At 69.8% G+C, this 56,298-nt stretch carries 49 protein-coding genes and 1 pseudogene (1 of these 50 running past the window's edge); 29 read left to right on the forward strand and 21 right to left on the reverse strand.

Translation table 11 applies throughout. The features are described from left to right. Positions 1-71: 71 nt before the first annotated feature. On the reverse strand, positions 72-2,213 hold the full coding sequence (locus tag ACW5EG_RS14705) for a TonB-dependent receptor (RefSeq protein ID WP_457019175.1): 2,142 nt from the start codon (positions 2,211-2,213) through the stop codon (positions 72-74). 243 nt (positions 2,214-2,456) lie between these two features. On the opposite strand from ACW5EG_RS14705, the gene ACW5EG_RS14710 reads away from it, so the two are divergent. Continuing rightward, positions 2,457-4,136 (forward strand): alkaline phosphatase, encoded by a 1,680-nt coding sequence (locus ACW5EG_RS14710; RefSeq protein ID WP_457019176.1) that lies wholly within the window; start codon positions 2,457-2,459, stop codon positions 4,134-4,136. 30 nt (positions 4,137-4,166) lie between these two features. Here ACW5EG_RS14710 and ACW5EG_RS14715 read toward each other — a convergent pair whose 3' ends face one another. The 3 genes from ACW5EG_RS14715 to ACW5EG_RS14725 all read right to left on the reverse strand — a co-directional run bounded on the left by ACW5EG_RS14715 (position 4,167) and on the right by ACW5EG_RS14725 (position 8,393). After that, positions 4,167-5,042 carry a LysR substrate-binding domain-containing protein gene (locus ACW5EG_RS14715; protein ID WP_457019177.1) on the reverse strand — a complete coding sequence of 292 codons (876 nt, stop codon included), beginning with the start codon at positions 5,040-5,042 and terminating at the stop codon, positions 4,167-4,169. A gap of 97 nt (positions 5,043-5,139) precedes the next feature. Continuing rightward, positions 5,140-7,503 carry a sodium:solute symporter family transporter gene (locus ACW5EG_RS14720; RefSeq protein WP_457019178.1) on the reverse strand — a complete coding sequence of 788 codons (2,364 nt, stop codon included), beginning with the start codon at positions 7,501-7,503 and terminating at the stop codon, positions 5,140-5,142. Between the two features lie 11 nt (positions 7,504-7,514). Continuing rightward, positions 7,515-8,393 (reverse strand): HpcH/HpaI aldolase/citrate lyase family protein, encoded by an 879-nt coding sequence (locus ACW5EG_RS14725; protein WP_457019180.1) that lies wholly within the window; start codon positions 8,391-8,393, stop codon positions 7,515-7,517. 245 nt (positions 8,394-8,638) lie between these two features. Between ACW5EG_RS14725 and ACW5EG_RS14730 the strand changes: the two are divergent. Further along, positions 8,639-9,178: pseudogene (locus ACW5EG_RS14730) on the forward strand (mechanosensitive ion channel domain-containing protein); the annotation flags it as partial. A gap of 589 nt (positions 9,179-9,767) precedes the next feature. Then, entirely contained in the window at positions 9,768-11,063 is a 1,296-nt protein-coding gene (locus ACW5EG_RS14735; protein WP_457019181.1) for an amidohydrolase, read from the forward strand. A gap of 152 nt (positions 11,064-11,215) precedes the next feature. Here the strand turns inward: ACW5EG_RS14735 and ACW5EG_RS14740 are convergent, their stop codons facing one another. Beyond that, entirely contained in the window at positions 11,216-12,001 is a 786-nt protein-coding gene (locus ACW5EG_RS14740) for a TSUP family transporter (RefSeq protein WP_457019182.1), read from the reverse strand. Positions 12,002-12,125: 124 nt separating this feature from the next. Between ACW5EG_RS14740 and ACW5EG_RS14745 the strand changes: the two genes are divergently transcribed. The 9 genes from ACW5EG_RS14745 (at position 12,126) to ACW5EG_RS14785 (ending at position 21,603) form a co-directional block, all read left to right on the forward strand. Next, positions 12,126-13,430 carry an amidohydrolase gene (locus ACW5EG_RS14745; protein WP_457019269.1) on the forward strand — a complete coding sequence of 435 codons (1,305 nt, stop codon included), beginning with the start codon at positions 12,126-12,128 and terminating at the stop codon, positions 13,428-13,430. 309 nt (positions 13,431-13,739) lie between these two features. Continuing rightward, complete coding sequence (gene queF, locus ACW5EG_RS14750; RefSeq protein WP_457019184.1) at positions 13,740-14,552, forward strand: NADPH-dependent 7-cyano-7-deazaguanine reductase QueF; 813 nt, start codon at positions 13,740-13,742, stop codon at positions 14,550-14,552. Between the two features lie 147 nt (positions 14,553-14,699). Beyond that, positions 14,700-15,074, forward strand: a complete 375-nt coding sequence (locus ACW5EG_RS14755) for a LysM peptidoglycan-binding domain-containing protein (RefSeq protein ID WP_457019185.1) — start codon at positions 14,700-14,702, stop codon at positions 15,072-15,074. A 51-nt stretch (positions 15,075-15,125) separates the two neighbouring features. Further along, positions 15,126-15,608, forward strand: coding sequence for a hypothetical protein (locus ACW5EG_RS14760; RefSeq protein ID WP_457019187.1), 483 nt, complete (start codon positions 15,126-15,128; stop codon positions 15,606-15,608). Positions 15,609-15,761: 153 nt separating this feature from the next. After that, positions 15,762-17,987: an NADP-dependent isocitrate dehydrogenase gene (locus ACW5EG_RS14765; RefSeq protein WP_457019188.1), complete on the forward strand. Its 2,226-nt coding sequence runs from the start codon at positions 15,762-15,764 to the stop codon at positions 17,985-17,987. A 391-nt stretch (positions 17,988-18,378) separates the two neighbouring features. Continuing rightward, positions 18,379-19,245 (forward strand): class I SAM-dependent methyltransferase, encoded by an 867-nt coding sequence (locus ACW5EG_RS14770; protein ID WP_457019190.1) that lies wholly within the window; start codon positions 18,379-18,381, stop codon positions 19,243-19,245. Between the two features lie 186 nt (positions 19,246-19,431). Further along, entirely contained in the window at positions 19,432-19,836 is a 405-nt protein-coding gene (locus ACW5EG_RS14775) for a PPC domain-containing protein (RefSeq protein ID WP_457019192.1), read from the forward strand. A gap of 12 nt (positions 19,837-19,848) precedes the next feature. Continuing rightward, positions 19,849-20,403 carry a pseudouridine synthase gene (locus ACW5EG_RS14780; protein WP_457019271.1) on the forward strand — a complete coding sequence of 185 codons (555 nt, stop codon included), beginning with the start codon at positions 19,849-19,851 and terminating at the stop codon, positions 20,401-20,403. A gap of 99 nt (positions 20,404-20,502) precedes the next feature. Beyond that, positions 20,503-21,603 (forward strand): hybrid sensor histidine kinase/response regulator, encoded by a 1,101-nt coding sequence (locus ACW5EG_RS14785; protein ID WP_457019194.1) that lies wholly within the window; start codon positions 20,503-20,505, stop codon positions 21,601-21,603. 166 nt (positions 21,604-21,769) lie between these two features. Here the strand turns inward: ACW5EG_RS14785 and ACW5EG_RS14790 are convergent, their stop codons facing one another. Both ACW5EG_RS14790 and hrpB read right to left on the reverse strand, forming a co-directional pair. After that, on the reverse strand, positions 21,770-22,135 hold the full coding sequence (locus ACW5EG_RS14790) for a hypothetical protein (RefSeq protein ID WP_457019196.1): 366 nt from the start codon (positions 22,133-22,135) through the stop codon (positions 21,770-21,772). A 223-nt stretch (positions 22,136-22,358) separates the two neighbouring features. Then, the gene (hrpB, locus tag ACW5EG_RS14795) at positions 22,359-24,845 is read right to left on the reverse strand and encodes an ATP-dependent helicase HrpB (protein WP_457019197.1); all 2,487 of its coding nucleotides are present in this window, start codon (positions 24,843-24,845) and stop codon (positions 22,359-22,361) included. Between the two features lie 112 nt (positions 24,846-24,957). On the opposite strand from hrpB, the gene ACW5EG_RS14800 reads away from it, so the two are divergent. Continuing rightward, on the forward strand, positions 24,958-25,761 hold the full coding sequence (locus tag ACW5EG_RS14800; protein ID WP_457019198.1) for a TatD family hydrolase: 804 nt from the start codon (positions 24,958-24,960) through the stop codon (positions 25,759-25,761). 63 nt (positions 25,762-25,824) lie between these two features. Here the strand turns inward: ACW5EG_RS14800 and ACW5EG_RS14805 are convergent, their stop codons facing one another. The 5 genes from ACW5EG_RS14805 to ACW5EG_RS14825 form a co-directional block, all read right to left on the reverse strand. Continuing rightward, entirely contained in the window at positions 25,825-25,968 is a 144-nt protein-coding gene (locus ACW5EG_RS14805) for a YadA-like family protein (protein ID WP_457019199.1), read from the reverse strand. A 127-nt stretch (positions 25,969-26,095) separates the two neighbouring features. Continuing rightward, positions 26,096-28,747 carry a protein kinase domain-containing protein gene (locus tag ACW5EG_RS14810; RefSeq protein ID WP_457019201.1) on the reverse strand — a complete coding sequence of 884 codons (2,652 nt, stop codon included), beginning with the start codon at positions 28,745-28,747 and terminating at the stop codon, positions 26,096-26,098. 4 nt (positions 28,748-28,751) lie between these two features. Then, positions 28,752-28,925 carry a hypothetical protein gene (locus tag ACW5EG_RS14815; RefSeq protein WP_457022099.1) on the reverse strand — a complete coding sequence of 58 codons (174 nt, stop codon included), beginning with the start codon at positions 28,923-28,925 and terminating at the stop codon, positions 28,752-28,754. A gap of 56 nt (positions 28,926-28,981) precedes the next feature. After that, complete coding sequence (locus ACW5EG_RS14820; protein ID WP_457019203.1) at positions 28,982-29,503, reverse strand: hypothetical protein; 522 nt, start codon at positions 29,501-29,503, stop codon at positions 28,982-28,984. A 186-nt stretch (positions 29,504-29,689) separates the two neighbouring features. Next, positions 29,690-30,229 carry an ECF-type sigma factor gene (locus ACW5EG_RS14825; RefSeq protein ID WP_457019204.1) on the reverse strand — a complete coding sequence of 180 codons (540 nt, stop codon included), beginning with the start codon at positions 30,227-30,229 and terminating at the stop codon, positions 29,690-29,692. A 131-nt stretch (positions 30,230-30,360) separates the two neighbouring features. On the opposite strand from ACW5EG_RS14825, the gene ACW5EG_RS14830 reads away from it, so the two are divergent. Further along, the gene (locus ACW5EG_RS14830; RefSeq protein ID WP_457019205.1) at positions 30,361-31,491 is read left to right on the forward strand and encodes a hypothetical protein; all 1,131 of its coding nucleotides are present in this window, start codon (positions 30,361-30,363) and stop codon (positions 31,489-31,491) included. On the opposite strand, the gene ACW5EG_RS14835 is transcribed toward ACW5EG_RS14830, so the two are convergent. Further along, complete coding sequence (locus ACW5EG_RS14835) at positions 31,473-31,760, reverse strand: OmpA family protein (protein WP_457019206.1); 288 nt, start codon at positions 31,758-31,760, stop codon at positions 31,473-31,475. The genes ACW5EG_RS14830 and ACW5EG_RS14835 overlap by 19 nt on opposite strands. A gap of 89 nt (positions 31,761-31,849) precedes the next feature. Between ACW5EG_RS14835 and ACW5EG_RS14840 the strand changes: the two genes are divergently transcribed. Next, a complete protein-coding gene (locus ACW5EG_RS14840) occupies positions 31,850-32,005 on the forward strand; it encodes a hypothetical protein (RefSeq protein WP_457019207.1) in 156 nt (51 codons plus the stop codon). Between the two features lie 173 nt (positions 32,006-32,178). Here ACW5EG_RS14840 and panE read toward each other — a convergent pair whose 3' ends face one another. From panE to ACW5EG_RS14855, 3 genes are read right to left on the reverse strand one after another with little or no spacing between them, the layout of a single operon-like run. Continuing rightward, positions 32,179-33,111 (reverse strand): 2-dehydropantoate 2-reductase, encoded by a 933-nt coding sequence (gene panE, locus ACW5EG_RS14845; protein WP_457019208.1) that lies wholly within the window; start codon positions 33,109-33,111, stop codon positions 32,179-32,181. Next, positions 33,111-33,911, reverse strand: coding sequence for an ABC transporter permease (locus ACW5EG_RS14850; protein ID WP_457019272.1), 801 nt, complete (start codon positions 33,909-33,911; stop codon positions 33,111-33,113). The genes panE and ACW5EG_RS14850 overlap by 1 nt, the downstream gene beginning before the upstream one ends. Before the next feature lie 5 nt (positions 33,912-33,916). After that, on the reverse strand, positions 33,917-34,876 hold the full coding sequence (locus tag ACW5EG_RS14855; RefSeq protein WP_457022101.1) for an ABC transporter ATP-binding protein: 960 nt from the start codon (positions 34,874-34,876) through the stop codon (positions 33,917-33,919). A 90-nt stretch (positions 34,877-34,966) separates the two neighbouring features. Between ACW5EG_RS14855 and ACW5EG_RS14860 the strand changes: the two genes are divergently transcribed. The 5 genes from ACW5EG_RS14860 to ACW5EG_RS14880 all read left to right on the forward strand — a co-directional run bounded on the left by ACW5EG_RS14860 (position 34,967) and on the right by ACW5EG_RS14880 (position 39,748). Next, entirely contained in the window at positions 34,967-35,731 is a 765-nt protein-coding gene (locus ACW5EG_RS14860) for a ferredoxin--NADP reductase (RefSeq protein ID WP_457019211.1), read from the forward strand. A gap of 277 nt (positions 35,732-36,008) precedes the next feature. Next, positions 36,009-36,209: a helix-turn-helix transcriptional regulator gene (locus ACW5EG_RS14865; RefSeq protein ID WP_457022103.1), complete on the forward strand. Its 201-nt coding sequence runs from the start codon at positions 36,009-36,011 to the stop codon at positions 36,207-36,209. Continuing rightward, on the forward strand, positions 36,206-37,723 hold the full coding sequence (locus ACW5EG_RS14870) for an alpha/beta fold hydrolase (protein WP_457022105.1): 1,518 nt from the start codon (positions 36,206-36,208) through the stop codon (positions 37,721-37,723). Before ACW5EG_RS14865 ends, ACW5EG_RS14870 begins: the two co-directional genes overlap by 4 nt. A 100-nt stretch (positions 37,724-37,823) precedes the next feature. Further along, entirely contained in the window at positions 37,824-38,582 is a 759-nt protein-coding gene (locus ACW5EG_RS14875; protein ID WP_457022107.1) for an ABC transporter ATP-binding protein, read from the forward strand. Continuing rightward, positions 38,579-39,748 carry an ABC transporter permease gene (locus ACW5EG_RS14880; RefSeq protein ID WP_457019216.1) on the forward strand — a complete coding sequence of 390 codons (1,170 nt, stop codon included), beginning with the start codon at positions 38,579-38,581 and terminating at the stop codon, positions 39,746-39,748. Before ACW5EG_RS14875 ends, ACW5EG_RS14880 begins: the two co-directional genes overlap by 4 nt. A gap of 613 nt (positions 39,749-40,361) precedes the next feature. On the opposite strand, the gene ACW5EG_RS14885 is transcribed toward ACW5EG_RS14880, so the two are convergent. The 5 genes from ACW5EG_RS14885 to rpmH form a co-directional block, all read right to left on the reverse strand. After that, positions 40,362-41,402, reverse strand: coding sequence for an energy transducer TonB (locus tag ACW5EG_RS14885; protein ID WP_457022109.1), 1,041 nt, complete (start codon positions 41,400-41,402; stop codon positions 40,362-40,364). Positions 41,403-41,591: 189 nt separating this feature from the next. Next, on the reverse strand, positions 41,592-42,938 hold the full coding sequence (gene mnmE / locus ACW5EG_RS14890) for a tRNA uridine-5-carboxymethylaminomethyl(34) synthesis GTPase MnmE (RefSeq protein WP_457019218.1): 1,347 nt from the start codon (positions 42,936-42,938) through the stop codon (positions 41,592-41,594). A gap of 49 nt (positions 42,939-42,987) precedes the next feature. Beyond that, the gene (gene yidC, locus ACW5EG_RS14895) at positions 42,988-44,709 is read right to left on the reverse strand and encodes a membrane protein insertase YidC (RefSeq protein ID WP_457022111.1); all 1,722 of its coding nucleotides are present in this window, start codon (positions 44,707-44,709) and stop codon (positions 42,988-42,990) included. Positions 44,710-44,722: 13 nt separating this feature from the next. Beyond that, positions 44,723-45,157 carry a ribonuclease P protein component gene (gene rnpA / locus ACW5EG_RS14900; protein WP_457019220.1) on the reverse strand — a complete coding sequence of 145 codons (435 nt, stop codon included), beginning with the start codon at positions 45,155-45,157 and terminating at the stop codon, positions 44,723-44,725. 51 nt (positions 45,158-45,208) lie between these two features. Then, complete coding sequence (gene rpmH / locus ACW5EG_RS14905; RefSeq protein ID WP_027070414.1) at positions 45,209-45,349, reverse strand: 50S ribosomal protein L34; 141 nt, start codon at positions 45,347-45,349, stop codon at positions 45,209-45,211. Between the two features lie 217 nt (positions 45,350-45,566). Here rpmH and dnaA point away from each other — a divergent pair, with 217 nt between their 5' ends. From dnaA to ACW5EG_RS14950, 9 genes are all read left to right on the forward strand, one after another. After that, the gene (gene dnaA, locus ACW5EG_RS14910; protein WP_457019221.1) at positions 45,567-46,901 is read left to right on the forward strand and encodes a chromosomal replication initiator protein DnaA; all 1,335 of its coding nucleotides are present in this window, start codon (positions 45,567-45,569) and stop codon (positions 46,899-46,901) included. A 491-nt stretch (positions 46,902-47,392) separates the two neighbouring features. Then, positions 47,393-48,493, forward strand: a complete 1,101-nt coding sequence (gene dnaN, locus ACW5EG_RS14915; protein WP_457019223.1) for a DNA polymerase III subunit beta — start codon at positions 47,393-47,395, stop codon at positions 48,491-48,493. 115 nt (positions 48,494-48,608) lie between these two features. Then, complete coding sequence (recF, locus tag ACW5EG_RS14920) at positions 48,609-49,703, forward strand: DNA replication/repair protein RecF (protein ID WP_457022113.1); 1,095 nt, start codon at positions 48,609-48,611, stop codon at positions 49,701-49,703. 163 nt (positions 49,704-49,866) lie between these two features. Continuing rightward, positions 49,867-52,314: a DNA topoisomerase (ATP-hydrolyzing) subunit B gene (gyrB, locus tag ACW5EG_RS14925; RefSeq protein ID WP_457022115.1), complete on the forward strand. Its 2,448-nt coding sequence runs from the start codon at positions 49,867-49,869 to the stop codon at positions 52,312-52,314. Between the two features lie 158 nt (positions 52,315-52,472). Then, entirely contained in the window at positions 52,473-53,264 is a 792-nt protein-coding gene (locus ACW5EG_RS14930; protein WP_457019226.1) for a M48 family metallopeptidase, read from the forward strand. 83 nt (positions 53,265-53,347) lie between these two features. Next, complete coding sequence (locus ACW5EG_RS14935; RefSeq protein ID WP_457019227.1) at positions 53,348-54,553, forward strand: tetratricopeptide repeat protein; 1,206 nt, start codon at positions 53,348-53,350, stop codon at positions 54,551-54,553. Between the two features lie 138 nt (positions 54,554-54,691). After that, on the forward strand, positions 54,692-55,360 hold the full coding sequence (locus tag ACW5EG_RS14940; RefSeq protein ID WP_457019228.1) for a TonB family protein: 669 nt from the start codon (positions 54,692-54,694) through the stop codon (positions 55,358-55,360). A 72-nt stretch (positions 55,361-55,432) separates the two neighbouring features. Beyond that, the gene (locus ACW5EG_RS14945; RefSeq protein ID WP_457019230.1) at positions 55,433-56,173 is read left to right on the forward strand and encodes a MotA/TolQ/ExbB proton channel family protein; all 741 of its coding nucleotides are present in this window, start codon (positions 55,433-55,435) and stop codon (positions 56,171-56,173) included. 23 nt (positions 56,174-56,196) lie between these two features. Next, positions 56,197-56,298 carry the beginning of an ExbD/TolR family protein gene (locus ACW5EG_RS14950; protein WP_457019232.1) on the forward strand. Its footprint extends 330 nt past the window's final position, so 102 of the gene's 432 nt are visible here — the first part of the coding sequence; it begins with the start codon at positions 56,197-56,199; its stop codon lies beyond the right edge, outside the window.

The following is a 56,298-nucleotide window of genomic DNA, read 5'->3' on the forward strand; positions in this document are numbered from 1 at the left end:
ACGGAGCGTCGGGCCGACGGCTGCGGCCCGGCGCGGTGGCAACGGGAACATGGTCCGCCGCCGGCTTGCGATCAGAACGTGATCGTGTGGGTCAGCGAGTACATGCGGCCACGACCGGCCATCCAGTCGTCGTTGCTGTTGCTCGCCTCGGATCCGAACAGGATGTACTGGCGGTCGAGGAGATTCTCGATGCCCAGGGACAGGCGCCCGAAGCGGCGGGTGTCATAGCCGACGGTCAGGTCGAGCAGCGCCCGCCCCGAGGTGTGTTCACCGGTGTTGAGCGAGCGGCCACGGTAGGTGGTCGAGGACAGCACCGCCTCGGCGTTGGGCGCGAAGCCCCATTGCACGTTGAGGCCGAACTTGTCCGGGCTGATGTCGTCGGCACCCATGTGTTGGGTCAGTGGTCCGCCCGCCGTCCACCACGTCCTGCCGAGGATGCGCGAGTACATGGCATTGACCTTCAGATCATTGGTGAAGGCGTAGCTGCCCAGCAGTTCGATGCCGTCGATCTCGACCGGTCCACGCCTCATGATGAAGTCGCCGGTGACCGGGTCCGTGCTCAGCGACACCCCGAACTCGGAGAAGCTGCGGTAGGCCGACATGCCCGCGGTCAGCCGGTCGCCGCGGTAGTTGAGGCCCACTTCCTTGTTCTCGACGACGATCGCCTGCAGATCGAGGATGCCAGCGACGCTCTGCCCGGGCGTGTTGATGTTGCGCAGCGGGATGCCCACGTTCGGAAGGCTGAAGCCCTCGCTGTAGGACGCATAGGCCGACAGCTGGTCGGAGAACCGCCACACCATGCCGACGTTGGGCAGCACGGCGCTGTAGTCCAGCGTCCCGCCTTGCACGAACACGCGGTTGTTGTAGTAGGTCGTGGTGTAGTCGTCGATCGACAGCTCGCCGCTCTCGCGGCGCACGCCGCCGCTCAGGGTCAGCTTGTCGGTGTCGTAGGACACCTGCGCGTACGGCGCGGTGCTGTTGTATTCCATCGGCGGCACCCACACGCGCTGGGTCAGGGCCAGGCGCTGGTCGGTCGTGTCCTCGACACGGTCCACGCCGCCGCGCACTTCCAGCCCCTCGACGCCGAACGCATCGGGACGGGCGTAGGAGGCGCGCACGCCGCGCTTGGCGGAGTTGACCTCAGACTGGTCCCACAACTCGCCGAGCGGTGCGATCAGCGGATCCTGGCGGTCGCTGCCGTCTTCTGCCGGATAGCGCATCGCCTGGTCGGCGCGGTAGGCGTCGACCAGCAGGCTGCCGCCGAGCAGATCGTCGTGACGGTACTGCAGGTGGAACTGGTCGAAGTCGTTGAACTCTGGACGCGCGCCCACCGGGATACCGCCGATCACCGAGTTGGTGATGTCGTTGGCGCGGTCGCCGTCGGTGCCGGTGTAGTTGCCCTTGCCCACCAGATTGAAGCGGCTGATCGTGGCCTGCAGGCGCTGCATATCGTCTTCACCGAAGTTCATGCCGAACTTCAGGAACAGGTTCTTTGACTCGGAGTCGTTGATCGTGCCCGAACCGCGCATGCCGATCGCGCGACCGTTGCCGTCGTAGGCCATGCCCCGGTCGACGAACGAGGCCGACATCAGCACGTCGTATTCGTCCTGGCCGTGGCCGACGGTCATGCCGACCTTCCAGCCGTCGCTGTCGCCGTGACCCTGAGTCGTCCAGCGCGTGGTCAAGCTGGCCTCGGTGCCCTGCACCGGGCGCTTGGAGATGTAGTTGATGATGCCGCCCGCGGCGCCGATGCCTTCGGCCGCGGATGGGCCGTTGATCACCTCGATGCGGTCGACGATGCCGAGGTCGGTGAAGCTGCCGGCGCGGTTGGTCTCGCGCAATGGCGAGGTCTGCGGCACGCCGTCGAACAGGCGCAGTGCGATGCGGCCGCGCAGGGTTTCGCCGGAGTTGGTCAGCGCCTGCGAGGATTCCGAATAGCCCGGGATCATCCGCGACAGCACCGCGGTGGCGTCCTCGGTCAGGCTCAGCGAGTTGCCGATTTCCTCCTTGGTGATGATGCTGACGGCGCCGGGGATGCGGTCGGCCGCGCGCGGCATCCGCGTGCCGGTGACGATTACGTTGTCCAGCGTCGCCGGAGTCGTGGCTCTGGATTCGTCCGCGCCCGCGTCGGCACCCTCGTCCTGTGCGTGCGCGGGCTGGAGCGTGCTGAGGACTAGCGCCGTCGCGACAGCGAGACTGAGCGGCTTGAGCATGGCTGGATGGCTCCAATGTGTTGCTGGAATGCGGGACGACGAAGGTCCCGGGACGGAGCGAATGGTAGGTGCGCGTGAACACGGCACGGGCCGCGCAACGCTACGTTCACTCGACAGTTTTTATTGCCTTTGATGTCAGGCATTCTATGTTGCGACGCAGCAACACTGTCGCGGGGACGCCTTCCAGTTGCTGCAGCGCAGCCGCAGCGCCCTGCCCACGTCATCGCAACAGGAACGTCCGGCATGAGTCCATTCCGCATCCCATTCACCGTGGCCCTGCTGGCTGTGTCGGCGGCTGGCTGCACGCACCGACCGCTGCCGCAGCAGAAAACGCAGGCGCCGGCGGCGGTGATCGCGGACGACGACGCCCCCGTGGCCGAAAGCGCGGCGTGGTGGTATCGCAATGGCGCGCTGCACGCGCATCGCCTGGGCGCGGGCAAGGCCGCGGCGCGCAACGTGATCGTCTTTCTCGGCGACGGCATGAGCCTGACCACCGTGGCCGCCGCACGGATCATGGAGGGGCAGCGCCAGGACCTGAAGGGCGAGGAGCACCTGCTCGCCTGGGAGCATTTCCCGTACACCGCGCTCAGCAAGACCTACAACACCGACCACCAGACGCCGGACTCGGCCGGCACGATGACCGCGATCGCCACCGGCGTGAAAACCCACATGGGCGCCATCGGCGTTTCGGCCGGGCGGGTCGGCGACTGCGCCGGCAGCCAGGCCAACCATGTGCTGTCCTGGCTGCGGCTGGCGTCCAGCGCAGGCATGGCAACAGGCATCGTCACCACCGCGCGCCTGAGCCACGCTACGCCGGCCGCCACCTATGCACACACGCCCAACCGCGGGTGGGAAAGCGATCGCGAGATGCCCGCCGAGGCGATCGCTGCCGGCTGCCGCGACATCGCGCAGCAGTTGCTCGATTTCGCGCCCGGCCGCGGCCCGCGCGTGGCGCTGGGCGGCGGCCTTGGGCGCTTCCTTCCCGAATCCGCGCAGGACGCCGCGGCACGCGGACGCAGGCGTGATGGCCGCGACCTGACGCGCGAATGGGCCGCGCGCCATCCCGGCGGCGTGGTCGCGCTCGATACTGGCCAGCTGCGCCGCGTCGCCGGCGCGCCCGCGATCCTGGGACTGTTCGCGACCGAGCACATGCCCTACCACCACGATCGCGATCCGGGTGCACGCGGCACGCCCGACCTGGCGGAGATGACGGGCATCGCGATCGAGCAACTCTCGGGCGACCCGAACGGATACGTGCTGCTGGTGGAAAGCGCGCGCATCGACCACGCCCACCACGCCGGCAACGCCTATCGCGCGCTGGACGAAACCATCGCCATGTCGCGCGCGGTGGAAGCGGCGCTGGCGGCGACCTCGGCGCAGGACACGCTGATCGTGGTCACCGCCGACCACGCCCATACGCTGAGCTTTGCCGGGTACCCGGCGCGCGGCAACCCGATCCTGGGCACCGTGCGCGGCCGCCTGTCGCCACAGGGCCACGAGGACGGCGAGATGCTCGACAGCCTCGGCCTGCCCTACACCACCCTGGCCTATGCCAACGGCTCGGGCTACGTCGGTGAAAGCGCCAGCCAGCCGGCCGGTCCCAAGCGCTTCCCACACAAGCCCGGCGGCTTCTCGGCCGCGCTCGGGCGTCCGGACCTGGCTGGGGTGGACACCGCCGATCCCGACTACCTGCAGGAAGTCCTGGTGCCGATGCACGATGAGTCCCACGGCGGCGAGGACGTCGGCGTCTGGGCACTAGGCCCGGGCAGCGATGCGTTCCGCGGCACGATGGAGCAGAACGTGCTCTACCACCTGATCGTGCAGGCCGCGCCGCGGCTGCGCGAGCGCCTGTGCGCCGCCGGCACCTGCAACGGCGAAGGCGTGCCTGTGGGCCTGCCGGATCCGGCCGCGTTTCGCGATTGAGTCCGCGCCGCGGTTCGGCGGGCATCGCCGCTAGAGCGTGGCACACACCTTCAGGCACTCCTCGCGCAGCGCGGCCACCGCGCGTGCGCGCACGCTGCTGCTCGACCACACGATGCCGATGCGCCGCGCTTCGCTCGCTTCCGGCAGCCGCAGCCGCGCCAAGCGCAGGCCCTCGGGCCAGGGCGGCAGCCAGTCCGGCACCAGCGACACGCCCAGGCCGCGGTCGACCATGACCGCGATGGAGTTGAGCGCGTTGAGCTCGAAGCGCTCGCGCGGCACGATGCCGACGCGACGCAGGTATTCCTCTGCCAGGCGCCCGCCCCACTGGTGGCGGTCGTAGCGGATCAGCGGTTCGCTGGCGAGCACCTCGTGCGGGTCGCGGTGGGCGAACTTCTCCGGCACCAGCACCACCAGCGGTTCTTCGCGCAGCAGCTCCCAGCGGCAGGTCTTGGGCAGCTCGAACGGCGCCTGCAGCACCAGCGCCGCATCCAGCTCGCCGCTTTCAACGTCGCCGTAGAGCTCGGCCGAGTGCCCGGGCTTGATGAACACGTTGATCTGCGGAAAGCGGCTGACCATGCGCGCCAGCACGTCCGGCAGCATGCCCACCAGCACCGTCGGGCAGGCGCCCAGGCGCAGTTCGCCGGCAATCGCGCGGTCGTTGGCGACGCTGCGCAGGTCGGACACGTCGCGCAGCACCGCGCGCACGCGCTCCAGGATGCGCGCGCCCTCTTCGGTGACATTGACCGTGCGCCCGGCGCGCGCGATCAGCGGCACGCCGAGCTCGCGCTCCAGCGTGCGGATCTGCTGCGCCACCGCCGCGGGGGTGATGTGGAGGAAGCGCGCCGCCGCCGCCATCGAGCCGCGGTCGGCGACGTTCACGAACGTATAGAGAAACTGCGTATCCACCTGTCCTGCCCGATCGCGCTCCGCATGCGGCGGAAGAATGCGGACGCCATGATGACACCCGCGTGCCGCGCGCGCCGCCGTTGCCGGTCGCCGGGGTTCAGCCTGGGGCCGGTGTGTAGATGGTCAGCCCTTCCAGCGAGCGCGACGGCGGCGGGAAGAACAGGCTGGCGATGTAACCGATCACGATGCACAGCGCGATCGAGATCGCCAGGTAGAAATACGGGTGCACCAGGTCCATCGTCCAGCACACCACGGTGATCACGATCGAGCCGGCCACGCCGATCGCCACGCCCGGCGAGTTCGCGCGCCGGGTGAACATGCCCAGGGTGTAGGCGCCGGCGAAGCCGCCGCCGAGCAGGCCGGCCATCTCGATCGACACGTCGAACAGCGACTGGATGTCGTAGCGGCTCATCACCAGGGCGATCAGGATGCCGGCCACGCCCACCATCACACCCGCCCACTCGGCGACGCGCACCGAGGTCTTCTCGTTCGGGGCCTTGGCCAGCTTCTGGTAGAAATCCACCGAGACCAGGGTGCCGACCGAGTTGATGATGCTCGAAAGCGTGGACATGGCCGCGGCGAAGATGCCGGCGATGATCAGGCCGGTGACGCCGGACGGCAGTTCGGCGGCGATGAACAGCGGGAACGTCGCGTCGATCGGCAGCAGCGGGTTCAGGCGCTCGGGGTTGTTCCTGTAGTACATCCACAGCGCGGTGCCGATGCCGTAGAACACAACGCCGCCGGGGATCATGATCGCGGCGAACGCCCAGATCGAGCGACCCGCGGCCTTGTCGTCCTTGGTCGACAGGGTGCGCTGCATCAGCACCTGGTCCTTGGGGAAGGTCAGCACCACGTCGAACAGGACCAGGAAGATGAAGCCCCAGACGGTGGCCTTGGTCAGGTCGAAGCTGAAATCCAGCAGCTTGGTCTTGTCCTGCGCCGCGGCCGCGTCCATCAGCTGCGGCAGGTCGGCGCCGGAGTGCCAGAAGATGAAGCCGACCGCGAACAGCGCGCCGCCGAACATCACCACCACCTGCACCACGTCGGTCCAGATCACCGCCTTGGAGCCGCCGACGGTGGAATAGATGATGGTGAACACCCCCATCATCAGGATCGACCACACCACGTCCAGCCCGGTGATGGTGGAGATGGCCAGCGCCGGCAGAAACAGGATCACGCTCATGCGCGCGCCGACCTGCATGACGATGCACAGCGCGCTGGAGAGCATGCGGATGGCGGGATGGAAGCGCGTCTCCAAGTAGGAGAACACGCTCATCAGGTCCAGCCGGCGCAGCAGCGGCACGATCCACACCGCCACGAACGTCAACCCGACGACCGCCATCAGGTTGTTGGTCATGTACTGCCAGTTGGTGTCGAAGGCCTTGGCCGGGATCGCGATGAAGCTGATCGAACTGGTGTTGGTGGCGTACAGGCTGATGCCGGCGGCCCAGAACGGGATGCTGCGCCCGCCGACGAAGAAGTCCGAAGTGCTTTCGTTGCGGTCGCGGAAGTAGAACCAGAAGCCCATGGCGAGCATCGCGGCCAGGTAGACCACGATCACCACCCAGTCCAGCGTGCGCAGCAGGTGCTTGCCGCCGTGCAGCCGGGTCTCGACCAGGCTGCCGTCGGCGCCGGCCCAGAGCACGCCATTGCCGCGCGCCAGTCCGGCGGACGTGGACGGCGTCGTCCCGGGCCAGTCCGACCAGGCGTCGGTGATCACATGGAACAGGCGCGGCTGCTCGCCCACCGGCGACGCCAGCAGGTAGAGCAGGTGCGCCTGTCCGATCGGGCTGGCCTGGCCCCGCACCACCGGGCCGGGCAACTCGCCGCGCTGCGACCAGCCCGCGTCGGCGGTCCAGCGCCACAGCGCGCCATCGGCGGCGGCGAGGTAGAGCGCGGCCTTCTGCGCGACCAGGGCCTGCGGCGCGCCATCGCCGGGCCAGCCGTCGTGCGAACGCCAGCTGCCCTTGCCGGCCGTGGCCAGCACCCACAGCCGGGTGCGACCGTCTTCGTCCAGACCGGCCACGTGCAGGCTGTCGCCAAGCACCGCCGCCCGCGGCGCACGCAGCGGCTCGGGAAGCATGGGCAGCTCGCTGGCCACCAAGCGGTCGCCGGACCAGGACAGGTCCTCGATCCGCTGCAGCTGCTGGTCACCCATCAGGCGATAGGCGCGGGCGCCCTGGCCGACGGACGCCAGCAATTGCGCGCCGGCATCGTCGGGCAGCTGGACCTGCCGCCAGGCCGTCGCGTCCGGGGCCAACGCCCAGGCCGCGCCATCGCCGGTGGCGACCACCTGCCCGGCCAGCAGCGCCAGGGAGGCCGGATTGGCGCCCGCCGGCAGCCGCGGCAGCTCGGTCTCCCGGGTCTCGACCACGCCCTCGGCATGGACCGGCAACATGGCGCTGGCCATCAGGGCCAGCAGCAATGCCAGCATCACCCCTGGCCGGGACCAGCCCGGCATGCGTGTCGACCTCACGATGCGGCGGCGTCGCAGGCGCCGGATGGGCCCATCTGGGCCAGCAGGCGTTCGGCGCGGCGCAGGTAGGGCGGGTCGACCATGCGCCCGTCGACCGCGAACGCCGCGCGCGACTGCGCGCGGGCCTCGGCGGCGGCGGCCACCACCTTGCGCGCCCAGGCCAGCGCGGCCTCGTCGGGCGTGAACACCGCATGCGCCCAGGCGATCTGCCCCGGGTGGATGCAGCTCTTGCCGACGAAACCCAGCCCCTGCGCGATCCGCGCCTCGTGCTCGAAGCCGGCCGGCTCCTGGAAGTCGGGATGCGCGCCATCACAGGCGAAGACGCCGGCTTCGGCCGCGGCCAGCGCCACGCGGAACATCGCAGCGTGCACGTTGGCCGGGTCGTCGCGGCGGATTCCCTGCGCTTCGAACAGGTCGCCAAGGCCCAGCTGCAGGCCGGCCACGCGCGGATGCGCGGCCGCGATCTCGGCCGCGTGGCGCAGGCCGCGCGGGGTCTCGATATTGAGCAGCAGGCCCGGAACAGCGGCACCTAGCGTGCGTTCGGCCACGCGCTCCAGCTGCGCGGCCACTTCGCGCACCTGCGCGGCGGATTCGAGTTTGGGCACGTTGATCAGGTCGGGCTGCGCCGGCACGATCGCGGCCAGGTCGGCCGCAAAGTATGGGCTGTCGGGCGCATTGACGCGGACGATGCTGCGCTTGGCGGTGGCGGCGGACGGATGCACGGCCAGGAACGCGGCCACGTCGGCGCGCGCCTCGGCCTTCCGGTCCTCGGCCACCGCGTCCTCCAGGTCGAAGGACACCGCGTCGGCCGCGCTCGCACATGCCTTGGCGAACAGATCCGGGCGCCCGCCCGGTACGAACAGCTTGCTGCGCATCACGTCTCCCGCAATCGCGGCCAGTGTGCGCAATCCACATCGCGATCAAAGACGGCGCCGGGATGTTCAGAAGATAATTTTGCTTGCGTTCGCGCTTGCCGGCGCAGGGCCTCTGCTGCAAGCTTGCCGCCCTCGATCCGGCGCCGCGAGCCGGCTGGAATTTGCATGCGCCCGCCTTCCCCTGCCGCTCCCGTCCCAGGCCACACCGGCGCGCGTCCGCGCAGAACCGGCTGCGTGGGGCCGCAATGACCCGTTTCCTGCCGCCCTGGCTGCAGTCCTGGCTGGGAGAGATCACCGCGCTGGTGCTGGTGGTGCTGATTGTGCTGTGCGCGCTGCTGCTGCGCTGGCTGCTGCTGCGCCTGGTGCGGCGGGTGGCGCGGCGCTACGAGCTGCCGGCCGAGATCGTGATCATCGCCCGGCGCACGATCGGCTTCTTCGTGGGCTTTGCCGCGCTGCTGCTGGTGCTGCGCGTGCTGGGGGTGTCGGGTGGGGTGCTGTGGGGCGCGTTCACCGGTTTCGCGACCGTCGCGGCGGTCGCGTTCTTCGCGCTGTGGAGCGTGCTGACCAACGTGTTCTGTGCGCTGTTGATCCTGATCACGCGTCCGTTTCGCCTGCTCGACCACATCGAGCTGGTGGAGAGCGGGGACAAGGTCGGCCTGCGCGGGCGGGTGATCGACATGAACCTGGTGTACGTCACGCTTGAGGAAACCCATCCCGGCGGCGGCGAGAGCGTGCTGCGCGTGCCCAACAGCCTGTTCTTCCAGCGCGCGACCCGGCGCTGGCGCGGTGAGCCGCCGCCGCAGCTCCAGGCCACCGCCACGGGTCCTTCGGCTGGCGACGACAGCAGCCCACGCCCGCCGAGCGGCGGCGGTGGCAGTGCGGTGATGGGCAATTTTCCGTAGCGCGTAACGGGTGCCGTGCTGTAGGCCGACGGCCGCTTCGGATGGGCGCTTCGGATGGGCCGCAGCGCCCCGGGCGGGGGTAGCGCACCGCTCGGGCAGACGTCCGTGTCCGCACTCGCGGCCGCGGCACATCCATGTGCCGCTTGCGCTACCCCCGCCCCGGTCCCTCCGGCATCGCAACCTGGATGTCGTCCCTTCGGCTGGGGAACCTGTGAACAAGCGGGAAGCGCTTTGTAACGGACGAACGTCCGGTCATCCAATGGCTTTGACCTCCACGGCTTGGGGTCACTGGATCCCCGCCTGTCCAGGCGGCGGCTGTTGCAAAGCACGGCTTCGGGACACGCACGGTCAGAACGGGAAGACACCCGTTGGCTTCGGGTCATCCTGGACGGAATGCGTCATCCGTGCGCGACGGCCCGCCACGGGCACCGCGCTCGCATACGATGCGGGTTCCCGTGCCACGGACATCCCCATGCCCCGTCCCGTCCTCGCCATGCTCGCACTTGCACTCGTCCCCGCGCTGTCCCTGGCGCAGGTCTCGGCCGACATCGACGCCGCCGCGCACGCCGTGCAACCGAAAGTGGTCGAGTGGCGCCGCGACCTGCACCAGCATCCGGAACTGGGCAACGAGGAAGTGCGCACCGCGCGCGTGGTCGCCGATCACCTGCGCGCGCTGGGGCTGGAGCCGCGCACCGGCATCGGTCCGACCGGCGTGACTGCCGTGCTCAAGGGCGGCAAGCCCGGTCCGCGCATCGCCCTGCGTGCCGACATGGACGCACTGCCGGTCACCGAAGCCACCGGGCTGCCGTTCGCCTCCACCGTGAAAAGCGAGTATCGCGGCCAGCCGGTCGGGGTGATGCACGCCTGCGGACACGACCTGCACGTGGCGATCCTGATGGGCGTGGCCGAGGCACTGGCCGGGATGCGCGAACAGCTGGCCGGCGAGGTGATGTTCGTGTTCCAGCCGGCCGAGGAAGGCCCGCCGGTGGCGGGCGAGGTCGCGGGCGCGAAGCGCATGCTCGACGAAGGCATCTTCGATGACTTCAAGCCCGACGCGGTGATGGGCCTGCACGTGTGGTCGCGCCTGCACGCCGGCCAGCTCGGCGTGCGCGCCGGCCCGTTCATGGCCAGCGCCGACGAGTGGACGCTGAAGATCAGTGGTCGCCAGACCCACGGCTCGCAGCCCTGGGCGGGCGTGGATCCGCTCACCGTTGCCGCGCAGGTGCTGCTGGGCGCGCAGTCGATCATCGCCCGCCAGGTCGACATCACCGCGCATCCGGTGGTGCTCACCGCCGGACAGATCCAGGGCGGCACGCGCTTCAACATCATTCCCGACGAGGCGACCATGGTGGGCACGCTGCGCACCTTCGATCCCGGCGTGCGCCAGGACGTGATCGATCGCTTTCGCAACACCGCAGAACACTTCGCTGCCGCCAGCGGCGCGACGGCCACGCTTGAAGTGGCGGCGAACGCACCCTCGACCAGCAACGATCCGGCCCTGCTCGAACGGCTGCGCCCCTCGCTGGAAGCCGCCGCGGGCAAGGGCAACCTGGTCGAAGTGCCGCGCTACACCATCGCCGAAGATTTCTCGCAGTTCGCCAACGTGGTGCCGGGGCTGTACTTCTTCGTCGGCACCACCCCGCGCGACCAGCCGCTCGAATCGGCACCGATGAACCACTCGCCGCAGTACGCACCGGACGAGTCCGCACTCGACCTGGGCGTGCGCGCGATGCTGCAGGCCACCGTGGATTTCCTCGCGGGCGGCTGAGGCCTATTGGCCCGGCCCCACGATGTTTGAACTTGTCATCCCGAACCGCAGGTGAGGGATCTCGATCACCGACGCAGGCCTGACAGAGCGAGATTCCTCACCCGCTGCGCGGGTTCGGAATGACACGAGTCAGGACTTCGGATGGCGGGTCACTAGAGCCCCAGCCACTGCCGCAGCGGATGCGCCGGATCGGCCAGCAGCCGCAGCGCCAGCGCGATCGACACCACCACCAGCAGCGGCCGGATCACGCGCGCGCCCTGGCGCATGGCGAAGTGCGAGCCCAGGCGCGCGCCGATCCATTGCCCGGCGCCCATCACCAGGCCCACCTTCCAGATCACCGCGCCGGCCGCCAGAAACACCACCAGCGCGCCGACGTTGGAGCCGAAGTTGAGGAACTTGGTGTGCGCGGTGGCCTTGAGGATGCCGAAGCCGGCCAGCGACACGAAGCCCAGCATCAGGAACGAGCCGGTGCCCGGCCCGAACACGCCGTCGTAGAAGCCGATCGCCGGCACGAACAGCAGGCCAAACAGCAGCGGGCTGATCCGGCGCTGGCGCTCGATCTCGCCGACGCCGCGCTTGAATCCGAAGTAGAGCGCGATCGCGACCAGCAGCACCGGCAGCACCGCGTGCAGCCAGTCGGTGGGCAGGACGGTGGCCAGCAGCGCGCCAGCGGCCGCGCCCAGCGCTGCGGTGAGCACCATCGGCCACTGCCCGCGCAGCTCGACGTGGCCGCCGCGCGCATAGCTCCAGCTGGCCGCGCCTGAGCCGAACACCGCCTGCAGCTTGTTGGTGCCCAGCACCTGCAGCGGCGGGATGCCGGCCAGCAGCATCGCCGGAATGGTGACCATGCCGCCGCCACCCGCGATCGCGTCGATGAAGCCGGCCAGCAGCGCGGCCAGGAACAGCCACGCCAGCACCTGCACTGCGATTTCGTACATTGCAATCCAGGCGTGCGCGCAAACGCCGCGCGAAGGCGGCAATTCTACGCGGGCGCAGCAAACCCGATCCGGTAGCATCGCGAGGATTCCCGACCGGAGAGACGCGATGCGCCAGCCCCGCCCCATGCCGACCTTGCTGGCGCTCATGCTGGCCGCATGCCTGTCGCTGCCGGCCACCGCACAGGACGCACAGCGCGCGGAGGTGGCCGAGGCCGCGCGCACGCTGCAGGCCCAGGTGGTGGAGTGGCGCCGCGACATCCACCAGCATCCCGAGCTCGGCAACCGCGAAACCCGCACCGCCGCGCTCGTCGCCGACCACCTGCGCGCGCTGGGGCTGGAGCCGAAGACCGGCATCGCCACCACCGGCGTGACCGCCGTGCTCAAGGGCGGCAGACCGGGCCCGCGCATCGCACTGCGCGCCGACATGGACGCGCTGCCGGTCACCGAGCGCAGCGGCCTGCCGTTCGCCTCCACGGCCACGGCAAGTTACCGCGGCGAGACCACCGGCGTGATGCACGCCTGTGGCCACGACGCGCATACCGCGATCCTGATGGGTGTGGCGCAGGCGCTCGTGGGAATGCGCGAGCAACTCGCGGGCGAGGTGCTCTTCATCTTCCAGCCGGCCGAGGAAGGCCCGCCCGACGGCGAGGAAGGCGGCGCCGAGGAGATGCTGGCGCAGGGCCTGTTCGACGGCTTCAAGCCCGAGGCGGTGTTTGGGCTGCATGTGTTCTCGACCATCCACGCAGGCCAGATCGGCGTGCGTGGCGGCCCGCTGATGGCGGCGTCGGACCGCTTCAATATCGTGGTGCAGGGGCGGCAGACGCACGGCTCGCGGCCCTGGGGCGGGATCGACCCGATCGTGGCTGCCGCCGACGTGGTCGGCACCGCGCAAAGCATCGTCAGCCGCCGCCAGAACATCTCCAGGCAGCCGGTGGTGGTGAGCTTCGGCTCGATCCGCGGCGGCATCCGCTACAACATCATTCCCGACAGCGTCGAGCTGGTCGGCACCATCCGCACCTTCGACGAGGACATGCGCCAGCAGGTCTTCGCCGACCTGGCCAATGTCGCCGACAAGGTGGCGCAAGCGCACGGCGCAAGCGCCGTGGCCAAGGTGCCCGACAGCAAGGGCAATCCGGTCACGGTCAACGATCCGCAGCTCACCGCGCGCATGCGGCCGAGCCTGGAGAAGGTGGTGGGCGCCGGCAACGTGATCGATCCGGGCCTGACCATGGGCGCGGAGGACTTCTCGTTCTATGCGCGCGAGGTGCCGGCGATGTTCTTCTTCGTCGGCGCCACCCCGCCGGGCCAGGATCCGATGAAGGCGCCCAGCAACCATTCGCCCGAATTCTTCCTCGACGAATCCGCGCTCGATGTCGGCCTGCGCGCGATGCTGCAGGTGAGCCTGGACTATCTCGCCGGCGAGCCGTAACGCGGACAAGGCCAGAGACTGCATGCCTGGCTCGCCGCGTCATCGACAGGGCCGGGCACGGGCCTGAATTCGCATCCGTCGCCTGGAGCGGGGCTTTTGCCACGGATCACGCGGATCACGCGGATACGGGCCGCTCGCTTCGTCCTGTCCCGCCTCGATCCGCGTGATCCGCGTGATCCGCGAAATCCGTGGCCGGCTTCGCCTTCGACACCTCGTCCGGCCAGGGCCACGGCCGCATCCGGGGGGCGGTCGACCACGAAGGCGCTTCACCCGGCGCGGGCGATTCGCGCCCGACGATAGAATGCGGTCATGTCCCGACCCGAAGATTCGCTGCTCGGCCGCGAAGTCGCCTATCCGCGGCACTTCGACCCCGCGCTGCTGTTCCCGATCCCGCGTGCGGCCGGCAGGCAGGCGCTGGCGCTGGCCGGCGCGCTGCCCTTCATCGGGCACGACCGCTGGCACGCCTACGAGCTGTCGTGGCTGGACCCGCGCGGCAAGCCCGTGGCCGCAACCGCCACGCTGGGCGTGCCGGCCTCGACCCCGAACCTGGTCGAGTCCAAGTCGCTCAAGCTCTATCTCAACTCGCTCAACGCCACCCGCTTCGACGATAACGAGAGCGTGCGCACGCGCATCGCGGACGATCTGTCGCAGGCGGCCGGCGGGCGCGTGGAGGTCCGGTTCGGCCTGCCGCCGCTGTCCGGCGATGACCAGGCCATCTGCATCGACGCGCTGGACGTGGAGATCGACAGCTACGGCCCGCCCGATCCCGGCCTGCTCCGCTCCGAGCCCGGCGACGATGCCGACGAGACCCTGCGCAGCGAACTGCTCAAGTCCAACTGCCCGGTCACCGGCCAGCCCGACTGGGCCACGGTCGACATCGCCTATCGCGGCCCGCGCATCGACCACGCCAGCCTGCTGCGCTACCTGGTCTCGTTCCGCGAGCACGCCGGTTTCCACGAACAGTGCGTCGAGCAGATCTTCGTCGACCTGCTGGCCCGCTGCGGGCCGCAGCGGCTGTCGGTCGAGGCCCGCTACACCCGCCGCGGCGGCCTGGACATCAATCCCTGGCGCGCCACGCCCGGCTGCCCGCCGCCGGCGCCCCGGCGCGATCCGCGGCAATAGGCAATAGGGAACCTCTGAACAACTGTCGCCATCCCCGCGAACGCGGGGAGCCATAGCTGAACGACGCAGCTGCCGGGCCGCGATGCGCCCTTAACGCCCCGCGTGCCACCGTCCTCCCGCACACCCATTGGCGAGGAGCGTCCGCGCATGAGCAACGACCGGAAACCCGATTTTTCCAGCGTCCAGAGCGGCGCCAACACCAAGCCGGCCGGCGGGCAGGAAGGGGGCGGCGGCGGCGGCACGCTCGCTGGCGCCAAGCCCGATTTCTCCAATGTCCGCAGCGGCGCCGACACCGTGCCCACCGACCAGGGCGGCGCGCGCAGCTACACGATCGAGCAGGGCGACACCCTGTCGGCCATCGCCAAGCGCGTCTACGGCAAGGCCAGCGACTGGCAGCGGATCTTCCAGGCCAACCGCGACACGCTCGACAACCCCGACCGCATCTTTCCCGGGCAGGTGATCACGCTGCCCGAGATCGAGGAAGACGGCGAAGGCAAGGCCCCACCGCCCTCTGCGGCCTGATCCAGACCTGACGACTCCATCCAAGACGACCCCATTCAAGAGGACAACACCATGCGCCATACCCGTCTCTCGCAAGCCCTGCTGGTCGCCGTCGTCGGCGCTGCCGCCCTCGTTGGCTGCCGCAAGGACGAGCCCGCACCCGTCGTACCGCCGGTCACGCCGGTCGAGACTGCGCCCACCGCGCCGACCCCGGCGCCGATGGCCACTCCCGCCGTCACCTCCGGTGCGGTCACCCTGGGCAATGCGATCGGTGCCAACAACACGATCGCGATGCCGCTGACCTCGTTCGCCGCCGGCGACACCATCCATGCTTCGGTCGCGACCGACGGCACCGCCCCCAGCCGCCTCGTCGCGAAGTGGACCCACCTGGACAGCAACCAGACCGTCGCCGAAGAAACCAAGGACGTTGCCGCCGGCGCACAGACCACCGACTTCCACATCAGCAACCCCGACGGCTGGCCGACCGGCCGCTACCGCGTCGAGGTGTCGCAGGACGGCAGCGTGATCAACACCAGCGAGTTCGACGTGCGCTGACACACGCGAGCCTCGTGCTCCATCGAAAGCGCGGCGAAAGCCGCGCTTTCCTGTTTTCAGGCGCCCCGGATATCCCGGCCTTTTGCCCCATCCCCGTCGAAGCGCGACAATGGCGCGCTTGCCATTCCGCTGCTCGACGAGAAGAGAACCTCCATGTCCGACACGCCGAAGATCATCTACACCCTCACCGACGAGGCGCCGTTCCTGGCCACTGCATCGCTGCTGCCGATCGTGCAGGCGTTCGCCGGTGCCGCGGGCATCTCGGTGGAGACACGCGACATCTCGCTGTCGGGGCGGATCCTGGCGCAGTTCCCGGACAGGCTCGCGGACGCACAGAAGGTGGCGGACGACCTGGCCGAACTCGGCGCGCTGGCCAACACGCCCGAGGCCAACATCATCAAGCTGCCCAACATCAGCGCCTCGGTGCCGCAGCTCAAGGCCGCGATCCGCGAACTGCGGGCGCAGGGCTATCCGCTGCCCGACTATCCCGACGAGCCCAGGGACGATGGCGAGCGCGACGTCCGCGCCCGCTACGGCAAGGCCCTGGGCAGCGCGGTGAACCCGGTGCTGCGCGAGGGCAATTCCGACCGCCGCGCGCCGCGTTCGGTGAAGGAGTTCGCGCGCAAGCATCCGCACCGCATGGGCAAGTGGAGCGCTGATTCGCGCTCGCACGTCGCGCACATGGACGATGGCGATTTCTACGGCAGCGAGCAGTCCGCGACGATGGCCGCGGCCGGCAGCCTGCGCATCGAGTTCGTCGGCAGCGACGGCGGCACGACCGCGTTGCGCGCTCCGCTGAAGGTGCAGGCTGGCGAAATCGTCGACGCCGCGAGCATGTCGCGCAAGTCACTGGCCGCCTTCATCGCCCGCGAGATCGAGGACGCGCGCACGCAGGGCGTGCTGTTCTCGCTGCACCTGAAGGCGACGATGATGAAGGTCTCCGACCCGATCATGTTCGGCGTCGCGGTGACCGAGTTCTACCGGCCGGTGCTGGAGAAGCACGCCGACGCGCTGGCGCGGGCCGGCTTCAATCCCGACAACGGCATCGGCGACCTGTACGCACGCCTGGACGCGCTGCCGGGCGACGCGCGTGATGCGATGCGCGCCGAGATCGACGCGCTGTACGCACGGCGGCCGTCGCTGGCGATGGTCAACTCCGACAAGGGCATCACCAACCTGCACGTGCCCAGCGACGTGATCGTCGACGCCTCGATGCCGGCGATGGTCCGCGACTCGGGCGGCATGTGGAACGCGCAAGGCAAGCTGCAGGACACCAAGGCGGTGATCCCCGACCGTTGCTACGCCGGCATCTACCAGGCGGTGATCGAGGACTGCAAGGCCAACGGCGCGTTCGACCCGGCGACGATGGGCAGCGTGCCCAACGTCGGCCTGATGGCGCAGAAGGCCGAGGAGTACGGCAGCCACGACAAGACCTTCCAGGCGCCGGGCGACGGCGCCATCCGCGTGATCGACGACGCCGGCAACACGGTGTTCGAGCATGCGGTCGAGGCTGGCGACATCTGGCGCATGTGCCAGACCCGGGACGCGGCGATCCGCGACTGGGTGAAGCTGGCCGTCGATCGCGCCGCGCTGAGCCACACGCCGGCGGTGTTCTGGCTCGACAGCGCGCGCGCGCACGACGCCCAGGTGATCGCCAAGGTCGAGCAGTCCCTCAAGCAACACACGCTCGACGCGCTCGACATCCGCATCCTGCCGCCGATGGAGGCGATGAAGCTCTCGCTCAAGCGCATCCGCCGCGGCGAGGACACCATCTCGGTCACCGGCAACGTGCTGCGCGACTACCTCACCGACCTGTTCCCGATCATGGAGCTGGGCACCAGCGCCAAGATGCTGTCGATCGTGCCGCTGATGGCCGGCGGTGGGCTGTTCGAGACCGGGGCCGGCGGCTCGGCGCCCAAGCACGTGCAGCAGTTCATGGAGGAGAACTACCTGCGCTGGGATTCGCTGGGCGAGTTCCTGGCGCTGGCCGCTTCGCTCGAGCACATCAGCCAGCGCTGGCTGAACTCGGCGGCGCCGGCGCTGGCCAAGGCGCTGGACGAGGCCAACGGCCGCATCCTCGACGAGAACCGTTCGCCGGCGCGCAAGGTGGGCCAGCTCGACAACCGCGGCAGCCACTACTACCTGGCCCTGTACTGGGCGCAGGCGCTGGCCGCGCAGGACGAACATGCCGGGCTGAAGCAGAAGTTCGCGCCGCTGGCCGCCGCGCTGGCGGACCAGCAGGAGCGGATCCTCGCCGAACTCGTCAGCGTGCAGGGCCGCCCCGTGGACATCGGCGGCTACTACCGTCCCGACACGCGGAAGGTGTCGGCGGCCATGCGTCCAAGCGACACCTTCAACAGCGCGCTGGCGGGTCTGTAGCGCGCGCCCAGCGGCCTGCTACACGTCGAAGCCCGGCCATCGCGCCGGGCTTCGCGTTTGTACCGGCCGCCGAGTGCAACGTGCTGCGGGGACCTCGCAACCGCACTGTCTACTGTCATCCCGAACGCAGTGAGGGATCTGCGTTTGCGGTGGACGCCGCGCGGTCGCATCCGAAGCAATGCCCTGCCACGGATGACGCGGATGACGCGGATCAAACGCGGATGTGTTGAAGGACGTCCCCACAGCACCGAGTCTTCGCCTGCTGCTGCCTGATCCGCGTCATCCGCGTAAATCCGTGGCCTGCACTGCTGCCCTGCGGCGCGTCAACGCACCGGGATCCACCCGGGACAGCCGTGCTAGCCTCGCGCGATCACCCGTCAGGAACACGCCCATGATCCGACACACGATCCTCCGCGCCGGCCTGCTGGCCCTGGCCCTGTCGACCGCGCTGCCCGTGCTGGCTGCCGAACCCGCGAGCGACGCTGCCGACGCGGCGCAGCCCGCTGCCGACGCCGCGCTCGCTGCCGCCATCGCCGGCGACTGGCGCAGCGAAGACAACCGCGTGCGCGATGCCCATCGGCATCCGGCCCAAACCCTGGCCTTCTTCGGCATCGCACCCGACCAGACCGTGGTCGAGATCACCCCGGGCGGCGGCTGGTACGCCGAGATCCTTTCCCCCTACCTGCGCGAAGGCGGCCGCTACGTGGCCGCGGTGGTCGATCCGCAGGCGCTGGCCGAAGGCCGCCGCGACTATGCGCAGCGCTCCAAGGACGGCATCGAGAAGACGTTCGCGGACGCATCGGCGCAGTTCGACCGCGCCACGGTCGTGGCCTATGACCCGGCCGCGCCGAAGTTCGGCGAGCCCGGCTCGGCCGACCTCGTCGTGACCTTCCGCAACGTGCACAACTGGCGCGGCAGCGGCCAGGCCGAGGGCATGTTCAAGGGCTTCTTCGACGTGCTCAAGCCCGGCGGCGTGCTGGGCGTGGTCGAGCACCGCGCCAAGGCCGACGTGGCGGCCGACGACCGCTCCGGCTACGTCGGCGAGGCGCAGGTGATCGCGATGGCCGAGGCCGCCGGGTTCACGCTCGACGCCAAGAGCGAGGTCAACGCCAACTCGAAGGACACCAGGGACCACCCCAACGGCGTGTGGACCCTGCCCCCGGGCAACAACCATGACGCCGCGGACGCGGAGAAGTATCGCGCGATCGGCGAGAGCGACCGGATGACGCTGCGCTTCGTGAAGCGCGCTCGCGAGTAGTCCGCAGCAGCGATCCGCCCGCACCGCGCGCGCGGGCGACATCCGTCTGCCCGCGCGCTTTGCTTCGGCACCCGCTCGCGCGCGCCAATCCAGACCCACTAAGCTATGCGCCGCTCATCGACCGGCCTGAGCGACTGCCGCGCCGCGGCAGCCGATCGACGCGCGCACCCACTCGACAGGAATCCCATGCGCAAGACCCTCCTCGCCCTGAGCCTCGCCGCCGCCGCAGTTCCCGCCATCGCCGCCCAGCCGCTGTCGGTCGGCACGACCGTGCAGGGCCAGCTGCTCGCCACCGACCGGCCCAGTGACCGCGGTGGCCGCAGCCACGACTACAGCCTGCGCCTGCAGCAGGGCCAGCTGGTCGCGGTGACGGTGAAGTCCGGGGATTTCGATCCGGTGGTGATCGTGTTCCGCCCCGACGGCGACCAGCTGGGCGAGAACGACGACCGCGACGACGGCAGCACCAACGCGCTGCTGGTGGTGACCGCGCCGGAGACCGGCAGCTACACCGTGCGCGTGAATTCACTGCCGATGGGCGAAGGCCACGTGGGTGGCTACAGCGTGCGCGCAAGCGTGATCAGCGACGACTAGGCCGGCGTGGCGCTGATCGCGCTCAACAAGCCATTCGGCGTGCTGTGCCAGTTCACCGACCGCAGCGTGCCGCCGCGGCGCACGCTTGCGGAATTCGGGCTGCCGCCCGGGGTGTATCCGGCCGGCCGGCTCGACCACGACAGCGAAGGCCTGCTGCTGCTGACCGACGATGGCGCGCTCGCGCACCGCATCACCGATCCGCGCCACAAGCAGCCCAAGACCTACCTGGTGCAGGTGGAAGGCGCGCCATCGCCGGAGCAGCTGCAGCGGCTGCGCGAGGGCGTCGACCTCAACGATGGCCCGACCCGCCCGGCGCAGGCGGCGCTGATTGAAGCGCCGACGCTGTGGCCGCGCGATCCGCCGGTGCGCTACCGGCGCAGCGTGCCTGACGCCTGGCTGCGGCTGGTGATCGGTGAAGGGCGCAACCGGCAGGTGCGGCGCATGACCGCCGCGGTCGGCCTGCCGACGCTGCGGCTGGTGCGGGTGGCGATTGGAAACCATGTTCTGGACGGCCTGGCGCCAGGCCAGTGGCGCGAGATCGACCCGTTCCAGAGCGCTCTTCACTAAACTGAACGGGCCGGGTTCCGGCCCTGCCCGCCCGTCTGATAACGTGACCGGCCGGCAGCCATTGCGGCATGCCGGCATTGAAAGGACTCGCGCGCGCAGATGCCGACAGCGAAGACCATGGCGGGGCGGGTAGTGGTCGTCGACGACCAGCCATCCAACCTTCGCGTCATCAGCGCGCTGCTGTCGCGCCAGGGCTATACGGTGCACACCGCCGAAAGCGGCGCCGACGCGCTGCAGCTGCTCGAGCGCCAGGGCGCCGACCTGTTGCTGCTGGACATGATGATGCCCGGCATGGACGGCTTCGAACTGCTGGAGGAGGTGCGCCAGAATCCGGACTGGTCCTCGGTCCCTGTGGTGTTCCTGACCGCCGCGCACGACCGCGAGCTGCTGCTGCGCGCCTTCGATTCGGGCGCGGTGGACTATGTCACCAAGCCGTTCATGCCCGAGGAACTGCTGGCCCGCGTGCAGGCCCACATCGGCCTCAAGCTCACCCGCGACCGGCTCGAGCGCGTGGCGCACGAGCGCCAGGAGCTGGTGAACCTGGTCGCGCATGACCTGAAAAACCCGCTGACCAGCATCTTCTTCGCCAGCGACCTGTTGATCACCGGGCAGACCCGCGAGGACCGCATCCCGCGCTACCTGCAGATGGTGCGCGACAGCGCCGAGGATGCGCTGGACTACATCCGCCGCTACCTGGAAACCCAGGCCTCGGCCCGTCCGCGCGCGGACGACGCGTCGGCGCGCGCCTGCCTGACCGAACTGGCGCAGTGGATCGAGCAGCGCTACGCGCTGCAGCTGGAGGAGCGCGGTTCACGACTGCGCATCGACGAGCTGCCGGAGCAGACATCGGTGGCGATCGATGCGCTGGTACTGCGCCAGGTCTGCGAGAACCTGATCAGCAACGCGATCAAGTACGCGCCGGGCAGCGACATCGACCTCGTGCTGCGGCCCAGCGCACCGGGCTACTGGCAGCTGCGCGTGGAGGACCGCGGCCCGGGTATTCCCGAGAGCCAGCATTCGTCGCTGTTCACGCCGTTTTTCCGGATCAGCACCGGCGACGCGGCGACCGATGCTGCGTCCACGGGGCTGGGGCTGTCGCTTGCGCGCCAGATCGTGGCGGCGTCGGGCGGTGAGTTGCGCTACGAAGACCGCGACGGCGGCGGCGCGTCGTTCGTGCTGGAGCTTCGGCAGGCGGTTTAGGGCAACGCTGAAAAACTGTCATTTCGAGCGTAGCGAGAAGTCTCTGCTCCTGATTTCCGAGATTCCTCACTGCGTTCGGAATGACAAACGGTACTTTTCAGCGTTGCCCCTTAGACGGCGGCGCGCACCTTGCCGATGCCCGCCGCGCGTCGTCACGACAGGTTGCTTACTCGCCCGATCCGGCGCTCTCGGTGCCTGCCTTGCGTTGCGTGCGCGGTGCCGACTTGCCCGGCGCGCGGCGCGACTCGACCCTGCGTGCCTGTCCATCGATCGTCTGCCCGGCGGCCTGCTTCTTGCGATAGCGGTGGACCGCATACCATGCGGCGCCCGCACCGACCACCGTGGCCACGAGCCACGCCGGATGGCGGCGGACGAAGTGCCCGGCCACGCGCGAGCCGGTCTTGGCCATGCCGAGCGCCGCACCGGTCTGCAGCAGGGTGCCGGCGCGGGTCGGCATCCCGTCACGGATGCTGTCGCCCACCTGGCCGACGAGGTCCATCACCCTGTCGGAAATCGAATCGAGTCTGGTCATAGGGGTGTCCTGGGTTGCGCTACGGGTGGAGTGTGCGACAGGAAACGTAGCTGCGGCGTGATTCGCGGCGCGCGTCAGCTGTCGCCAATCGCTCAACTGCCCCGCGGCTTCGCCCGATGCGTCGCCACCGCATTCCATGGATCCTCGGGCCGCGCAGCGCAGCGCCAACCGCCTCCGGCCTGTCGCACCGTCGCCACGGGCGATACCAGTGACTCGCCAATTCTCAGCTCCCCCGCGGCTTCGCCCGATGCGTGGCCACCGCATTCCATGGATCCTCGGGCCACGGATGCTTGGGATACCGCCCTTTCATTTCCCTGCGCACCTCCGGCCACGTCCGCTCCCAAAACCCGCGCAGGTCGCGGGTGACCTGCAGCGGCCTGCCGGCAGGCGAGAGCAGGTGCAGGGTCAGTGGCACCCGGCCATCGGCGATGGCGGGCGTCTGTCCCAGGCCGAACAGCTCCTGCAGCTTCACCGCCAGCACCGGCGGCTGCGGGCTGCCGTCGTGTTCGAGCGCGTAGTCGATGCGGCGCTCCATGCCCGAGGGCACGCGGATGCGCGACGGCGCGAGGCGCTCGACCTGCTGGCGCTGGTCCCAGTCCAGCCGCGCGCGCAGGCCTTCGCCCAGCGCTTCCTCCGACAGCGCATCGATGCGGGTGGCGCCCGCGAACAGCGGCCGCAGCCAGGCATCGCGGCTGGCCAACAGCACGCCGTCGGAAAGATCGGGCAGGCCCAGCCCGGGCATCCACGCGCGCAGCGACTGCACGCGTGCGCGCCACTGGCGCAGGCCGTCGCTCCAGGGCAGCGCGTCCAGCCCGAGGCTCGCCACCGCATCGGTCAGCGCCTGCGCGGCCCGCGCAGGATCGACGCGACCGGCGGGGCGGGCGTCCAGCACGATGCCATCGAAGCGGCGCACGCGTTCGGCGACCAGGGCGCGGCGCGCGGCGTCCCAGCGCACTTCGTCGCGTTCGATGAAGCGCTCGGGGAAGGTCTCGCGCAGCAGCGCCTCGTCCACCGGCGCGCCGCGCAGCAGCAGCGAATCGCGGTGTTCGAAGCGCAGCTCGCTGGCCACGATCCAGGCTTCGCCGCGCAGGCTGCTGTCCTCGGCCAGGCGCGCCATGCGTCCGTTGGCCAGCTGGCAGCGCAGCAGATCGCTGCCGTGGCGACGGCCGATGCGGTCGGGAAAGGCATGCGCGAGCAGGCCGCCGAGTGCGTGCGCTGGCGCATCCGGCGCAGGCCCCGGATCGCGGCCGAGGCGACGGCGCCACTGGCGCGCGGCCGCGTCGATCGTCGCCAGCGTGGCGCGATGGGCGTCGGGCCCGACGCGGTTGCGACGGAACGCCGCCAGCGCCAGCCAGCGCTCGCGCCAGCCGTCGCTGCGGCTGCGCAGGGGATCGCGCGCCTCGACCAGCGCGGCGAGGTCGCAGGCCAGCGCGCGCGCGCCGTCGTCGCGCGCCGCCAACAGCATCGCCGCCAGCCGCGGATGCGTGCCCAGCGCGAGCATGCGCCGGCCCTGCGCGCTGATCCTGCCGTCCGCATCCAGCGCGTCGAGCCGCTGCAGCAGCTCGCGCGCGGCGGCCATCGGCCCGGGCGGCGGCGGGTCGACGAAGCGCAGTGCGTCGCTGCCCCAGGCGGCCAGCTCCAGCGCCAGCGAGGCGAGTTCGACCTGCGCGATTTCGGGACGACGCTGTGGTTCGAGCCGCTGCGACTGCGGCCACAGCCGATAAGCCCAGCCCTCCGCCACGCGACCGGCGCGACCGGCGCGCTGGTCGGCCGAGGCCTGCGAAATCGCCACCGTCTCGAGTCGCGAAAATCCGCTGTTGGGGTCGTGCCGCGGCTCGCGCGCCAGGCCGCTGTCGATCACCACGCGCACGCCGGGCAGGGTGACGCTCGACTCGGCGACATTGGTCGCCAGCACCACCCGGCGGCGGCCGTCGCCCGCCGGCTGCAGCACGCGCGCCTGCTGGTCGACGGGAAGGTCGCCGTGCAGTTCGAGGACTTCGACGTCGGCTTGACGGCCCAGCGCCATCGCCAGGCGCGCGATCTCGCGCCGCCCGGGCAGGAACACCAGCACGTCGCCCGGATGCTGCGCCAGCGCGTGTTCGACCGCGCGCCGGGCCTGCGCTTCCAGCGCCTCGTCGCGGCGCGTGGCGAGGTGTTCGATGCGCACCGGAAAGCTGCGCCCCTCGCTCGACAGCCGCGGCGCATCCAGGAACGCCGCCAGCCGCTCGCCATCGAGGGTGGCCGACATCACCAGCAGCCGCAGGTCCTCGCGCAGCCCGGCCTGCACGTCGAGCGCCAGGGCCAGGCCGAGGTCACCGGCCAGGTGGCGCTCGTGGAATTCATCGAACAACAGCGCGCCGACGCCCTCCAGCGACGGATCGTCCTGGATCATGCGGGTGAGGATGCCTTCGGTGACCACCTCGATCCGGGTCCGCGCAGAGACGCGGCGCTCGAACCGGATGCGATAGCCGACCGTGTCGCCGACCTCTTCGCCCAACTGCCGGGCCATGAACATCGCCGCGCTGCGCGCCGCGACACGACGCGGCTCAAGCATCACGATCTTCGCGCCGCCCAGCCACGGCGCATCGCGCAGCGCCAGCGGCACCTGGGTGGTCTTGCCGGCACCCGGCGGCGCCTCCAGCACCAGCCGCGGATGCGCGTCGAGGCTGCGCAGCACGTCGGGCAGCAGCGGCGTGATCGGGAACGTCATCGCCCCATTGTAGGAGCGGCTTGTAGGAGCGGCTTCAGCCGCGATGCGTTGCCCGGGGGCCCGGCGCGAGGGGGAGAGCCTTCGCGGCTGAAGCCGCTCCTACAATGGGCGCATGGAACTGATCGATATCGGACTCAACCTCACCCACGACAGCTTCGACCACGACCGCGATGCGGTCTGGCAGCGCGCGCGCCAGGCGGGCGTGGGCCGCGCCATCCTCACCGGCGCCAGCCGCGAGCACTCGCCGGCTGCGCTCGAGCTGGCGCGCACCCGTCCCGGCGAATGGTTCGCCACCGTCGGGGTGCATCCGCACCACGCGGTCGAGTACACGCCCGAATGTGACGCGGAAATGCGCGCGCTGCATGCGCATCCGGAAGTCGTGGCAGTGGGCGAATGCGGGCTGGACTACTTCCGCGATTTCTCGCCGCGACCCGCGCAGCGCAAGGCGTTCGAGCGGCAGCTGCAGATCGGCGTCGACACCGGCAAGCCGCTGTTCCTGCACCAGCGCGATGCGCATGCGGATTTGCTGGCGATCATGAAGCAGTTCGACGGCCAGCTCGGCCCGGCGGTGGTGCACTGCTTCACCGGCACGCGCGAGGAGCTGTTCGACTGCCTCGACCAGGACTGGCACATCGGCATCACCGGCTGGCTGTGCGACGAGCGCCGCGGGCAGCACCTGCGCGAGATCGTGAAGAACATCCCGGCCAACCGGCTGATGGTCGAGTCCGACGCGCCCTACCTGCTGCCGCGCACGCTCAAGCCCATGCCGAAGGACCGGCGCAACGAGCCGGCCTTCCTGCCGCATATCGTCGAGGAACTCGCGCGCGATCGCGGCGAGGCCGTGGAGACCACCGCGGCGACCACCACCGCGACCGCCAGCGCGTTCTTCCGCCTGCCCGGCGCAGCGGCCGGCTGATCGGCGCAAAGCCGGGCGGACTGCGGCGCCGGGTGGCCGGCGCCGCGATCCCGCGGCGCGCTGTCAGAGGTCGATGCCCAAGCCGATGCCGCCCGAGCGCTCGCCGCCGCTGAAAGCGCCGCCCACCGGGAACGAGGCGCGCTGGCCGATGCGCTTGCCGTAGCCGATCGACAGCGCCTGCTCGCCGCCGTTGAAGCCGGCGCCCACGGCGATGCGCCAGCCCCGGGGCGTCAGCTGCCACCTCGGCTTGTCGTGTCGCCGGCCGGCGCGTCCGGGGCACGCGGCGGTCGCGGGCGACTGCGCCGGGATCACCCGGCCAGGCCCGCTCAGGACCTCATGGAAACGCCGGGCATGCCGCGGCCAGGTCGCTGGCATCCAGGCAGGGGCGGGCCGGTTGATCGGCCATGTGCGGCTGCAGCTGCGCACGCAGGCGCGCTTCGAGCGGAGCGTCGCCGGTCTCCTTGGCGACGTGGACCGACAGCAGCCAGGGCCGCAGCCAGCGCCTGGTCACCTCACCGGCTGGCAAGGTCTCGCGCAATCCCGCCAGGATGGGGGCTGCGGCGGCGGCATCGCCCTGCGCGATGTGGACCTCCGCACGCGCGAGCGCGAACAGCGGAACGGGCTCGCTGTCCGCCGGAGCATGCTGGTCCTGGCACGAGGCAAGCTTGGCGGCAGCGTCCGCAGGCGCGCCGGCACCGAGTTGGAGCAGCGCGTCCAGGGCACAGTTGTTCATCCACTCCGCCGAGCGCTGCAGTTCCAGCACCGTCAGCATCCGGCGATCCTCGGCGAGGTCGTCGCTGGCCGCATCGGCCTTGCCCAGTGCCGCCAGCGCGAACGCGCGGCCGAAGCGGCAGGAGCGGGCGTGCAGGTCGTTCCGCTGGAGCTGCTCGTCGACCCCGATCGCGTGCGAGTAATGTTCGAGCGACTCCTGCATCCGTCCGCTCTGGGCAAGCAGCGCGCCCAGGTTGCAGCTCGCCACCGCCGTGAACATGTGCGGTTGTGCGTAGATCCGCCCGGTGATCGCCACCGCTTCGCGCGCCATTTCCTCGGCCCGCGGGAGCGATCGCGCATCCCGACGCAGGGTCGGGACGGTATCGGCCAGGGTATAGGCGTACCAGCCGTTGTCGGCGCCATACAGCACGCGGCCAACCTGTACGCGCTGCTCGTGCAGGGCGATCCGCTCCTCCAGCGGCCCGTTGCTGCGCGCCAGCACCGAGGTCAGCGCGTTCAGGGCGTCCATGTGCACCTGGGTGCCTTCGATGCCCATTTGCGGGATTTCGAGCAGCACCGCGCGCAGGCGCTGCTCGGCCTCTGCCATCTGGCCGTACCTGGACCAGGCACTGGCGAGTGCGACAGCGGCGCTGACGCGCTCCTCGGGCGGCGCGTCCCACTTCGCCTGCCATTCCACGGCGGCGAGATGGTGCTCGAGCGAACGACGCGTGCCGCGCATCTTGTAGAGCACGCCCAGGCTCCAGTGCACCCGCGACAGCTCCGGCGGCGACGGCTCCGGCAGGCCCTCGAGGATCTCCAGCGCCTGCAGTAGGTCCGCTTCGGCGCCGTCCAGATCGTTGAGCGCATTGCGCGCGCTGCCGGTGATGGCCAGCACGTCGGCCGCAGCCAACGGGCTGGTCGCACGGAGTTCCTCGCGGGCGCGCTTGGAGCCGGTTTCGAGTATGTCCAGCGCGTTGGGGATCTCGCCCTCCGAAGGATCACTCGAGGCCAGTACGTCGGCCAGGAAATCGCGGACGATCGACGCGCGCGCGGCCTGCTCGCGGGCGTGGTGCTGCTGCATGGCGATCTGCCCGGCAGCGGCGGCGCCAAGCACCAGGAATGCGAGCAGCGCAGCGGCGGCGGCGCGCCGCCGGGCGATGAGCCGCCCCAGGCGGTAGCCCAGGCTCGGCGCCCGGGCGCGGACGGGACGTCGCTGCCGCCAGCGCTGCAGGTCCTCAGCCATCGCCTCGATGCTGGGGTAGCGGTCCTCGGGGCGTTCGGCCAGGGCCTTCATCACGATGGTGTCGAGGTCGCCGCGCAGCCGCCGTTCCCACGACCCGCGGGTGGCCGTGCCGCGCCGTCGCTGCGGCCGCCTGACGCGCGATGGCGGCGGCGGGCGCTCGGTGCCGCGCTCGCCTCCGCCGTGCGGCGGCTGCCCGGCAAGCAGGCAGTAGGCGAGTGCGCCAAGACCGTAGACGTCCATTGCGGTTCCGGGCGCACCGCCGGTGAACTGCTCCGGTGCGGCGTACTGCGGCGTCAGCGCGCGCAGGGCGGTGGCGGTGCGCTCGGGCTCCAGCTCGTCGGCGAGGCGGGCGATGCCGAAATCCAGCAGTCGCGCGTGTCCATCCTCGTCGACCAGCACGTTGGACGGCTTGATGTCGCGGTGGATGACCAGGTTGCGGTGGGCGTACGCCAGCGCGCCGGCGACCTGCAGCAGCAGGCCGATGCGCGTGTCCACGTCCGCGGCGTGCTCGCGGCACCACGTGTCGATGCGCTTGCCATCGACCAGCGCCATGGCCAGCCACGGGGTTCCATCCGCGGCCACGCCGCCCTCGTAGAGCGGCACGATGCCGGGATGGCGCAGGCGCGCCAGCAGCTGTTGCTCGCGCAGGAACCGGTCATGGCCACCCGCGGCCAGCGCGCCCAGGGTCAACACCTTGACCGCGGCCAGCTGTCCGACGGGCGCCTCCTCCGACTCTGCGCGATACACCGCGGCCATGCCGCCGCGGCCGATCTCCTCGCGCAGTCGCCAGCGGCCCAGCCGCCTGCCGACGGCGCCGTCGCCGGTTGGATCCAGGCCGTCAAGGTCGGGCCGGGCACCGAGCGGGCCACTGCCGCTGGCATGCGCGGCCAGCAGCCGCTCGACCATGGCGCGCAACTCCGCGTCGGGCGTCGCCGCCGCCAGCGCCGCCGCACGCTGTTCGGGCGGCAGGTCGAGCAACTGATCGAGGATGCGGTCGGCCTCGCGCCATGCCGCCATGTGGTTTGCGTCCATGAGCTCAGGTGGCCATCGGGGCGGTGCCCGCGCGTAGACAAAGGCACAGTGCGCGCTGTCGATGAGCGGCGGGATCGCCCTGCAGGTCGAGGTATGCGCAGCAGGCCTGCGGGTCGAACACGCCGTCGACCAGAAGGTGAGCAGCCTCGTCCTCAACCGGGGTGCCGTCCAGGTTCATCTCCTGCCGCGCGCGCCGGATCACACGGCGGCTGCACCGCATCGGCGCCATTGCCCTCATCGCCGCTGGTAGCGCTGCACGATGGGATGGGCGCTGCCCGGAATCGGCATCCGGGTTTCAAGCGTGTCGCCCGAACAGGCGTACTCGTGGACGGTCGTCTGCGCCGTCGACCTGGGCAGCGCAAAGCCCGTGGAGCGTCCGTCGCCGGCGCGCATCTCGACCCTGCCCTCGGTGTCCGATGCCGTGGGGACCAGCGTGAGTCTGCCGTCGGCACTGGTCCAGCGGCCCTGCGCGGAGAACGTTCCGTCGCTGCGTGCGCTGCGCCCCTGTTGGCCGGCTTCCGCGCGCAGCTGGGCGCCCAGGCTGTAGCTGCCGTCGCCGCCCAGGTGCAGGGTTGCCACCTGCTCCGTGACGGCCATCTTCATCCCCGGCACCTGGCGCTGCATCCACTCGGCCGCACCGTTGCCCACCGGGCTCCAGTCGCCGGCCAGGCAGGCATCGCCCGCCGCCGCGTGGGGCGCGGCCACGGTCGCAGCCAAGACCAGCAGCAGGCGGGGGATCCTCGTCTCGCTCTTCATCGCGTCCTCCAGTCAGGTCCGGCCGGATTGCCGGCAACCTGCGGGGCATCCGCAAACTACGCCCTGCGGCTGCCAGGTGCACCGGCGCGGAGCCGCGGTTGCCACGCCACTTGCCGATCCCAGGCGCAGCGCATTCGGGAATGGCGCCAGCCGCCCGCTGCCAAGCGCATGCCGGCCGATGGCGGCTTACTCCAGCTGGGCGTGCAGGAACGCGCGTGCCCGCTGCCACTGCCGGTAGACCGTGCGCTCCGAGACCTCGAGCAGGCCCGCGATCTCGACAAACTCGAGCCCGCCGAAATAGTGCAGCTCGACGATGTCGCGTTGCTGCGGGGCAATCTCGCCCAGCGCTTCGAGTGCCTCGTGCACCCCGAGTACGTCGGGCGCCTGGGCGCCGGGCAGCGACTCGGTCAGGGTCACCTCCAGTAGATCGCCACCGCGCTTGCCGGCGGCGCGGCGGCGCGCGTGGTCGACCAGGATCCAGCGCATCGCCTTGGCCGCGGTAGTGAAGAAATGGCGGCGGCTGCTGGCGGTGAGCGGTTCGCCGCTGGTCGCGCGCAGGTACAGCTCGTGCACCAGCACGGTCGGCGTCAGCGTGCGTTCGCCCGAATGCAGGCGCGCCGCGGCAATCTGGCGAAGCTGTGGGTAGAGCCGCTCGAAGACTTCGGAGAGCTGCCCGGGCTCGCCGGCGCTGACCCGCTCCAGCAACTGCGTGATCTCGTTCCCCATGCGCGGCAGTCCCATGCCCGGGCGCAGGCCCGGATGACAGGGTAGCCAAAATTGCCGCCGGGTGGCGGGTGGCAGTCGCGGGCTGTCGTCTGCGGATGTGCTGGGGACCATCCTCTCTGCCGGAGTACTCCATGACCGTCCTGCCGCTGCGCCCCTCCCACCTGTCCGCCACCCTGCTGCTGTGCCTGGCCGCAGGCCTGCCCGCTGCCGCCCAGGTCCAGGTCACACCACCGCCGGCGCGGTCCGGGGTGCAGGTGACCCCGCCGCCGGAGCGGTCGCAGGTGCAGGTCAAGCCGCCGCCGCAGCGGCCGGTGACGCGGGTGGTGGTACCCACCCGGCACAGCGGTGCGGTGGTGGCGCCCACGCGGGGGAGCCGGGTGGCAGCACCGCCGCCGCGCGGCCATCTCGAGCTGCACCGCGCCCAGATCCAGGGCCTGCGCGACAGCGGGGCGGCCGCGATCGACAAGCCGCTGCCCGGAGGCTGGGCGCTTGCCGGGTTCGAACTTCGCTTCCTCAACGGCGACCACAAGCTGCGCCGCATCGGCCTGCTGGGCGAGGATCGCTTCGTGCGCCTGGCCTTGGCCGACCAGAACGGCGACGACCCGTTCGGCGGCCGCGTGCTGCTGACCTCGCTGCCGGGCGCGAAGGTGCAGCAGGTCACGGCCGATGGCGGCGGCAAGTTCGACATCCGCCTGCCCGGCGCCAGGCCGGCGGATTCAACCCTGGTGCTGTCGGGCTTCGAGTTCCGCCGCGCCAACGGCAGCGACGCCAACCTGCGCAACATCGCCGTCTGGCTGGACCCGGAGCGCAACGTCGCCCGCGTCTCGCTGACCGACGACCAGGGCCTGGATTTCCGCGGCCTGGAGGCCAGCCTCGGTGCGATGGCCGCCAGCATGCTGGTGCCCTTGCCCGGCCTGCTGGAAGTGGGCAGCGTGGTCAGCGGCACCGGCGCCGCCAACCGCGCGATCAGGCAGGCCTCCGGGCAGTACCGCGGCTATCGCGTCAGCGTGCAGTACGCCTGGATCCCCAACAGCCAGGTGGCCAGCCGCGGCGGGCTCACAGGGACCGATCGGACCCGCTCGACCCTGCCGGCCAACGCCCGCATCGATGCGCTGCAGGGCTTTGAATTCACCTTCACCAACAGCGACCACCACCTGCTCGGATTGGGACTGAACAGCGACGGCCGCGGCGCGGCCCTGTTCCAGGACGGCAACGCAGGCGATCCGATGCAGTGGTCGGCGACCTACCTCACCTTGAAATAAGGCAGCGGGCGGGACCCACGCGCCGCGCGCGCCTGCGACAGCGCGCGGTTGTGCGCGGCGCCGCCGCTGTCGTCGGTATGCCCTTCCATCGACAGCTGCAGCGCAGGCGCCTGCTTCAGCAGCGCCAGCACCTGTTCGATCTGCGGCTGCGAGTCGGGCAGGATCTCGGCCCTGTCGACCGCGAAGTTGCCCTGGATCGCGACCCGGCCAGCGGCGTCGAGCTGCTGCTTCAGCGCATCGGCCGGCAGCAGCGCCGCGGTCTGCGCCAAGCCTGGATGCGCCGCCATAGCCGGCGGGCGTCGACAGCCAGGGAAACGCGTCGCCCCAATGCGCGCTCTGCTCGAACGGACGCTGGTCGATGACCACCATCGCCGCCTGTTGCGTGTCGATCGACAGCTGCACCCAGACCGTACGACCCGGCTGGCGGATCACGTACACCGAGGTCGGCATTTTTGCGTCCAGGTTGACGCCGTCGATGAAGCCCTGGCCGATCTCCTGCTCGAGCTGGCCGTAGTACAGGTCGCGCAGCAGCGGGCCGTCGAAGACCTTGTGCGCGCCCGCCTGCTCGAGCACCGCTTCGAGGTTGCGGCGCAGCTCCAGCGCCGAGAATTCCTTGTCGCGGCGGCGCTCGCGCTCGATGCCCAGGCGCCCGTCCCAGGCCGCGTCTTCGACCCAGTGCAGGCGAGGCTATCCGATCGCGATTTGGTGGCACTGCAGGTGCACCCACGCCGCCTGCAGGCGCGGTGCGTCGATGCCCGCCGCCTGCGCGCGCCGCAGCATGTCGCCGACGATATGCGCCGCTTCCACGCGGCCGCCGGCTTCGAGGTCGCGCAGCATCGAGGCCTTCACCTCCGATGCGGGGTCGACCAGGCTGGCGCGGGCGATGCCGCGTGCCTTGTCCGGCACCGGCTGGCCTTCGGCGGCGGCCACTGCCAGGCATTCCCCGTGCAGTGCGGCCATGAACGCCGCGCCGCCGTCGCAGGCGACGATGTCGCCGACGCTGGCGCGCATCAGGCAGGTTCCCGCTGCCAGCGTGGCAAGGAAGCTGAACTTGATCCACTGCTCCTGCGCGATGTCGTCGCTGGCCCGGTGATCAATGCCCGCCTGCGCGCACAGCGCGGCGAAGGCGTCCACGCGCGCGCTGGTGCCACCGCTGCGTTCGCCGAAGGTGATCGAGGCCGGCCGGCCCAGGTGCGCGATGCTGCCGTCGTCGTGCTTGACCACGCTGATGAAACACAGCCCGCCCAGCACCGTGTCGCGGCCGAAGCGGGCGTCGAGCGCGTCGTAGTGGACCAGGCCATTGAGGATCGGCATCAGGCTGGTGTTATCGACCATCGCCGGCGCGACGGCGTCGATCGCGCCCTCCAGGTCGTAGGCCTTGCAGCTCAGCACCACCAGGTCGAACGGCGCTTGCGCCACGGCCGCGGCCAGTGTCTGCGCGGTCAGCGTGCGCGCGGCGACGTCGGCATCCCCCAGGGGGCTGCGGATACGCAGCCCATCGCGCTGCAGCTCCCCGGCACGCGTCGGACGCACCAGGAAGCTGACGTCGGCGCCCGACTGCGCCAGCCGCCCACCGAAGTAGCCACCGGTGCCGCCGGCGCCGAGCACCAGCACGCGCATCAGCTGCGCAGCCCCACGCCGCGCTTGAGCAGCCACAGCGACAGCCCGCCCAGCGCCACGACGAAGAACAGCATCAGCGCGTAGGCGATCCACAGCGGCACGTCGCTGGTGCCAAGCAGGCCGTAGCGGAACGCGTTGACCATGTAGAAGATCGGGTTGGCGTGGGTCGCCGCCTGCGCCCAGCCGGGCAGCAGCTGGATCGAATAGAACACGCCACCCAGATAGGTGAGCGGGGTCAGGATGAAAGTCGGCACGATCGCCACGTCGTCGAACTTCTTGGCGTAGATCGCGTTGACGAAGCCGGCCAGCGAGAAGATCGTCGCGCCCAGCAGCACCGTGCTCAGCGTGACCAGCGGGTGCGGGATGCGCACGTCGGTGAACAGCATCGCGATGCACAGCACGACCACGCCGACCATCAGCCCGCGCGCCACCGCGCCGGCGACATACCCGCCCAGGATCACCCAGCCCGGCATCGGGCTGACCAGCAGCTCCTCGACGTGGCGGCCGAACTTGGCGCCGAAGAAGCTCGAGGAGATGTTGCCGTAGCTGTTCTGGATCACGCTCATCATCACCAGGCCCGGGACGATGAACTCCATGTAGGTGTAGCCACCCATGTCGCCGATGCGCGCGCCGATGAGCTGGCCGAAGATCAGGAAGTACAGCACCATGGTGATCGCCGGCGGCACCAGGGTCTGGCTCCAGATGCGCAGGATCCGCATGATCTCGCGGCGCGCGACCGTTGCCAGCGCGATCCGGTTGCGGCGCGCACTGTCGGCGGATGCGACGCTGGTGCGGGAGATGGCGTTCAAGCGGCCTGCTCCTGCGGCCTGGCGGTCATGCGCACGAACAGCTCCTCGAGCCGGTTGGACTTGGTGCGCATCGAACGCACGCGGATGCCGGCCGCATCGAGGATGGCGAACACGCGGTTGAGGTCCATCGCCCGCGGCATGTCGAGGTCGAGCGTGTGGTCGTCGAGCGCGACCAGGGTGGCGCCCTCGATCTCCGGCAGCGTCGCCGGCAGCGCGCCCTGGACGTCGAACAGGAATCCCTCGACGTCGAGCTTGGCCAGCAGCGCGCGCATCGGCCCCTGCTCGACGATCCGGCCGTGGTCGATGATGGCCAGGTTGCGGCACAGCGACTCGGCTTCCTCCAGGTAATGGGTGGTGAGGATGATCGTGGTGCCTGCGGCGTTGATCTCGCGCAGCACGCGCCACATGTCGCGGCGGATCTCGATGTCGACGCCGGCGGTGGGCTCGTCGAGGATCAGCAGCCGCGGCCGCGTCATCATCGCCCGCGCGATCATCAGCCGCCGCTTCATGCCGCCAGAGAGCGTGCGGCTCATCTGCCCCGCCTTGTCCCACAGGAAGGCGCGCTTGAGCTCTTCTTCCGCGTGCAGCAGCGCCTGCGCGCGCGGCACGCCGTAGAAGCCGGCGTAGTTGACCAGGATGTCGAGCGGCTTCTCGAACATGTTGAAGTTGATTTCCTGCGGCACCAGGCCGATCTGGCGCATGGCCGCGCCGCGATCGGTGGCCAGGTCGATGCCGAACACCGAGACCTCGCCGCCGCTCTTGTTCACCAGCGAGGAAATGATGCCGATCAGGGTGCTCTTGCCGGCGCCGTTGGGGCCGAGCAGGGCGTAGAAATCGCCCGGATGCACGTCCAGCGAGACGCCCTTGAGCGCCTGCACGCCGTTGTCGTAGGTCTTGCGGAGGTCGCGGATCCGCAGCGCGGGCGCGCCCGGGGCCGCTTGGGATTCTGGGATCATCGCGTGGGCCTTGACCGCGTGATTCGCGGCAAGCCGTTAGTATAGGCGGCCCATCGGCCCACTCCCGGGCCGCACCGTCCCATTCCCGATTTGGCCATCGTCCAGTTCCCGCTCAAACTCACCGGTCGGCGCATGCTTGCGCCCTCGGTCGCGCACCTCACGTTTAGCCGCGATGACGGCCAGCCGCTGGACTACATCCCCGGCCAGTTCATCCAGGTGCACTTCCAGTACGCCGACGGCACGCCGACCAAGCGCTCGTACTCGCTGGCGACGATCCACGACCATGCGCTGGGGGCGGGCGATGCGGTCGAGATCGCGGTGAGCTACGTGCCCGGTGGCGCGGCGACCGCGCTGTTCGAGGGCCTGGACGAAGGCAGCACCGTCCAGGCCAGCGGCCCGTTCGGACGCTTCTGCCTGATGCCGGGCGATGCCAACCGTCGCTATGTGCTGATCGGCACCGGCACCGGCGTGACGCCGTATCGCGCGATGCTGCCGCTGCTGGAGAAGGCGATCGCCGAGCGCGGAATCGAAGTGGTGCTGCTGTTCGGCGCGCGCACGCCGGACGAGCTGCTGTACGGCGACGAGTTCCGCGCATTCGCGCAGCGCAATCCCGCATTTCGCTTCGTGCCCTGCTTCTCGCGCGAACTGCCAGTCGTCGGTTCGCCGCAGGCGCATGACGACGTGCGCCACGGCTACGTACAGCAGTTCCTCGCCGAGTTCGCGCCGGATGCGGCGACCGACATCGCCTACCTCTGCGGCAATCCGAACATGGTCGATGCCTGCTTCGAGGCGCTGAAGGAAGCGGGGCTGGCAGTGCCGCAGATCCGCCGCGAGAAGTACGTCAGCAGCAAGTAGCGGCGGCGGCACCCCTCGGCATCACTGCCGCGAGTCGGCTCGGGATTTCCCTGTCAAGCTCGCTTGACACCAACGTCGCTCCCGCACATCCTGCCTGTCAAGCACCCTTGACACCCCAGCATGCACGCCTGCCGGATCGAACCCCGCTTCTCCCCGCCCCAGCCGGGGTCGCCGCCATGGTGGTGAGCCCCTGCCGCGTGCTGGTCGCGGCCGCCGTCGTGCCGGGTTCCGCCGCACTGCTGCTGCCACGCCAGGGCCCGGCGGCGCGGAGCCGGCGATGAGAAGCCGGGTCCGCGAACTGCGCGAGGCGCGCGGCTGGTCACAGGCGCAGCTGGGCGAACGTCTGGAAGTATCCCGACAGACCGTCAACGCCATCGAGACCGGCAAGTACGATCCCAGCCTGCCGCTCGCGTTCCGCATCGCCGCCGTGTTTGAAACCAGCATCGAATCGATCTTCTTCCCGGAGGCACCTGCATGAAGTCCCCGCTGTTTCCCCTGTCCCTGCTCGCCGCAGGCCTGCTGCTGGCGGCCTGCGACGGCGGTCCGCGGCAGCAGTCCGGTCCGCGCGCCGATGCGCAGGGCAGCCTGCATTACGGCGCGCTCGCCTTCGAGCCCTGCGCGCTGGCCGGGCCCGGCGGCAGCTCGGTCGAGGCGCAGTGCGCGACCCTGGCCGTGCCCGAGGACCATGCCGCGCCGGACGGCCGCATGATCGACCTGGCGATCGCACTGGTCCCGGCCAAGGGCATGGCCGAGGCCGACCCGATCTACATGATCGCCGGCGGGCCCGGCCAGTCGGCGATCGAGAGTTTCCCGATGGTGGAGGGCGCGTTTTCCGACGTGCGGCGCAACCGCCACGTGGTCCTGGTCGACGCGCGCGGCACCGGCGGCTCGAACCCGCTGCACTGCCCCGGCTTCATGGATGACGAGGTCCTGGCCAATCCGGAGAACGAGACGCCCGAGGCGGTGGTCCGGCTCACCGAGGCCTGCCGCGACGTCCTGCAGAAAACCGCGGACCTGCGTTTCTACACCACCGGCGACCACGTCCGCGACCTCGACCTGGTGCGGCAGAAGATCGGGGTCGAGCGCATCAACCTGGTCGGCATCTCCTACGGCACGCGCGTCGCCCAGCAGTACGCCGCCGCCTATCCGCAGCACACCCGCAGCCTGGTCCTCGACTCGGTGGCGCCGAACTCGCTGGTGCTCGGGCAGGACCACGCACGCAACCTCGAGGACGCGCTCGATGCGCAGTTCCAGCGCTGCCGCGCCAGCGAGGCCTGCCTGACCAACCTCGGCGATCCGCGCCAGCAGCTGACCCTGGTGCGCGAACGGCTGCAGGCCGGCGGCATCGCGCCGGTGCGCTACCGCGACCCGGTCTCGGGCGAATGGCGCGAGGAGGTGCCGCGCGACGGTCATCTGATCGGATTGCTGCGGATGTACGCCTACCAGCCGTCGATGGCGGCCACCTTGCCGCTGCTGCTGCACGAAGCCGCCCAGCAGCGCTACGAAAGCCTGCTCGCCCAGTCGCGCATGCTGTCGTCGCAGATGAGCGACTCGATGGCGATGGGCATGAGCCTGTCGGTGAGCTGCAGCGAAGATGCCGCCGAGTTCCGCAGCGCCACCGACGACGACGCGACCGTGCTCGGCAACCTGCTGGTGGACCTCATGCAGCAGCAGTGCGCGGTGTGGCCCAGGGGCGTACGCAGCGAAGGCTTCCGCACGCCGCTGTCGGGCGAGGTGCCGGTGCTTGCGATCAGTGGCGAACTCGATCCGGTCACACCGCCCCGCTACGGCGACGAAGTGATCGAGACGCTGCCCAACGGACGCCACCTGGTACTGCCGGGCCAGGGCCACAGCGTGCTGGGCAGCGGCTGCATGCCCAAGCTGTTCGCGCAGTTCATCGAATCCACCGATGCCCATGCACTGGATGCAGCTTGCCTGGATCGCCTGTCCGCGCAGCCGCCCTTCGCCGGCAACTACGGCTGGGAGCCGTGACACGGCGCGTCGTTGTTGATCCGCGATGGACGGCATCCGCCGCCATCCGGATCCGCCTGATCGGACCAGCGTTCAACACTCCACGAATCACGGACATCCCATGATCCGCATCGACAACCTGCACAAATCCTTCAAGAGCAAGACCGGCACCGTGCACGCAGTGAAGGGCGTGGGCTTCGAGGCACGCGACGGCGAGATCACCGGCCTGCTCGGTCCCAACGGCGCCGGCAAGACCACCACGCTGCGGATGCTGTACACGCTGATGACGCCCGACCAGGGCCGCATCGAAGTCGACGGCATCGACGTGGCGAAGGACCCGACCGCCGTGCGCCAGCGCCTGGGCGTGCTGCCCGACGCGCGCGGCGTATACAAGCGCCTGAGCGCGCGCGAGAACATCGCCTACTTCGGCCGCCTGCACGGGCTGGACGAGGCCACGATCCGCGACCGCACCGCGGCCATGGCCAGGACGCTGGTGATGCAGGATTTCCTCGACCGGCGCACCGAGGGCTTCAGCCAGGGCCAGCGCACCAAGACCGCGATCGCGCGCGCGCTGGTGCACGACCCGCGCAACGTGATCCTCGACGAACCCACCAACGGCCTGGACGTGATGACCACGCGCGGACTGCGCGGTTTCCTGCGCGGGCTGCGCGACGAGGGTCGCTGCGTGATCTTCTCCAGCCACATCATGCAGGAGGTCGCTGCGCTGTGCGATCGGATCGTGGTGATCGCGCACGGCGAGGTGCGCGCGATCGGAACGCCGGACGAGCTGCGTGAACAGACCGGCCTGGCCGACCTGGAGGACGTGTTCGTGCGGCTCGCCGACCTGGAAGCAGAAGCTGCGATGGGAGAGCAGGCATGAAGGCGATCTGGACTGTCGCAAAGAAGGAACTGCTGGACCTGTTCCGCGACCGCAAGACGATGATGCTCGGCCTGTTCCTCGGGCCGATCGTGATCCCGGCGCTGATCCTGGGCATGGGCGCGCTGGCCGAGAAGAAGATGCGCACCCAGCTGGAATCGACGCTGGAACTGCCGGTGATCGGCGCCGAGCACGCGCCCAACCTGGTCGCCTTCCTCAAGGGCCGCAACATCGAGGCCAAGCCGGCGCCGCAGGATCCGGATCGGGAAGTGCGCGACCAGGACTGGGACGTGGTGCTGAAGATCGATCCGGAATTCGGCGAACAGTGGCGCGGCAGCCGCAGCGCGAAGATCGAGCTGATCTATGACAGCTCGCGCCAGGACTCGCAGATCCCGGTCAACCGCCTGCGCGGCGTGCTGCTTGAATACAGCCGCACCGTCGGCGTGCTGCGCGGGATCAACCGCGGCGTCAGTCCCGAGGCGGGCTTCGCGCTGCAGGTCGGGCAGCGCGACGTGGCCACGCCGGAGGCGCGGCGCGGCATGCTGCTCGCCTTCCTGCCCTACCTGCTGATCCTGCTGAGCTTCCTGGGCGGCGCGGCACTGGTGATCGACGTCACCGCGGGCGAGCGCGAGCGCCAGTCGCTGGAGCCGCTGTTGGCGACGCCGGCGGCGCGCGCGGCGATCATGAGCGGCAAGATCCTCGCCGCTTGCCTGTTCGGCATGCTCTCGCTGCTGCTGATCGTGCTGTCGCTGAAGTTCGCGTTCCAGCTGGCGCCCGGGCCGATGCAGCTGGTCGATGTCTCGCTGCCGGTGATGGCCCAGCTGCTGCTCGTGCTGCTGCCGATGGTGCTGATCGGCACCACCCTGCTGACCCTGATCGCGGCCAGCGTCAAGTCGGTGAAGGAGGCGCAGAGCTACATGAGCGTGCTGATGTTCCTGCCGATCATCCCGACCATCGTGCTGATGGTGAACCCGATCAAGAACCAGCTGTGGCAGTTCGCGGTGCCGTTCCTGGCGCAGAACCAGATGATCCTCAAGCTGGTGCGCAGCGAAGCGATCAGCGCGCAGGAATGGGCGGTGTACATGGGCGCGGGCTTCGGCCTGGGCCTGGTGCTGTGGCTGCTGGCGGCGCGCCTCTACCACCAGGAGAGGCTGGCGATCTCGGCCTGAGCCGCGGAGCCAAGAGGTTCTTTCCCATTCGAGGGAGTCGGCCGGACTGCAAGCGAATGGATCAGGCCTGCGGTTGGAGTCGTCCCGGGCCTGCGGTTGGAGTCGTCCCGGGCCTGCGGTTGGAGTCGTCCCGGGCCGGGGGTTGCTCCCCGGCTCGGTCAGCCATTCATGGCTGACTCGCCGCCGCAGCGCATCCATGCGCTGCTTTCCGCAACCCCCGCCCCGCAACGACCATCGCCCAGTCACTGGCGTGGCTTTGAAGAAAGCTGGCCATCGAGGCATCGCAGCGCCAGTCGCAGTGAGCCGTGCCCTGGCGACCGGGGATCGCGGAAAGCAAAACATGGATGTTTTGCGCGCGAGTCAGGGCAGGGAGAGCGTGGATGGCTTGCGCGGCATGCCGCGCATCCACGCGAGCGCCCGGCATGCTGTGCCGGGCCGGACCGCGTAGCGGCCCTGACCGAGCGAAAAGCGATCCCCGGTCGACAGGGCATGGCGTCCATTCGAAGCCGGCCCGAGACTTCCAGCAACCTGTCCGCCTTCTCCCTCAATTGGGAGAAGAGCCAAGAAAAAGCCCGGCGAGTGCCGGGCTTTTCTTGTTGCCGCGATGCCGCGATTACTGCGACGGGCTGAAGCTGATCGTGCGGCGGGTGGTGACCGGTGCCGGGACCGGCTCGAAGCGCCAGCGCCGGACCGCGTTGATCGCCTCGCGGTCGAAGGTGCGCGGCGGGTCGGCGCGGACCACGCGCACTTCGCCGACCGAACCGTCCAGGCCCACGGTGAACTCGACCTGCACTTCGCCACCGGTACCGGCGCGCAGCGCATCGGGCGGATAGCGCGGCGCCGGCGTGCTGATCGCGCGCAGGTCGCTGGCGCTGGCCGCCGGACGGTTGGCTGGCCGGTTGGCGGCCTGGCGCGCGGCTTCCTGGCGAGCCGCTTCCTCGCGCGCGGTCTCCTGGCGGGCGGCTTCCTGGCGCGCCGTTTCCTGGCGCTGTGCGTCCTGGCTGGCCTGGGCCTGCTGCGTGGCGAGTTCGCGTGCGGCCTGCTCCTGGGCCAGGCGCTGCTGCTCCAGGCGGTCGCGCTCGAGCTGCTGGCGCCGCTCGCCTTCCTGCTCGGCGGTGAGCTGCTCCTGCTGGGCACGACGCCCGGCCTCGGTCTCGGCGCTGGCGATGGTGTTCTTCAGGCGATCGACCGCCGGGTAGGACGAGTCGGTCTTTTCGATCAGGGCCAGCAGGCGACGGGCCTCGTCGAAGTCGCCGCGGTCGCGGCTCTGCTCGGTCGCGATCACGGTCATCGGCAGCAGGTCGACCAGCGCGCTGGACACCCCGGCATTGGCCGGATCCTTGTCGCGCAGCGCGAGGTAGTACTCCATCGCGTTGTCGCCGCCCGGGGCGTACAGCCGGCTCTCCTGGTAGGCCTTGGATGCGGCCTCGCGCAGCTGGTCGGCGCTGAGCGCGGCCACTTCGGCCGACACGGCCTCGGCGGGTGCCCGCTGCGCGGCCGGCGCATCCGGCCCCGCTGCTGGCGTGGCAGCCGGCGCGTCGGCGGGTTCCTGTTTGCATGACGCGAGCAGCGTGGCCAGGCTCAGTGCAAGTGCGGCGCCGGCCAGCAGTCGACGCGGCCCCCTCCGGCCGCCCGCGGTGGTGTTGATGAACATCGGTTTCCCCTGTGTGGAACAGATCACGTGGCGCCTAGGACGCGACAGCGCGTCGCGTTTGTCAACTGACGCCGTGGTCGGCTTCGAGTCTGCGTGCCTGCGGGCCGGCAAAACTGTGACGGCGTTTGCGAAAACGCGCACATGGCGCGCTGGCCTGGCCTACGGTCCACCTGACCCGCGACGGCGACGCTACTTGCCGATGCAGAACGTCGAAAAGATCCGGCCAAGCAGGGCGTCGGGCAGGGTGCGCCCGGTGATTTCGCCCAGCGCATCCTGGGCCAGGCGCAGGGCTTCGGCAGCAAGGTCGAGGTGGTCGTGGGCCAGCACCGCAGTCGCGTCGCCCAGCGCCTGACCGGCGCGACGCAGCGCGTCGACGTGGCGCGCGCGCGCGGTGAAGGCACCCTCGGCCGGCGCATTGCCCTCGGCCGCCTGGCGCAGGCCCGCATGCAGCAGGTCCAGGCCCGCGCCGGTACGCGCAGAGACGGCGATCGCGCCTTCCGGCAGCGACGCCGCGGGATCCGCCAGGTCGGACTTGTTGTACACGACGAGGCGCTGCGGCACGCCGATGATGTCGGCAGCCACCGCGCGCAGGCCGGCGTCGGGGTCACGCGCATCCAGCACCACCAGCGCAAGGTCGGCGCGTCGCAACTCGGCGCGCGCACGACGCATGCCCTCGCGCTCGATCGCATCGCCGTCCTCGCGCAGGCCCGCGGTATCGACCAGGTTGAGTTCAAAGCCGTCGATGCGCAGGGTTTCGTGCAGCAGGTCGCGGGTGGTGCCGGCGATCTCGGTGACGATCGCACGCTCGCTGCCCGAGAGCGCATTGAGCAGTGAACTCTTGCCGGCGTTGGGCGGGCCGACGATCACCGCGTGCAGGCCGTCGCGCAGCTTGCGGCCGCGCTCGGCGGCGACCAGCAGCGTGTCGAGCTGCGCGCGCGCCTCGGCCAGGCCCTTGTTCAGTGCGTTGCCGCCCAGGGTTTCGATGGGTTCGTCGGCAAAGTCGATCGCCGCCTCCACGTGCACGCGCAGCGCCATCAGGCGCTCGGCCAGCGCGTCCACGCGCATCGAGAACTCGCCTTCCAGCGCGCGCCGGGCGGCGCGGGCGGCGCGCTCGTCGCCGGCCGCGATCAGGTCGGCGACCGCTTCGGCCTGGGCCAGGTCCAGGCGTCCGTTGAGGTAGGCACGTTCGCTGAACTCGCCCGGCCGCGCCATCCGCGCGCCCAGGGCGCAGCAGCGCGCCAGCAGCTGACGCAGCACCGGCGCGCTGCCGTGGGCCTGCAGCTCCACCACGTCCTCGCCGGTGAAGCTGGCCGGGGCGACGAAGGCCAGCGCGATGCCGTCATCGATCACGCCGCCCTCGGCGTCGCGGAAGCGCACGTGGTGCGCGTGCCGCGGCTGCAGCACGCGTCCGCACAGCTGGCGCGCGATCGCCGCCGCCTCCGGCCCGGACAGGCGCACGATGCCGACGCCGCCGGCGCCCGAGGGCGTGGCGATGGCGGCGATCGTGTCGCTGGTCTCGGCGCGGCGGGCGTTCATGGGTGCGGAACGAGGAAGCCCGCCGGCTGGCGGGCTTCGCAGTGGCCGATCAGGCCTTGGCCGGTGCCGGCTCGCCGTACTTGCGCAACATGTACCACTGCTGCAGCAGGCCCAGGCCGCCGTTGGTGACCCAATACAGCACCAGGCCGGCCGGGAAGAAGACCATCATCACGCCGAACACCAGCGGCATCATCTGCATCATGCGCTGCTGCATCGGATCCATGCCGGTCATCGGCGAGAGCTTCTGCGTGGCCCACATCACCGCGATGTTGATCACCGGCAGGATGAACCAGGGGTCACGCGCGGTCAGGTCCTGGATCCAGCCGATCCACGGCGCGTGGCGCAGTTCCACCGACTCCAGCAGCACCCAGTACAGGGCGAAGAAGATCGGCATCTGCAGCACTACCGGCAGGCAGCCACCGACCGGATTGATCTTCTCCTTCTTGTACAGCTCCATCATCGCGACCTGGAACTTCTGCTTGTCGTCGCCGTAGCGTTCCTTGAGCTGCGCGATGCGCGGCTGGAACCTGCGCATCTTCGCCATCGACTTGTACTGCGCGGTCGCCAGCGGGAACAGCAGGATCTTCACCAGCATCACCAGGCCGACGATCGCCCAGCCCCAGTTGCCGATCAGGCCGTGCAGCTTGGCCAGCACCCAGAACAGGCCTTCGCCCAGCCAGGCCATCAGCGAGAAGCGGCTGTAGTCGACCACGCGGTCCAGGCCCGGCACCTGCTGCGCCTTGATCTGGCCGACGAGCTTGGGGCCGACCCACAGCCGCGCGCTGTCGACCACCTGCTGCCCGGGCGCGACCACGACCGGCGCGCTGGCCATCTCGCGGATCAGGTAGCGCGGCGCGCCGCTGCTGGTGTCGGTGTCGAGGGTGATCGCCTTCTTCGCGCCGGCGGTGTCGCCCGGCAACCATGCACCGAAGAAATGGTGCTGCACGAACGCGGTCCAGGTGTTGCTGTCGGTCGCGTTGATCACGCCGTCTTCGTAATCCTTGAACCAGCGGCGCGTGTAGCCGCCTTCGTCGCCGTACCAGGTCGCGCCGGTCAGGCTGAACGACTCGGGGTTGGTCATGCCGCGCTTGACGTTGGGCGAGCCGCGCAGCAGCTGCCGGTAGGGATAGCCCTGCCAGGGCTGGCTGCCCTGGTTGATGATCTCGTCGCGCACACCGATCGCGTACTGGCCGCGCGTGAGCACGTAGCTGCGGCGGATCTCGACGCCGTCGGGTCCGCGCCAGACAAAGGGCACCACCAGCTGATCCTGGCCCGGGGCGAGGACGAAGCTGCGTTCGCTGCCGGCCGGCACGAAGCCCTGCTCATGGTTGGGCGCCGGGCCGCTGCTGGCCCAGCCGCTCTGCGCGGCGTAGAAGTGCTGCGGGGCGCTGTCGAACAACACCACCGGCGGGCTGGCCTCGTCGCGGGTCTGCGGATAGTCGAGCAGTTCGGCGCGCAGCACGCTGCCGCCATCGATCACCAGCCGCAGCACGTCGGTCTCGACCTGGACCGCGCTGGCCTGCGCCGGCGTGGCGCGGCTTTCCGGGATCACGCCCGGGGCCTGCGGCACGGTGGGCGCGTCGGGCACGCCGGCCGCTCCGGCTGCGCCGGTCGGCGGCGACACCGGGACCGCGCCGGCGCCGGAGCCGGCAGGCAGCGTCTGCAAGGTGTCCTGCGGCGGCGGCGCGGCCTTTTCCTTGTTCCATTCCATCCACAGCAGCACCGCCACCATCAGCCAGGCAACGATCAGGAAGGTGCGGGTCTGGTTCATCGGACAGGCAGGCTCATTCGCCGGAAGGACACGGCGCGGTGGGAGGAGGCGGGGATGCCGTGCGGGAATCCGCAGCGGGCATTGTGCCGTCCGGCGCCGGGTGCGGCAACGCACCCGCACGACGCAGCAGGGACATCATGGCTTCGCGCAGTGCTTCAGGCGAGGCTGCGGCGGCAGGCGGACGCGCGACCAGTACGTAGGCGCCGGCGGGCAGCGTGCCGCGCTCGTGCCGGAACTGGTCGCGCAGGATGCGTTTGATGCGGTTGCGGCCGACCGCACGGCGATCAACCTTGCGTGATACCGCCAGCCCCAGCCGCGATGGTTGCCCGTCGGCCAGCCAGTGCAGGGCAAGCATGGGCAGCGCCACGCGGCGCCCGCCCTTGAAGATGCGGTCGAAATCCGCGCTCGCGCGCACCCGCGCATCTCGCGGGAAGCCGGCGTCGGTCATGGATCAGGGGTCCCGGCCGGTGTGGCGGCCGGAGGCAGCAGCTTGCGCGGCTCAGGCCGACAGGCGCTTGCGGCCCTTGGCGCGACGGCGGGCAAGGATCTTGCGGCCGTCGGCGGTCGCCATGCGGGCACGGAAGCCGTGGTCGCGCTTGCGCTTGAGGTTGCTGGGCTGGTAGGTGCGCTTGGTGGCCATGGCGTTTACTGACAATGCAGCGGGCGGAAAGAACCGGCAATTCTAGCGACGCCCCCCGTGCACGGTCAAGCGGGCGCACTTTTCGGACCGGTGCGGGCGGATGCGCGGGTCTGGTGCGGGTGGTAGTCTGCCCTCCCCCTTTGTGCCCCCCCCGACCGGCCGCAGCCGCGCGCCGGGCGCCCTCCTTTTCCCCTCAAGACTGTTGCGCGAACGCTCTATGGATGCCTGGCCCCGCTGCCTCGAACGTTTGGAAGCCGAACTGCCGGCCGAGGACGTGCACACCTGGCTCAAGCCGCTGCAGGCGCGCCGCCAGGACAGCCGGACCGTGCTGTATGCGCCCAATGCATTCGTGCGCGACGAGGTGGAAAGCCGCTACCTGCAGCGCATCCGCGAGCTGCTGGCGCACTTCGCCGGCAGCGGCGACGTGCAGCTGGAGATCGGGTCGCTGCCGCGCGCCACGGTCGCCCCTGCCGCCAGCACCGCGCACGGCGCGCCCGCCGCGGCCACGCCCGCGCCGATGGTGTCCTTCGCCGGTCACCTGGACAGCCATTACACCTTCGACAATTTCGTCGAGGGACGCAGCAACCAGATGGGCCGGGCCGCCGCCTGGCAGGCCGCGCTCAAGCCCGGCGACCGCTCGCACAACCCGCTGCTGCTCTATGGCGGCACGGGGCTGGGCAAGACCCACCTGATGTTCGCCGCCGGCAACGCGATGCGCCAGGCCAACCCGGCCGCGCGCGTGCTGTACCTGCGCTCGGAGGAGTTCTACAGCGCGTTCTTCCGCTCGATCCAGGAACGGACCTCGGACCAGTTCAAGCGCCAGTTCCGCCAGATCGACGCGCTGCTGATCGACGACATCCAGTTCTTCGCCGGCAAGGACCGCACCCAGGAAGAGTTCTTCCACACCTTCAATACGCTGTTCGACAGCCGCCAGCAGATCATCATGACCTGCGACCGCTACCCGCGTGAGGTGGACGGCCTGGAGCCGCGGCTGAAGTCGCGCCTGGCCTGGGGTCTGTCGGTGGCGATCGACCCGCCGGACTTCGAGACGCGCGCGGCGATCGTGCTGGCCAAATCGCGCGAGCGCGGCACCATGGTGCCCGACGAGGTTGCCTTCCTGCTGGCCAAGAAGATGCACGGCAACGTGCGCGACCTTGAGGGCGCGCTCAATTCGCTGGCCGCGCGCGCCAACTTCACCGGTCGCACCATCACCGTGGAGTTCGCCCAGGAAACCCTGCGCGACCTGCTGCGCTCACAGCAGCAGTCGATCGGCATCCCCAACATCCAGAAGGTCGTGGCCGACTACTACGGCCTGCAGATGAAAGACCTGCTGTCCAAGCGCCGCACCCGCTCGCTGGCGCGTCCGCGGCAGATGGCGATGGCGCTGGCCAAGGAACTCACCGAACACAGCCTGCCCGAGATCGGCGACGCCTTCGCCGGCCGCGACCACACCACCGTCCTCCACGCCTGCCGCCAGATCCGCAACCTGATGGAGACCGACGGCAAGCTGCGCGAGGATTGGGACAAGCTGATCCGCAAGCTGAGCGAGTAACCACAGGCCGGGCCGCGGTGACCTCGACGCAGCCAGGGTCGGCATTTCCAGCACAACCTGGCGTTGTCATCTCGACCGCAGGGAGAGATCCCGCAGCTGCCGGACTGCAACCGTCCCTGCGGGGCTTGCGAGACGTTCCACGGCGCTTGTCTGCCAGTCTGCGACCCTCCCCCGCCGCGTCGCGGTGGCCGGGCGTCTGCGTCGGCGCACGCTGCCGGAAAGCCGCCGCCCCGCGCCCTGAAACCTTCGCTACACTAGATGTTGTGGTGCCCGTGGACAGCACTGGCACAAGCTGTGGACAAGTTTCGAGGCTGGAATCCATCCACAGCTTGCCCCCGCCAGGCAGTGCACCTTGTCCACACCAGAAAACCGCTAGAAAAATCATGCAAAACAACGGGTTAGCGTCGTTATGCCCGCTGTGCAGGCCCCCCAAGCACCACCGCTTTTGAAGTTCTTACTGTTTTAAAAGCCTTGTTACAGGAACCCAACGCATGCGTTTCAGCCTGCAACGCGAAGCCCTCCTGAAGCCGCTGGCGCAAGTGGTCAACGTCGTTGAACGACGCCAGACCCTGCCCGTCCTGGCCAACCTGCTGACCCAGGTCGCGGGCGGCCAGCTGTCGCTGACCGGTACCGACCTGGAGGTCGAGATGATCTCCCGGGTGACGGTCGACGACGCGCAGGACGGGGAGACGACCATCCCCGCCCGCAAGCTGTTCGACATCGTTCGCGCCCTGCCTGACGGCAGCAAGGTCACGGTCTCGCAGAACGGCGACAAGATCACGGTGCAGGCAGGGCGCAGCCGCTTCACGCTGTCCACCCTGCCGGCCAATGATTTCCCGTCGGTGGACGAGGTCGAGGCCACCGAACGCGTCAGCGTGCCCGAAGCCGCGCTCAAGGAACTGATCGAACGCACCGCCTTCGCGATGGCGCAGCAGGACGTGCGCTACTACCTCAACGGCCTGCTGTTTGACCTGGCCGACACGCGCCTGCGCTGCGTGGCGACCGACGGGCATCGCCTGGCGCTGTGCGAAGCCGCGCTGGAAGAAGCCGTCGCGACCAAGCGCCAGATCATCGTGCCGCGCAAGGGCGTGCAGGAGCTGCAGCGGCTGCTGGAGGGCGGCGATCGCACGGTGGTGCTGGAAATGGGGCGCAACCACATCCGCATCAAACGCGACGACGTGACCTTCACCAGCAAGCTGATTGACGGGCGATTCCCGGACTACGAGGCGGTGATCCCGATCGGCGCGGACCGCGAGGTCCTGGTCGATCGCGAAGCCCTGCGCGCCTCGCTGCAGCGTGCGGCGATCCTGTCGAACGAGAAGTACCGCGGCGTGCGGCTGGAGATGTCGCCGGGCCTGGTGCGGATCAACGCGCACAATCCCGAGCAGGAAGAGGCGCAGGAAGAGGTCGAGGCCGAGACCAAGGTCGACGGCCTGGCGGTGGGCTTCAACGTCAATTACCTGCTCGATGCGCTGTCCGCACTGCGCGACGAGCAGGTGGTGCTGCAGCTTCGCGACGCCAACTCGTCCGCGTTGGTGCGTGAGGCCTCCAGCGAGCGCTGCCGTCACGTGGTGATGCCGCTGCGCCTCTGATGCCGGTTGCTGTGTTCCACGTGGAACCTGCGCTTCGCCCGGCTTCGGCCGGGCGAAGTCGTTTGGCGGAGCCGGAATGCGCGCAGCCCGCCTGCGCTCGTGCCGGGGTTGGCGCATGCGCCTGACCCGGCTGACCGCCGCCGGCGTCCGCAACCTGGAGCCGTTGGACCTGGCGCCCGGGCCGCAGCTCAACCTGATCCTCGGCGCCAACGGCGCCGGCAAGACCAGCGTGCTCGAAGCCATCCACCTGCTCGCCTACGGTCGGAGCTTTCGCGGCCGGGTCCGCGACGGACTGGTGCGGACCGGATCCGAGTCGCTCGAGGTCTTCGCCGAATGGGCTGAGCCGGTCGATGTCCGCAGGCGTGCGGGGCTGCGTCACAGCGGGCAGGCGTGGACCGGTCGGCTCGACGGTGAGCCGGTTCAACAACTGGGCGATTTGTGCGCAGCACTTGCGGCCATCAGTTTCGAGCCCGGCAGCCACGCGCTGGTGACGGCCGGGGCCGAGGCGCGGCGCCGCTACCTGGATTGGGGCCTGTTCCACGTGGAACAGGGTGAGGGGGAGTTCCGTCCGGTCTGGCGCCGGTTTACCCGCGCGCTCAAGCAGCGCAACGCCCTGCTCAAGCAGCGGATCGCCGCCGGCCAGCTCGAGGCCTGGGATGCGGAGCTTGCAGCAGCGGCCGAACTGCTGGATCAGCAGAGGCGTGACTACGTCGAGCGCCTGCAGCCCCGCTTCGGCGCGCTTTCCGCAGCCATGGCGCCGCAGTTGGGTGAGGGCCACATCGAGTACCGGCCTGGCTGGCGCCGCGATCAGCTGTCTCTGGCCGACGCGCTGCTGCTTGCCCGCGACAGGGACCTGGCCGCCGGCTTCACCTCGGTGGGCCCGCATCGTGCCGACTGGCGCGTCGTGCACACAAACCGCCCTTCGGGTGAAACCCTGTCGCGCGGGCAGGCCAAGCTCACCGCGCTGGCCTGCCTGCTGGCGCAGGCGCAGGACTTTTCCGCGTGCAGGGGGCACTGGCCGGTGTTCCTGCTGGACGACCTGGCCTCCGAGCTCGACCGCGAGCATCAGCGTCGGCTGCTGGAGCGCCTGCATGGCAGCGGCGCCCAGGTGTTCGTAACCGGGACCGAGGCTGGCCCGGTACTGGCAGAGGTGGGTGCGTGGCCCCTGACCGTGTTCCACGTGGAACATGGCGTGGTGTCCGCCGTCTGAAGCCCGCTGTGCCGCCGATCGCAGCTGAAGCCCAACCGGTCCGTCCGCGGCCCACGGCCCAGCCAGGGCGCCTGGCGCGGTATAATTCGCGCTTCCGTTCCAATAACTTAAGTGTCGTGGCGCCCGACCAGCTCCCGCGCCGCGTCACTACGGTGGTGTGCGAATGACCGAAGAAACCCAGATCCCGGCGGCTGCCCCCGTCCAGGCCTACGATTCGAGCAGGATCACCGTGCTGCGCGGCCTGGAGGCCGTGCGCAAGCGGCCCGGCATGTACATCGGCGACGTGCACGACGGCACCGGCCTGCACCACATGGTGTTCGAGGTGGTGGACAACTCGATCGACGAGGCCCTCGCTGGCCACGCCGACGAGGTCGTGGTGACGCTCCACGAGGACGGCTCGGTGTCGGTGTCCGACAACGGCCGCGGCATCCCGGTCGACATCCACAAGGAAGAAAACCGCTCGGCCGCCGAGGTCATCATGACCGTGCTGCACGCCGGCGGAAAGTTCGACGACAACAGCTACAAGGTTTCGGGCGGCCTGCACGGCGTGGGCGTGTCGGTGGTCAATGCGCTGTCGTCCAAACTGACGCTGGACATCTGGCGCGACGGCTACCACCACCAGCAGGAATACGGCCTCGGCGAGCCCGTCTATCCGCTCAAGCAGCTGGACGCCTCGCCGCGGCGCGGCACCACGCTGCGCTTCTGGCCGGCGAAGGAGATCTTCTCCGACACCGAGTTCCACTACGACGTCCTGGCGCGCCGCCTGCGTGAGCTCTCGTTCCTCAATTCCGGGGTCAAGATCACCCTGGCCGACGAGCGTGGCGAGGGCCGCCGCGACCTGTTCGAGTACGAGGGCGGCATCGCCAGCTTCGTCGAGCACCTGGCCCAGCTGAAGACGCCGCTGCACCCCAACGTGATTTCGGTGACCGGCGAGCAGAACGGCATCACCGTCGACGTGGCGCTGCAGTGGACCGACTCCTACCAGGAAACGATGTTCTGCTACACCAACAACATCCCGCAGAAGGATGGCGGCACCCACCTGATCGGCTTCCGCTCGGCGCTCACGCGCACGCTCACCAACTACATCGAGCAAAACGGGATCGCCAAGCAGGCCAAGGTCAGCTTCACCGGCGACGACATGCGCGAGGGCCTGATCGCGGTGCTGTCGGTGAAGGTGCCGGATCCAAGCTTTTCCTCGCAAACCAAGGAAAAGCTTGTCTCATCAGACGTGAGACCGGTGGTTGACAGCACGTTCGCGTCACGTCTGGAGGAGTTCCTGCAAGAACACCCCCACGAAGCCAAGGCCATCGCCGGCAAGATCGTCGACGCCGCGCGCGCGCGCGAGGCCGCCCGCAAGGCCCGCGACCTGACCCGCCGCAAGGGCGCGCTGGATATCGCCGGCCTGCCGGGCAAGCTGGCCGACTGCCAGGAGAAGGATCCCGCCTTGTCGGAGCTGTTCATCGTCGAGGGCGACTCGGCCGGCGGCTCGGCCAAGCAGGGCCGCAACCGCAAGAACCAGGCGGTGCTGCCGCTGCGCGGCAAGATCCTCAACGTCGAGCGTGCGCGCTTCGATCGGATGCTGGCGTCGGACCAGGTTGGCACCCTGATCACCGCGCTGGGCACGGGCATCGGCCGGGACGAGTACAACCCCGACAAGCTGCGCTACCACCGCATCATCATCATGACCGACGCGGACGTGGACGGATCCCACATCCGCACCCTGCTGCTGACCTTTTTCTACCGGCAGATGCCCGAGCTGCTCGAGCGCGGCCACATCTACATCGGCCTGCCGCCGCTGTACAAGATCAAGCAGGGCAAGACCGAGCTGTACCTGAAGGACGACGCGGCGCTCGATGCCTACCTGGCCGGCAACGCGGTCGAGGGCGCCTCGCTGGTGCCCGCCGTCGGCGAGCCTGCGATCGAGGGGCCCGCGCTGGAGAAGCTGCTGCTGGCCTACGCCGGCGCGCGCGAGGCGATCGCCCGCAACACGCACCGCTACGATCCGCTGCTGCTCGAGGCCCTGATCGACTTCACCCCGCTCGATCCCGCGGCGCTGAGCGCCAACACCGACGAGCGCCATGAGCTCGACGTGCTGGAAAAACGCCTCAACCAGGAAGGGCTCGGCCGCCCGCGCTACGCGCTGGAATGGCAGCCGGAGCTGGAAGACCGTCCGGCCGCGCTGATCTCACACCGCCGCCACATGGGCGTTGAGGCGATCCAGGTGCTGCCGCTGTCGGCCTTCGAGGGTGGCGAACTGCGTGCGCTCAAGGAAGCCGCCGCGCTGCTGCACGGCCTGATTCGCGAGGGCGCGCAGATCCTGCGCGGCAATCGCGCCCAGCCGATCGCCAGCTTCGCCCAGGCGCAGGCCTGGCTGCTCGAGGAAGCCAAGAAGGGCCGCCAGATCCAGCGCTTCAAGGGCCTGGGCGAAATGAACCCCGAGCAGCTCTGGGACACCACGGTGAATCCCGAGACGCGGCGCCTGCTGCAGGTGCGGATCGAGGATGCGGTCGCCGCCGACCAGATCTTCAGTACCCTGATGGGCGACGTGGTGGAACCGCGTCGTGCGTTCATCGAGGACAATGCGCTCAAGGCGTCCAACCTCGACATCTAGGCGCGCCGCGCCCGGCCCGGTCGAACCAGACCGGGCCTCTGGAGTCACACGCAGCGGACCCTGCACAGCCGCCCGATGGCCACCGCGCCAGCGAGGGGGTTGACGAAACCTTAAGACACCCGCCGCCACACTCGCGGCGAACAGCAGGGGTCGCGTACATGAGGCACACCATTGCAGCACTGGTTATCGTCGCATCGCTTGCGGCGTGTGCCACCACCACCTCGTCGACGGGCCGCACCCAGTACGTGGGCGGCGTGTCGCAGGACCAGCTCAACCAGCTTGGCGCGCAGGCCTTCACCGAGGCCAGGCAGAAGGGTCCGCTCAGCACCGATGCCCGCCAGAACGCCTACGTGCGCTGCGTGGTCGATGCGCTGGTGCGGCAGCTGCCCGCTGACCAGCGCGCCTTCGCGTGGGAAAGCGCGCTCTTCGCCGAGAAGGAGCCCAACGCCTACGCGCTTCCGGGCGGCAAGGTGGGAATCAACACGGGCCTGTTCACCGTGGCCAAGAACCAGGACCAGCTGGCCGCCGTGGTCGCGCACGAGATCGGCCACGTGATCGAGCGCCACCATGACGAGCGCATCACCCGCCAGATGGGTGCATCCGGCGCGGTCCAGCTGCTCGGCGCGCTTGCCGGCGACTACGGACAGCTGGCGACGCAGGGCGGCGGCCTGCTGGCCCAGACCGGCTTCCTGCTGCCCGGCTCGCGCGCGCAGGAAAGCGAGGCCGACGTCGTCGGCCAGCGGATGATGGCCCAGGCCGGCTTCGACCCGCGCGCGGCCGTCGCACTGTGGCAGAACATGATTGCCGCTGGCGGCAGCCGCCCGGCGCAATGGCTGTCCACCCACCCGGATCCGCAGAGCCGGATCTCCGAACTGCAGGCGCGCGCCACCCAGCTGCTGCCGACATGGGAACAGGCACGCGCTGCCGGCCGTCGCCCCAGCTGCGGCTGAATCTTCCGGGCTTCCCGCCCGAACCCTTTCCCGACCTCCTTCCAAGCCCTTGCGCCCCTGGCGCATGAAACCAGGTGATACCCATGCCCAAAAAGAACCTACCGACCCGCCTGCTGACCGCGATGATGGCCACGGGCTTGATGCTGGCGACGACTGCCGCGCTGGCGCAGAGCTCCAGTACGCGCGCGGAAGAGCGTCGCGCCCAGCGCGGCAAGTCCGATGCGGAGGCGAAGGTCCCGCGCTACCCCGAGGCAACGCGCAAGGAACCGGATGCCAAGACCTCGTCGCGCTCGGCCGGCACGCGCCTTGGCAAGTTGTCTGACGCCTATGAGGCGCAGGACCTCGAGCAGACGCCTGCACTGGCTGACGAGATCATCGCCGACGAGAAGTCCAACGCGTATGAGAAGTCACTGGCCGCCCGGATCGCGGGCGCCCTGCTGATCGGTCAGGACGACGCCCGGTCGCTCGCCTACCTGCAGCGCGCGCTGGAATTTGATGGCCTGAAGAACGAAGAGCACTACGAGGTGATGAGCATCATCGCCCAGCTGCACGCGCAGGAAGACCGGTTCGACGAGGCGCTCGCCACCATGGAGCGACTGGAGACCGAAACCCGCAGCCAGGATCCGGCCCTGCTCGCCCTCAAGGGCAACATCCTGCTGCGCCAGGAGCGCTACCCGGAAGCCATCGCGCTGCTCAAGCCACTGGTCGACTCGCCGGAAGCCAAGCCCGAATGGCAGCAACTGCTGATGGCGGCCTACGCCGAGTCGGGCCAGGGCGCGGAGGCATCGAAGCTCGCCCAGCAGATCGCGGCAAGCACCCCCGACGACAAGCGCTCCCAGCTCAACCTCGCCGCGACCTACCTGCAGACCGACCAGTACGACAAGGCAGCCGCCGTGTACGAGGCACTGCGCGCCAAGGGCGAGCTCACCGAGGAGCGCGAGTACCGCAACCTGATGGCGTCCTATCTGAGCCTCGACGATGGCCAGGCGAAGGCCATCGAGGTCATCAACGAGGGGCTGGCGAAGAACATCCTCAAACCCGACCACCAGACCTACGTGGCGCTGGCCCAGGCGTACTATTTCGGCGAGCCGCAGCAGATGGCCGAGGCCATCGGTGCCTACCAGAAGGCCGCGCCGCTGGCGCCGACCGGCGAGACCTGGCTCAATCTGGCCAAGCTGCTTTCCAACGAAGGAAGGCTGCCGGAAGCCAAGCAGGCAGCCCAGTCGGCACTTGACAAGGGCATCAAGAATCCGGACGAGGCCAAGCGCATTCTTTCGCGCAGCAACTGATCCTTCGTCACGATGGAAACCGGTTGGTATCGCGCCCACTGATTGGTATAAGCTTGGCCGTTCCCGTCACCGAAAAGCCGGTGACGGATACGACACGAACCCGGACGCGCTGCGTCCGGCCAGACTTGAGTTCAACGCATGACCGAACGCTTGCCGAAGACCGACAAGAACGACGAAGACGAAGGTCTGGATTGGGCGCGAATTGCCGGTTTCACCTTGGTGGTCGCGATCCACGCCGGGGCGCTGCTGCTGCTGCTGGCACCCGCGACGCCGCCCCAGGCCGAGCAGCAGGACGACGCCGCCACCCGCGTGGTGATCATCGAACCGCCGCCGCCCCCGCCGCCGCCGCCGCCGCCGCCGCCCGAGGCCCCCAAGCCGACGCCGATCAAGGAGCTGGTGCCGCCGCAGCCCTCGCCGCTGCCGCCGCCGCCCGAGGAGCCGCCAGTGGTGTTCGACGATCCCTCGCCGGTCGATACGCCCGCGCCGCCGCCGGCACCGCCCGCGCCGCCGCAGGCGCAGCCGGACATCGGTGCCAGCGTCGACATTTCATCCAAGGCCATGAACCCGCCGCAGTACCCGGCCGCCGCGCTGCGTGCCGGCATCGAGGGCACGGTCATCCTGGTTATCGACGTCGACGCCAACGGCAACGTCACCGACGTGTCGGTCGAGAAGTCCAGTCGCAACCGTGACCTCGACCGAGCGGCGATGCAGGCCGCGCGTCGCTGGAAGTTCAGCCCGTCGGTCGTCAATGGCCGGCCGGCCGCAGGGCGCGTCCGCGTGCCGGTGGACTTCAACCTCGGCGGCTGATCGACCAATACAGATTCACGCGTTACAACGCTCCACTCCCAACACTTCAACAACATCCAAAAGGTAAGCGTCATGCTGCAGGAAACCACCGCCGCCCCATCGACCGGAGGCAACGCCGAAGCACTGACCCAGATGGGCTTCGCGAACCTGATCCAACACATGACAGTGGTCAACTGGATCGTGTTCATCGTGCTGATCATCATGTCGGTGCTGTCGGTCTACTGGATCATCTACAACTTCTTCAAGCACATCCGCCTGAGGAGGAGTTCCGATCGCGTCATCGCCACATTCTGGGAAACCTCCAACGCGCAGGATGCGATTCGCTTCATGGAAGAGCAGCCGCGCAGCGAACCGTTCTCCAAGGTCGCGCTCGACGCTGCACAGGCCGCCGCGCACCATCAGCGCCACGATGCTTCGCGCCTGGCCGAGTCGCTCAGCCGCTCAGAGTTCGTGGACCGCGCCCTGCGCCAGGCCGTGACCCGCGAATCCCTGGGCCTTGAAGCCGGCCTGACCGTGCTCGCCACCGTCGGTGCAACCGCACCCTTCGTCGGCCTGCTCGGTACGGTGTGGGGCATCTACAACGCGCTGATCCGCATCGGTGCCACCGGCCAGGCCGACATCGGCGCGGTCGCGGGCCCCGTGGGCGAGGCGCTGATCATGACGGCCCTCGGTCTCGCGGTCGCGATCCCGGCGGTGCTGGGCTACAACTTCTTCGTCCGCCTCAACCGCGGCGTGAACAACAAGCTCGACACCTTCGCCCACGACCTGCACGACTTCTTCGCCACCGGCGCGCGCGTCGGCGAATCGCGCTGATCACTGACTGACGGAGATCCGACATGGCCTTCAGCTCAGGTGGTGGTGACGGCGGCCACAACAGCGTCAACGCCACGATCAACATCGTGCCGTTGGTCGACGTGATGCTGGTGCTGCTGATCATC

It is taken from the genome of Luteimonas sp. A611 (genome assembly GCF_054072715.1).

Excerpts from the sequence above, each read along its gene's own strand:
- ACW5EG_RS14815 (WP_457022099.1), bottom strand. The coding sequence starts at position 28,925 with ATGAACCTGGACGGCACCCCGGTTGAGGACGAGGCTGCTCACCTTCTG.
- ACW5EG_RS14820 (WP_457019203.1), bottom strand. The coding sequence starts at position 29,503 with ATGAAGAGCGAGACGAGGATCCCCCGCCTGCTGCTGGTCTTGGCTGCG.
- ACW5EG_RS14840 (WP_457019207.1), top strand. The coding sequence starts at position 31,850 with ATGACCACCATCGCCGCCTGTTGCGTGTCGATCGACAGCTGCACCCAG.
- ACW5EG_RS14885 (WP_457022109.1), bottom strand. The coding sequence starts at position 41,402 with ATGTTCATCAACACCACCGCGGGCGGCCGGAGGGGGCCGCGTCGACTG.
- ACW5EG_RS14800 (WP_457019198.1), top strand. The coding sequence starts at position 24,958 with ATGGAACTGATCGATATCGGACTCAACCTCACCCACGACAGCTTCGAC.
- recF (WP_457022113.1), top strand. The coding sequence starts at position 48,609 with ATGCGCCTGACCCGGCTGACCGCCGCCGGCGTCCGCAACCTGGAGCCG.
- ACW5EG_RS14755 (WP_457019185.1), top strand. The coding sequence starts at position 14,700 with ATGAGCAACGACCGGAAACCCGATTTTTCCAGCGTCCAGAGCGGCGCC.
- ACW5EG_RS14825 (WP_457019204.1), bottom strand. The coding sequence starts at position 30,229 with ATGGGGAACGAGATCACGCAGTTGCTGGAGCGGGTCAGCGCCGGCGAG.
- dnaN (WP_457019223.1), top strand. The coding sequence starts at position 47,393 with ATGCGTTTCAGCCTGCAACGCGAAGCCCTCCTGAAGCCGCTGGCGCAA.
- ACW5EG_RS14740 (WP_457019182.1), bottom strand. The coding sequence starts at position 12,001 with ATGTACGAAATCGCAGTGCAGGTGCTGGCGTGGCTGTTCCTGGCCGCG.
- ACW5EG_RS14745 (WP_457019269.1), top strand. The coding sequence starts at position 12,126 with ATGCCGACCTTGCTGGCGCTCATGCTGGCCGCATGCCTGTCGCTGCCG.
- ACW5EG_RS14705 (WP_457019175.1), bottom strand. The coding sequence starts at position 2,213 with ATGCTCAAGCCGCTCAGTCTCGCTGTCGCGACGGCGCTAGTCCTCAGC.
- ACW5EG_RS14790 (WP_457019196.1), bottom strand. The coding sequence starts at position 22,135 with ATGACCAGACTCGATTCGATTTCCGACAGGGTGATGGACCTCGTCGGC.
- ACW5EG_RS14865 (WP_457022103.1), top strand. The coding sequence starts at position 36,009 with ATGAGAAGCCGGGTCCGCGAACTGCGCGAGGCGCGCGGCTGGTCACAG.
- mnmE (WP_457019218.1), bottom strand. The coding sequence starts at position 42,938 with ATGAACGCCCGCCGCGCCGAGACCAGCGACACGATCGCCGCCATCGCC.
- ACW5EG_RS14855 (WP_457022101.1), bottom strand. The coding sequence starts at position 34,876 with ATGATCCCAGAATCCCAAGCGGCCCCGGGCGCGCCCGCGCTGCGGATC.
- ACW5EG_RS14725 (WP_457019180.1), bottom strand. The coding sequence starts at position 8,393 with ATGCGCAGCAAGCTGTTCGTACCGGGCGGGCGCCCGGATCTGTTCGCC.
- ACW5EG_RS14710 (WP_457019176.1), top strand. The coding sequence starts at position 2,457 with ATGAGTCCATTCCGCATCCCATTCACCGTGGCCCTGCTGGCTGTGTCG.
- ACW5EG_RS14870 (WP_457022105.1), top strand. The coding sequence starts at position 36,206 with ATGAAGTCCCCGCTGTTTCCCCTGTCCCTGCTCGCCGCAGGCCTGCTG.
- panE (WP_457019208.1), bottom strand. The coding sequence starts at position 33,111 with ATGCGCGTGCTGGTGCTCGGCGCCGGCGGCACCGGTGGCTACTTCGGT.
- ACW5EG_RS14775 (WP_457019192.1), top strand. The coding sequence starts at position 19,432 with ATGCGCAAGACCCTCCTCGCCCTGAGCCTCGCCGCCGCCGCAGTTCCC.
- ACW5EG_RS14935 (WP_457019227.1), top strand. The coding sequence starts at position 53,348 with ATGCCCAAAAAGAACCTACCGACCCGCCTGCTGACCGCGATGATGGCC.
- ACW5EG_RS14785 (WP_457019194.1), top strand. The coding sequence starts at position 20,503 with ATGCCGACAGCGAAGACCATGGCGGGGCGGGTAGTGGTCGTCGACGAC.
- ACW5EG_RS14940 (WP_457019228.1), top strand. The coding sequence starts at position 54,692 with ATGACCGAACGCTTGCCGAAGACCGACAAGAACGACGAAGACGAAGGT.
- ACW5EG_RS14770 (WP_457019190.1), top strand. The coding sequence starts at position 18,379 with ATGATCCGACACACGATCCTCCGCGCCGGCCTGCTGGCCCTGGCCCTG.
- ACW5EG_RS14945 (WP_457019230.1), top strand. The coding sequence starts at position 55,433 with ATGCTGCAGGAAACCACCGCCGCCCCATCGACCGGAGGCAACGCCGAA.
- ACW5EG_RS14830 (WP_457019205.1), top strand. The coding sequence starts at position 30,361 with ATGACCGTCCTGCCGCTGCGCCCCTCCCACCTGTCCGCCACCCTGCTG.
- ACW5EG_RS14875 (WP_457022107.1), top strand. The coding sequence starts at position 37,824 with ATGATCCGCATCGACAACCTGCACAAATCCTTCAAGAGCAAGACCGGC.
- ACW5EG_RS14810 (WP_457019201.1), bottom strand. The coding sequence starts at position 28,747 with ATGGACGCAAACCACATGGCGGCATGGCGCGAGGCCGACCGCATCCTC.
- ACW5EG_RS14765 (WP_457019188.1), top strand. The coding sequence starts at position 15,762 with ATGTCCGACACGCCGAAGATCATCTACACCCTCACCGACGAGGCGCCG.
- ACW5EG_RS14720 (WP_457019178.1), bottom strand. The coding sequence starts at position 7,503 with ATGCCGGGCTGGTCCCGGCCAGGGGTGATGCTGGCATTGCTGCTGGCC.
- yidC (WP_457022111.1), bottom strand. The coding sequence starts at position 44,709 with ATGAACCAGACCCGCACCTTCCTGATCGTTGCCTGGCTGATGGTGGCG.
- ACW5EG_RS14760 (WP_457019187.1), top strand. The coding sequence starts at position 15,126 with ATGCGCCATACCCGTCTCTCGCAAGCCCTGCTGGTCGCCGTCGTCGGC.
- rpmH (WP_027070414.1), bottom strand. The coding sequence starts at position 45,349 with ATGGCCACCAAGCGCACCTACCAGCCCAGCAACCTCAAGCGCAAGCGC.
- ACW5EG_RS14880 (WP_457019216.1), top strand. The coding sequence starts at position 38,579 with ATGAAGGCGATCTGGACTGTCGCAAAGAAGGAACTGCTGGACCTGTTC.
- gyrB (WP_457022115.1), top strand. The coding sequence starts at position 49,867 with ATGACCGAAGAAACCCAGATCCCGGCGGCTGCCCCCGTCCAGGCCTAC.
- ACW5EG_RS14735 (WP_457019181.1), top strand. The coding sequence starts at position 9,768 with ATGCCCCGTCCCGTCCTCGCCATGCTCGCACTTGCACTCGTCCCCGCG.
- ACW5EG_RS14930 (WP_457019226.1), top strand. The coding sequence starts at position 52,473 with ATGAGGCACACCATTGCAGCACTGGTTATCGTCGCATCGCTTGCGGCG.
- queF (WP_457019184.1), top strand. The coding sequence starts at position 13,740 with ATGTCCCGACCCGAAGATTCGCTGCTCGGCCGCGAAGTCGCCTATCCG.
- rnpA (WP_457019220.1), bottom strand. The coding sequence starts at position 45,157 with ATGACCGACGCCGGCTTCCCGCGAGATGCGCGGGTGCGCGCGAGCGCG.
- hrpB (WP_457019197.1), bottom strand. The coding sequence starts at position 24,845 with ATGACGTTCCCGATCACGCCGCTGCTGCCCGACGTGCTGCGCAGCCTC.
- dnaA (WP_457019221.1), top strand. The coding sequence starts at position 45,567 with ATGGATGCCTGGCCCCGCTGCCTCGAACGTTTGGAAGCCGAACTGCCG.